Below are 57,671 nucleotides of genomic sequence, written 5' to 3'. Positions count from 1 at the left end.
TTCAGGGACACCGCGGATCTCCAGGACGGTGTGCGGCGGGTGCTGCACACGGCCGCGACGCGCCTGGGCTCTGCCACCGGCCCGGTGATGCTGCACAATTTCGTACCGCTTCCGTTCCTGGACGAGGCTGCTGCCGTGTTCCAGAGCTATGACCGGTCGGGCGCCGACATCCCGGCCATGACCATCCCGCTGCCCGCTTCGGGAAACGCCAGGAACGCCCTCTTCTGGGGGATGGCGAAGACTTTGGAGGCGCTGCCGTTCCATTCCGACCGGGACGCGCTGGCCGTGAAGGTGCTGCACCTGGGCGCGGGATCTGGCCCGGTGACCCCCGCCCAACAGGAGGAACTGCGCTGGACGATGGCCAGAGCGGCGGCCAACGGCCATGACCTGTACGACCCGACCGTGCTGGCCGCCTTCCACCTGGCACTCAACGGAGCGCTCTCCGGGGCCACCGAGGTCGCCTCGCCCGCGCGCATGGTGGTGGGACGCGACTTCACCGACGAGCCGCTCACCGGCCCCCTGCCCACGGCCGGCTACCACGTGTCGCCCGACGGCACGACAGGCAACGGCTGGACCGGCGACGGAATCTGGCACGAGCCCGGCACCGACGCGGACACGACGAGTGCTTTCTTCCTGCTGACCAAGGGCGGCTTCGGCTACATCGACATGCGCTGGCCCGAGGGCCCCAGCCGCCGGGTGCCGTACGACGAGGTCGCCGCGCTCCTCGCGATGGATCCCAAGTTGGGGTCCTACAGGATGAGCCTGCCCGTGGTGCTGATCGGACCGACCATGAGCGAGGGGGGCGATGAACTGGCGGATGCCCTGGCCGCGCGGGAGGGGGTGGCCAGGACCGTACAGACGGCCGTGCACCCCACGCAGGTGGTGTACGACCGGTCGGCGGGCCAGAACGTGCTGGTCATGACGGCGGATCCGGACCAGTCGGGCAGGGGGAACGACTGGACGGAGAGCACTCCTGCGGACCTGCCGGACTCCGGACGGGCCCCCGCCGCGTCCATCGAGGGAATGGTCAACTCGCCCTCCACGACGCGGCAGACCATACCCGCTGCCACTGCTGACGACCCGTCCGCCGCGTCGTACGACCCGTCCCTCTCCGACGGCGCGAAGCTGAATGTCGGCCGGAAGTTCAGCGCGCTCATGCGGAGCATCGGCCGTCCCGTCGTCGTTGGCGGCGCGGCCCGGAGCGCGGTGCAGTTCCAGAACCCGCGCGCCGTGGGCGCGCTGGAGTTCCAACTGGACGATGATGTCGGGCAGTTCGTAGACACCATCAATGAGGCCCTCGCCCAGCGGGTCCCGGGAGCGCCGCTCCATGCCCTGCGCGCGGACGCGGACGGCCGCACGCTGAGCGGTGTGGTCCAGGGGGTGCGCATCACCGTCGGCACCGGTGCCGACGCCTATGCCGGCACCACCGACATCAACGCCTTCACGGTCCCGGACATCACCGATTCGCTGGCCGACACGGCGAACTCACTGGCTCTGCGCACCGATGACGAACGGCGCACCGAGGACCTGTTCGACCTGCTGTGGGCGCTGACCTACGCGGCGGACGACGACGCGCTGCCGGTCGACCGGCTGGAGGAGCTGCGCGGTGCGGCGTACGGTCGCGGACTGCCGCCCGGTGCGGCACCCAAGCTCACCGTCCGGCTCAGCGAACTGCTGAGCGGTCCTGCGCTGAACGCCGAGGCCAGGGCGGCGTACGAGGCGAAGTGGCTGGATCTCGGCGCCGAACAGGCCGACCTGAGGTGGCTGACCGAGGAACTCATCTCCCTCGACGCCTCTTTGCGGGCCACCGAGACGGTGACCACGGACCCGGTCAGGCAACTGGCGTCGCGCCTGCCGGGCCTGCCGGCGGCCGAGCGAACCGGGGAACTGGCGCGGCTGACGGACGCCGAACGCGAGCGGCTGGCATCCGACAGTGCGCTGGTGGACACGCTGCGCGGGACACTGCCCGCGGCGGAGCTCGCCGAGACGGCGGCACAGCTGATGGTGCGGGTGCCCGCAGGGGTGGAGCAGCCGTCGGCCGCGCGGAGCGAGGTGCACCAGCAGGTCGCGCGGATGCTGCGCGATCCCCAGGTGACGGCGAAACTGCTGAACGACGGCGCGCGCGTGGTCGTGGTCCCCAGGAGCGAGGAGATGACCTCGCTGGAGCCTTTCGGCGACCTGGCGGGGCGCAAGACCGCGGACGGCCGGCCGTGGAAGCAGGTGCGCGGCATCGGGAGGCTCCGGGCGGGGGTGACGGAGGAGAACCTCCTCGGTGAGTTCGCCTCCGTGCGGGTCTACAAGCGCGCCTATCCGGACGGCTACTCCACGACCACCCACGAGTTCGCGCACACGATCCACCAGTACGGGCTGAGTGAGGCGGACCAGCAGCTCATCGACGACGCCTATCAAGCGAAGCTGGACGAGGACGCCGCCCACGAGGCGAACCCGGACGAGGCGGCGGCCGCGGCGTGGCCGGACGGGCCGCGGTACGGCGCCGACCGCCGGGGACGCCGCACAGGTCCCAACTACTCGTCCCAGGACGAACGGGAGTACTTCGCCCAGGTCACCAACGCCTACCTCGGTACGAACAACGGGAAGGACGCGAACACCAGGCAGCCCCGGAACAACGGGGCGGAGTGGGTGCGTGCCCACGAGCGGATGCTGCTGCCGCTCCTGACGCGGCTGTACGGCGCCGACCCCGAGGCCATCCACCGGGGGAAGGCCAACCCGCTCGCCGACACCCAGCGGGAGCACGCGACCTGGGAGGGCTTCCGGGCGCTGTGGGACCAGGCCGAGGGCACGTCTGAGCGGCAGTCCCACCGCCGCGCGCCCGCTGCCGCTCCCGTCGCGCGGCACGCAGGCCCGGCGGCGGAGGCTACGCCGGGCGCGCGTCCCGAACCGGCCGCTCCTCCCCTCGGTGCACGGTCCGCCCCGGGTCCGGCCGGTGCGTCCGCCTCGCCGTCGCAGTCGACGATGCGGTTCACCTTCCGGAACGGGGCCGACACGGTCGACGCCCAGCACCGGGAGCGGATCGCCGTGGCCGCGCGCGGTGTGGTGCAGGCACGCGTGCTCAACGGCCGGGAGGCGCCGGCGGCGACGCGGATCACCGTCACCTGGCAGGACGGGGGGCCCGGGCAGACCGCGGTCAGCAAGCGGCAGGCGAACGCGGTGGCCGAGGCGTTCAGTGCGGAGTTGCGAGGCCATTGGCCGGGCCCCGGTCCGATGAACGGCATCGTCGTCACGGTGCTCCAGGGAACGGCGCGTGGTGCGGCCGGCGCTGCCGGTGGTGCCGCCCAGCCGGTGACGGTCAAGATCGTCGCGCCGTCGGCCGTCTCGCGGGCGGACAGGGTGCTGGGGGCGTTGCGGCAGGCGGATCCGGAGTTGAGCGGTAGGCCGTTCGATCCGGTCCTGCTGACGCGTCGGATTCTGCACCTGGGTGCGTCGGACCCGGTGGACGCGGCCGTGCGCGACGAGTTGTACGCGCTGGTGGATGAGGCGGTGGCGGCGGGGCGGGCCACCAGTCTGGCGGCTCTGGGGGCGTTCCATCTGGTCGAGCGGGGCGGTGTGCTGTCCGCCGCGCGGCGGATCACCGACTCCGGCGGGCAGATCCGTGGCCTCGACTGGCTGGGCGGGCCGCCCATCGACATGGGTGTGGACGCGACAGGCTTCGTCGTCATGCTCAATGGCGTCGTTGTGAACCACTTCACGTGGACCGCCGGTGGGGTCGGCGCCTATGTGATCGCGGCCAGGGGCGGTCGTGATCACGTCGAAGTGCCGTGGCCGGACGGTTCGAGGCGTCGGGTACCGATGGCGGAGCTGGCCGAACTCCTGGCGATGGACCAGGGGTTGAAGCAGCACCCTGCAGGGTTTCCCGCAGCGTTGGTGTGGTCGCGCGCGGGTGACGGCGGGCTGGAGATGCCGCGCGCCGTCGCCGCGAGGACGGGGCGGCTGACGGCGGCGTACCGGGGCAGCGTCGAGCTGGCCCAGCCCGGTCCTGGACAGCAGTACCGGATCGAAGTGATCGACGGCAGGGTGGCGAAACAGTCGCTGGGGGAGTGGTACGTCAGCCATCCGGACGATGTGGGTCCTGAGGGTCCGCGCGGGGACGTGTGGGGCGGGACGGTGCGTCTGGCCGACGGTTCGACGCTCCGGGACGGGCAGATCAAGAGCGTCACCATCGCCAAGGACGGCCGGCCGTTCGGCCGCGCCGTATTCAGCGAGCCTGATCTGATCGGGCGGGAGGGGCACCTCGGAGACCTCCAGGACGCGGACTGGTCCCACATCGACCCCGTCTCCCACAAGTGGATCGGCGCTGTCCAGCCCGGGCTGTGGAAGGGGCGGAATGCGTACCACTTCTCGCTGCACGGCCTCGCGGGCCGCTTCTCGCTGGTGGCCGACCTGCCCGCCCTGTTCGGGCCCGCGGGGAGGGAGGTGGGCGGTGAGGAGATCGGAGGTTTCCTGAAACGACGTCCGAGTGTGCAGCGGCTCGCCCCGGACGACCCGATCGTGATCGAGAGCTGCTGGGGCAACGCAGCCACCGACGGGCCGTATTACAACAACCTCGGCAGTACGGCGCCTTTCGTGGGCGACCGGTTGCGGAACATCTCGGAGGCCCAGAAGGCGTGCAACACGGCCGGGCACCCGGTGATCGTCGTCGACCGGGCGCACGCTCTGGGCAAGAGGTCGAGCACCAGCGACACGATCCAGGGGATCTACACCACTGTCCGGGGCGAGCAGGGTTCCTGGGCGGAGTTGCGGCCGGAGCCCGGGGCGGACGTACTCGACCGTCTGGCGCGGGTGGCGGGGGTGTTCGACGGGCCGGCGGCGGCCGCGGTACCGGAGTGGGCCCGCGAGGACACGCTGATCCTGGTGCGGGCCCTGCGTGAGGTCTTCGCCCACGAGGTCGAGGACGACAGGGACGACCCCGCCGGGACATACCAGGAGCTGTTGCGTGGTGTCGGGGCCCTGGACGGGATGCGCCGTGCCGATCCGGAGCTGTCCGGGGTCGGTGGGTTCACGCTGAACCTGCTGGACATGGTGGTGCGTTCATGTCTGGTGCAGAAGGGGACACCGAAGCCGCGGCCGATTCCGTTCGCGGACGCCGCCGAGCTGCGGGACAGTGTGCGGCGGGTACTGCACGTCGCCGTGCTCCACGCCGCGACCGGTCCCGTCCGCCTGCACGACTTCGTCAAGCTCCCCTTCCTGGACCAGGCCGAGGCCACACTTGGGGCCCTCCACAGCTCGGGCGCCCCCATACCGGGCACCAGCGTCCCGATTTCCGCCCTGGGAGAGGACATCCGGCGGAGAACCCTCTGGGCGATGTCGCGGGCTCTGGAGGCACTCCCGTCGTATCCCGACCGGGATGCCCTGGCCGTGAAGGTGCTGCACCTGGGTGACGCCCCGGGGCCGGTGAGCGCCGCCCAGCACGAGGAACTGCTGTGGATGATGGCCAGCGCGGCGACGCACGGCTTCGACCTGTACGACCCGTCCGTGCTGGGTGCCCACCACCTCCACCAGCACGGCGCGCTCTCCCTGGCCACCGTGATCCCCTCACTGACGGGCAGGGTGGGGGGCCGCAACTTCACCGGGCGGCCGCTCACGGGTGCGCTGGAGACGGAGACCTACCGTGTCTCGCCCGACGGCACCCTGGGCAGTGCCGTGTCCGGTGGCGGCCCGTGGCGCAAGGCCGCCGCCGCCGGTCCTCCTGGCGAGCAGGCCTACTTCGTGCTGGCCGAGGGCGGTGCCGGCTACCTCGACATGTCCTGGGCCGGACTCGGCGGTTCCCCTCGCAAGGTGCCGTTCGACGAGGTCGCCGCGCTCCTCACGATCGATGCCGCTCTGACCTCCCGCGGCCTGTCCCAGCCACTGGTCGTGATCGGCGGGCAGCACCCGCCGACCGCCGGGCCCGGCGGACTCGACCTGGACACCGTCCTGGCCGCCCGGGAGGGGACGGCCAGGAACGTGCTGGCGCCGCTGTGTCCCGCCGAGGTGCTGTACGACAGCACGACGAACCGGAACGTGATCGTACTGACGGCGGACCCGCTGCAGTTGACCACGGTGGACATCTGGCAGCGCACCACTCCGCCGGATCTGCCCGGAACGAGGGCTCCCGCCGTCGTTGTCGCGCAGTCTTCCCAGGACGGTCCCCACCATGGCCCCGCCGTGGCCACCGCGGTCCCGGACCGCGACGGCAGCATCCCCTGGCTCGGCGATTCCGTCCCGGACCTCAGCGGCGTGCTCCAAAGGACCGACGCGCCCGTCGGCCCGCCGCCCCCGCCTCCCTCCGGGCCCCTCGAATCCTCCGATTCCTCCGATCCCGTCCCGCCGCCCGGCCAGGACCCCAAGCCGAAGTACCCCGGGACGCAGATCGACAGCGAGCTCCAGGAGCGCCGCCCGGTGCGCGTGGACGGGGAGATGCTGCCGCCTCCCGGCCGCCCCGGGCTCAGCGCGTTCACGGACGGCACCAGGATGCCGGGCTATGTCGGCGGCCTGCTGCCGTTCACCGGAGAGACCGGCGACGAGGCTGACGACGACGCCCTGCTCGCCTTCGGACAGAGCGACGTCTTCCTGCGCGACTGGAAGCAGATCGCGGGGCACATCGCCGCCCAACTGGGCGCACACGGGCCGGAGACGGAGCGAGGCCCGGAGCCCGAAAACCGCTACCTGGTGCGCGGGGGCGACGTGGACGAGTCCGTCCTGCGCCGGATCCGGCGGGCGATGCGGGACCGTCCGGCGACGTTCGCGGGGGACGGGCAGGAGTTCGTGTACCGCACCGCGTCGGGGCGGGTGCGGAAGCTGCACATCAGGGTCCGGAACTACGGCCGGTGGACGAAGTACACCGACGGGGGCAACCCGACGAAGCTCGACAACGTGTACCGCAGCCAGGCGAGCATCGGCGGCAGCAAGACGGTCGGCCAGACCCGGCAACTGGCCCCGACCGCACCCCTGGCGCCGATGGGCGCGGGCTTCTCCGTGTTCGGCCGGATCGGGATGCGGATCGGACGCACCCGCGAGTACAACTACTCGATGCAGGACCAGAGCCTGAGCATGAGCGAGACCCGCATGACGGAGCACTCGCACCCGCACATCGACGACCTGTACTACGAGGTGCGCGTCACCGACGCACAGGAGCCGCGTCCGGCCAAGCGGGGGGTCCTCGGTACGCGGTGGCGGGCCAGGCCCGCCACCGAGGCCTCCCCCGACGTCGAGTTCGCTTTCGGCGTGCGGGACGGGCTCGGCGCGCGGCTGCCGGAGAGCGTGACCCGTGACCCGAAGAAGGACCGGACCCCGACGACGTTGCGGCTGGGACCCGAGTCGGACTACCAGCTCGTCATCACCGAGGACTTCGGCCCCGTCCAGGCGATCCGCGACTGGGCGGTGGGCCGGATCGGCGCCACGCCGGACTCCTCGGCCTACCGCGAGCTGAACAGGTTCTTCTCCGCACGCTCCTTCCACCAGATGTCCGGGCGGCTCTCCCGCTCCATGGTCCCGGGCAAGCCACTGTTCGCCGACGACAAGAAGCGCACCCCGCTGGGCGCGTTCGTGATCGACCGGGTGGTGCCGGGGCGGGCGGTGCTGGTCTCCGACACCGACAAGGCGGAGCTGCGCGACTCCAACTTCCTGACCGTGCAGAACACGCGGAAGCAGACGAAGTCGATCGGCAAGGACTTCTCCCTCATCGTCGGGCCGACGTTCAACCTGCCGACGTTCGGCCTCCAGGACTTCATCGCCGGGTGGCTGGAGCGCGTCAAGCCGCGCATCCAGTTCGGCCCGAGCGTGCACATCGGGCACACCCGGGGACGCACGGCGACGACGGGCGGCACGGGTGCGGTCAGGTCGGTCGGCCGGGCCAAGCTGACCACCACCGATCTGTACCGGGTCGAGAAGACCGTGTACGTCCGCAAGACCGGGGACACCAGGGCGACACCGATCACGACCTGGACCCTGGACCGGATGACGCGCGGCGAGGCACGCCGGCTGGCCGGCATGGACGACGGGACCGCCCCGCGCGGGCCGCAGCCGTTCGCCCCGGCGTATCTAACCGAGAACCACCCGCCGACGCTCGGCATGAGCCGGGCCGTGCAGTTCCTCTTCGCCAACGGCAAGTACAACCGTTCGTTCCCCTCGGCGACCGAGGACCAGGGCACCGGTACGGGCACCGCTGCCGACACCGGCCCCCAGGTCACCTTCGACCAGCGCACCCGGATCGACTCGCTCACCCTCCAGGTGCTGACCGCGGTCGCCCGGAAGTACCCCACGATGGTCGCCCTCGTCGAAGACCTCCAAGGCCCCGACGGCAAGAGGTGGCGCGACGCCGGTCACTACGAGATGGTCCTGAACAACACCTGGACGATCATCAACGCGCTGTCGCACCACAGCATGGCCGGAACCCTGGAGGCGATGACCAGAACCGGCTTCCGCATCGGCCTGGTGGACCCCGGCCGGATCACCCGCGGCTACTACTACATCTGGATCGACGCGGAGCTGACCAACAGGACGTATCTGCGCCCCGCGGACTCCAGCCTGCGGCGCAGCGCCCCAGGCTCCCTCAGCCTGGACGAGAGCCAGTTCGGGTCGCAGGGCGCCGAGCTCGGGTTCGAGCTGATGGCGGGGATCAGGGACACCGTCGTCGACGAGATCGGCCGCCCGGCGCACGCGGTCAGCGCCCAGCTGGGATACCAGGCGGGATGGCAGAAGCGGGACGAATCCGGCTACGGCTCGGTCGCCACGTTCGACCCGATGGCGGTCAGCGCCAAACCGGGCCACCTGTACAGCTACGACGTCGCCTTCAGCGTCAGCACCGGAGGCTACTGGCGGTTTCGCAGCCTGCTCCGGGGCGTGGTCAGCCTCGGTGTCCTCGGCACGTCCCTCTTCGTGCGCGGCCCCAAGGGCCGGGGCGACATCATCGGCGGGAACGCCGACGTCCCCGCCGTGCGGGGCAAGGTACTGCTCAGCGTCCCCGCCGAGCACGCCCCGGACCGAGACCCGCACGCGCCGGGCGCCGACAACCCCTACCTGGCAGCCGACCGGATCACCCAGAGCCCGATGCCACGGCACGAGGCGAAGGCGCTGGTCGACGCCTCGCCCGACGCCCTCGGCGAAGGCCAACAGCCCGGACCGCTCGACGGACTGCCCTACCAGACGCTGTCCGTCCTCGCCGCGGACGAGGGCATCGGCATCGTGGACCGGGTACTGGACCGGGCGTCCCACGGAAAGTGGCACCTGACCCGGGTGGGTGCGCCCGCGCACGACGCGGCGGTCCGCCCGCACCAGCCGCAGTTCCTGACGGCCAACCTCGACCAGAGCTCAGGACCGCTCGGGTCGCGCACCTCCGGCCTGTTCGGCAAGGGGCCGTACCTCGACTGGCTGGCGACGGTCGTCCACCGGGTGCGCGTGACCCGGCTGCGCGCCCTGGGCACACCCCAGCCGTTGGAGACCGAGATGACGGTCGGCGCCAGCACAAAGGCGTCGGGCACGCAGAGCAAGTCCTTCACCCAGCAGGCGGGTTTCACGGCCGTATACGGTCACGCCCACTCGACGACACCAGGCGTGACGGGCAACTACGGGCCGGCCTGGCGGCCGTGGTGGCGCTCCCGCGCGATCACCGGGACCGTCACCCGGACCGTCACCTCGGACATCAACCGGGTCGACGCCGGCCACCAGGTGCTGACCGCCGGTGACGCGGAGCATCAGGTGGCGGCGGAGGTCCACACCCGCGGTCTGCTGTCACTGTTCAACCCCCTCATCCGGCGCTGGAACGACTGGGCCGGGGAACGGCAGACGATCAAGGGCGGCTGGCTGGGACACCTGCCTGAGCGGGTGGCTCACCAACTGGGCCTGATCGCGGGGGACGACCTCGGCGCGGGGCCGCTGTACACGCGGGAGAAGTGGCTGCAGCCCGGCTGGTTCCGCAAGGCGCCGTTCGCCAGCTACCCCGTCGACTCCCTGGACACCACCCACGTGGTGGCCGCGTTCGAGCGGAAGCTGCGCGACCTGGCGATCGACGACGAAAGCCGGGAGGCCGTACGCAGGCTGGCCTCCGGCCGGGTCACGCGGGCGCTGCGCAGGGAGATGCTCGCCCTGGGCTCCTCGACGACCGCCAGGATCGGCGGCCCCGGCTGGAAGGAGGCACGGATCGGCGGACGGAACGTACGGATCCGGGCGCAGCTCGAAGCCGTCACCGAGCCGGAACTCGTCAGGATCTGGCCCAAGACGGAGCTGGAGGACCACCGCATCGCGACCGAGACCCGCAGCCAGGGGTTCTCCAGGGGCCGGGGCAGCGCGGCCGGAACGGCGGTCAACGAGGGTATACACACCGGCGAAAGCGCGGTCCCCACGGCGGGGCCCTCGTTCGCCGAGACCGGTTCCAACCGGCAGACGACCTCCGGGACGGACACCCGCACCCGGGCCAGGCTCTGGTCCACGTACACCAGCGAGCCGCACGCCGAGTACGTCACCCGCTACCGGCTCCGCCTCACCCTGGAGATGGGCCGGCAGCAGGGGGATCCGCCGCGGCACCCGGAGAAGCGGCGGATCGAACACACCGGCGACGTCGGAACACAGCGGGAGATCGTCCCGATCAGCCTGATGCGGACGCCTCCCGTCGTCTCACCGCAGGGCGGCCTCGACCCGCTGCGCCCGCCGGAGATCGACGACGCACTGCCCCTGGTGAACGTACTGACCGGGGCGGACAGCCCGTTGGCGGCCGAGGGCGAGCAGGACAGCGTCGACGCGTGGCGTTCCGTCACACAGCCCGACGGCACACGGGCCCCGTTCGCGATGCCGCCCAACGGCTTCCACGTCCGCAACATTCTCGGGGCGGACCGGGTCCTGGCGGCGAGCACCCTCACCTTGGGCAAGTCGTACGACAACCGGCTCTCCACCGTCTCGGGGGAGCTGACCGGCGATGAGCTCGACCGCGTGCTGCGCACGGCCAGGGTCACCCCTCTCACCGCTGAGGGGACCGGGTCCGCACAGGTGCTGGAGGACTCGCACGGGGCCGGCGCGCTCACCGTGGCCTTCGAGCAGGCGTCGTCCGTCGGCGGCTACCAGACCGCCGGACTGACCGACAACACCCTCACGGACCGGACACAGGGCTCGCTCACGCTGTTCTCCCGGCCGGACTTCGCGGGCGCGGAACTGCTGGCGGTGGCCGACGGCGTCCGCATGGAGTCGCCGACGCGGCGCACCCAGAGCGACAGCGAGACGACCGCGCAGGGCGGTGACAACAACAGCGTGCTCGGTGCTTCCCCCGCCCTCAAGTCGGACTCCATCGGAGCGACGAACCCGGGGGCCAGCGGTACGGGTACCGACACCACCGAGTCCGACGGCCGGGTGTTCGTCAGCGACGTGGCCCGCCAGGTGACTCTCAAGCCGAGCACGGGCAGGGTGTTCGCGTTCGTCATCCCGACCACCTGGCTGAGCGTCGGAGACGTCGACCGGCAGTTCAAGGAGAACTCCGTCGCCGTCTGGGCCCGCGAGCACCTGATGGGTTCGCTCGGTGGCGTCAAGCCGGGACCGCAGACGGCCGAGGCACAGACCCACGTCGTCGCCTGGGTGCGCGAGGACATCGCCCGCCAGCTCGGACTGATCACCGACGCCAACTTCCCCCAGCGGCTCGGTGCGGCGTGGGACAAGGTCAAGGACGCGGGGGCGGCGTGGGCGGCGGCGGACGCGACGTACTGGTCCCTCCGCAGAGACATCCCCGACCTGAGGACCGCCGTCGACCAGGCACTGGGGGAGCGCTCGCTCGCCAGGCGGCGGCGACAGGCGGCCGAGGACGCGGCCGGGGCCGAATCCGCCTCCGCCCGAAGGGAGTTCATCGCCGCGGTGGCGGCCGCGGACGCGGCGCGGCAGCAAACCCCGGAGGAGTTCCCCGCCACGGTCCGCGGACACCTCCGGTCCGCCCTGGCCGCGGCCGACGAGGCGCGCGAGGAACTGCGGAGCGCTCTGCTGGACGACCTGCTGGGCGACAGCGCGCCGCCGGCCGCGAGCCGCGCCGCCGCCGAGCACCGGGTCGCCACCGCCCGCGCGGCGCAGGCCGCCGCCGACGGCCTGGTCGACGCCGTCCGGCAGACCGAGCGGGACCGGCGCACGGCGGACGCGGTACGGACCCGGGACGGCCGGCTGGTCGCGGCGGCCGAGGCGATGAGCGCCGCACGGGCGGCGGTACAGGCGGCCGTCCACACGCTCCGTACGGCGGAGAACGCCCTGGACACGCGCCTGGACGAGGTGACGGCGCAGCAGGAGAAGGCCGAGTCCGCGGCGGCGGACCTGCACCATCTGCGGGCCGGGACCGACCGGTTGACCCGCTGGCACCGGCTGCCCGCGGACCCGCCCGGCACCGAGCAGGGCGCGCCGCAGACCCGTGCCGGGCTGCCCGAACCCAAGGTGACGGACCGTCACACGACGGACAGGCACTCGTCCGCGCCGACGGAGGCACGCACACCCGGACTCGCCCCGATCATCGAGGAGCCCGTGCAGGGCCAGGAGTCGTCGGAGCGGTCGTCACAGCGGCGGAAGCGACACTCTCCCGCACCGCACACGGCGCGGACGCCGAGACTCTGGTCGATCGTCGAAGAGCCGGTGGACGAAGAGCCGCTGGTGGACGAGGAGTTGGCGCCGGGCGAGAAGCCCACGGTGGACGAAGAGCCGGCGTTCCAGGAGGAACCGGCGGACGTCGAGAACCCCTCGGTCTACACCGACGTCACCGACCGCGAGGACGGCGCCCCCGCGGTGAAGTCCCCGGCGGGCACGACCCACCGGCTGCTCGACGTGCCGAGGGACGGCCGGTCCTTCTTCCACGCCCTTCGCCATCTGCTCCCGCAGGGCCGGGTTCAGGCCGACGACGCGGACGCGCTCCGTGCCCGGTTCGCGGACGCGCTCGCAGCCCTGCCCCTCGACTCGCCGCTGCTCGCGTACCTGTCCCCGGACGAGACGGACACCTTCACCGACACCGAGCTGAGTGCCGCCGGGCTCGACCTCGGCACCCACACCCCGCAGCGCCGCGAGTTCGACGCCTTCGGGGTGATCCCGCACTCGGCGGGCGACCGGCCGACCGAGGACCGGCGCCACCTGCCCCTGAACGCGGCACAGCGCCGCGGGCTGGCCCTCGCACAGCTGCGGCGCCCGGCCGACGCCACGAAGGAAACCGGCTGGGACCACAGCGCCGCCGATGTGCTGCCCGCCCTCGCCGCCCGGACGTACGGTGTGGGCGTCCGCGTCGTACGCGAGGACGGCACCTTCCAGGACTACGCGCCCGACTCCGACCGCGCGCTGCCCGCCGACGCCCCGCGTGTGGTGCTGCACCTGGCCGACCGGCACTTCCGTGCCGTGGAGGCGGCGGTGGTCGCGGAGGGCCCGCCCGCCGTGACTCCGCCCCCGGCCCCGAAACCGGTGGACGAGTCCCTGCTGACCGTGCACACCACCCGACCGTGGACCTGGGACGGTCTGGACGACGCGACGTACGCGGGTCGGCCCAGGTTCGACGCGGCCACGGACCTCAGCAAGCTCACCGACCCCGACGGTTACGTATACGCCCTGAGGCCGGCGCAGGGCGGCGGGAATCGCTTCCACGCCGCCCTGGCGCTCGCGATGAGCCTGGGGGAGGAGGACGGTGCGCGCCACTCCTCGGACAACCTGAGGGCCGCCATGGACACCGTGCCCGTGCCCCGCTCGACCCAGCTCGACCCCCGGGCGACGTTCACGGCCGAGGAACTGGACGAGGCCGGGTTCCTGCCGTTCAACGCGCGCAGGCAGCGGGAGTTCGAGCGCGGCGGCGGCCGGCTGCCCGCGTCACTCCCGGCTCTGCCCCGTTGGGTGGAGGAGAACCTCATCCGCGTCCAGCTCCGTTCGGCCCGCCGCTGGAACAAGGCCACGGCCCTGCTGGCCGCCGAGCTGACCGCGCGTCACCTCGGACTCCATGTGACGTACGTGCATGAGAACGGCACGGTCGACACCTTCGGCACCGCACGGCAAGGCTTCCGCGACGCCGTCACCGTGTACGAGCGCGGCAACGAGTTCCTCGCCGCGGTGCCCCACGGCCCCCGCAACCCGCGCGGCCCGCTGAACCACCGGACCACCGCTCACCCACCGCCGCCCACCCGGCCGGCCCCCTTCCCGCCCGTGCTCACGATCCTGCCCCCGACCGGTCCGGCCGGCGGCAAGGGCGCACCGAAGCCCCCGCCGCCCACCACCGCGCCCGGGCCGCGCGCACCAGGCCGGCCGCAGCTGGTGCCCGGCGACGGGAACTGCCTGCTGTACGCGTTCATGGCGAGCGACCCGCAGTTGGTCCGCGACGCCCTGCCGGGCCTGGCCACCGCCCACCCGGCCGCGTACGCATGGCTGTCGGACACCGGAAGGGTGCGACGTGACCTGGCCAGGAACGCGGCGGCCCGCGCGCCGGGTAAGCCGGTCCGCGGCGGCCCGCACACGGAGATCGCCGCCGCCATGGCGGACTTCGTGGGGAACTCTCTGGGCAGCTTCGGCCACCGGCTGCCCGCCGACTTCCGCTGGCAGTACCGCGGCAACACCACGGAATCCGCCACGGGCTTCGCCGCCCGCGTCCGGACCATGGACCGGGCCCAGCAGACCGACCTGCTGCGGCGGGCCGGATCCGAGCCGCCTGTCCCCGGCGACTTTCCCACCGAAGCACTCCTGGACGCGGAGCTGTACGCCCGGGTCCTGAGGGACATCCCGCTCCAGGACGACGAACTCGCCGCCCTCATGGGCGCGGCCCTCAACTGGCAGGCGAACTGGGCGACCCCCGAGGGCGACACCTTCCTGATGCTGCTGGCGCACGCCTTCGGCGTACGGTTCAGCGTCGTCGTGGGCGGCCGTGGGCCCGACGGAAGAGCCACCAGCGACCGGGGTCCCGACGCGGGACCGCCGAGCGCCACGACGGTGACCGAACTGCACTACAGCCCGGGAGCCAAGCGAGGGGGCGGCGAGCACTACAACGGCAGCGACGCCCCGTCCCGCGTCGTGCCGCCCGCCCCGCCGCGGGACGTCCTGGACCGGCTGGACGCCCTGCGGGCGGCCGTTCCCGAGTTGCGCGACGGGCCGCTCGACCTGGATGGGATCACCCGCCACGTGCTCGTCCTGGACCCCGGCGCGACCGTGACCGATGCCCAGCGCGCCGAGCTGATACGGGTGGCGGCGGCTCCGGAGATGAGCCACGCCCCCAGCCTGGCGGCGCTCGCCGGGTTCCGTCTGGCCCGGCAGGGAGTGACCGAACTCCAGGACTTCGGCTGGGACGTGGACGCCTTCGCCGCCCGGGTCCTGCACCTGGGTGGTCCCGACCCGGCGCGGCGCCCGGAGCTGGTCCGGCTGGTGGCAGAGGCGGTGGCCGCCGGACGCGACGAGGGCCGGGCCGAGGAGCTGGGCGCGTACCACCTGGAGCTTCAGGGCCTGCTGTCCGGGCACACACTGATGCGGCACACCGATGGCACACCGGTCGGCCGCGACATGGAGGCGGAGGCGGGTGACCTCGACTTCGACCTCAGCGAGGTCACCCTGATCGAGTTCGGGCCCGACCGGACACCCGGATTCGACACCACGCAATCGGCGGTCTGGCACACGCCGGACGGCCCGGCGCCCTGGGTGGTCAGAGTGCGGGGCGCCCTCGGCGGCGCGCTGCTCTCCGGGCAGGTGCCCGCGGGGGACTTCGGCACGCTGCTCGCCCACGATCTGCGGTCGCGAGGCATCCCGCAGGACGCCGACGTCATCGTGCTGCTCCCGCTCAGCAGGACCGGCGGGACGGGGCCGGCCGTCGGCACGCTGCTCGACGCCGGCCACCGCACGACGGGCAGGAAGTGGTGGACCGCGTACGGCCTGGTGGACTTCTACACCGAGGCGAACGGCCGGACCACCATTGCCATGGCACCGAACCGGGACGGGCAGCTGCGCACGGCCGCCGACTGGATCTCCGAGCCCTCGACCCGACCGGACCGCAAGCGGGCGGCCGGGACGAGCGGCGCGGCTCCGTCCGCCAAGCGGAGGCGGATCGAAACGGCTTCCGACGCTCAGCAGTCGGTACTCGTCGACCCCGTCACCACGCCCGTTTCCGAGTCCGTCCTCGCCCCCGCCGCAACCCCGGACCTGGACCCGGGCCCGGACCTGGACCTGGACCCGGGCCCGGGCCCGGACCTGGACCCGGACCCGGACCCGGACCCGGACCTGGACCTGGACCCGGACCTGGACCCGGACCTGGACCTGAACCCGGACTCGAACCTGTCCTCGCCCTCCGGCAGGCGCGTCGCCCTCGCCCGGGTGGAACACGCGGCTGCGACGGGCGCCCTGGCCGACGCCGTGGGCGACCCGGCCCGGTTGGACCGTGCGCGGGGGCGGCTGGAGGACGCCGTGGCGCGCCTGCGCGACCTCGGAGTCCCGCTGGACGACCTGATGGCGCAAGCCAGCGCTGAGGGGACGGAACAGGCCGTCGGCGTGTTCCTCGACGACGCGCAGCGTTCCTGGATCGCCGGTCAGGTGACGGCGGAGGACCTGCCGCGGAGCCCGCTGCGGCTGGGCGGGAGCGAGTTCGTCGAAACCACCGAACTGACCGCTTTCGGCATCGACTTGAGCCCCAGCCTGAAACTGGAGGCGGTAATGAGCGGCGACCGCCTCCCGGTGTCCGGGTTGCCGCCGCTGGCTCAAGTACGGCTGCTGATGCGGCGGTCCGGCCCCTGGGCGGCCGGGCTCGACGCCGTCGCGGCGCAGGTGTCGTGGCGTGTCTGGCAGTCGGCGTACGAGGAGTTCGCCGTGGCGGCACCGGCCGACGGCGCTGAGGCGGACGCCGCCAGGGTGTGGGCCACGGCCGTCTTCCTGGTCCTGCCGCTGGAGCCGCGTCCGGTGCTCGCCGACTCCCGTTACGCGGGAGCGGAGTTCCGGGGCGCGGTACGGCAGGTCGCCGACCGGCTGCGGGAGCAGGGCCTGGACGCCCCGTCGGCGGTGGCACTGGCCGATGTGCTCCGGACCGGCCTGGGGCTGCGTTCCCGGTGGGACGGGTGGGACGGCGACGGCAGGAGCCTCGCCTTCTCCACGCCGGATCCCCGGGTGCTGGGGCGTGCGGAGCTGCTGGGGCTTGCGCAGGGTGTGGCGGAGGAGGTGCCGTCGGACGGTGTGCTCGTGGAGCGGTGCCTGACGGCTCTGGGACTGCTGCGGGACGGGCTGTTCCCCGCCGGGGTGCGTTCGCCCGTAACGCTGGACGACTCGGCGGTGAAGCTGGGGTCGGCGACCTCCGGGCTGGTGGCGGGGCCGGGCTGGCGTCAGGTGCGGTCGTGGGACGCGGTGGCCGATGCGGTCGCCGGCGCTGAGGCGGGTGCGGTGGCCCTGGTGCTGGCGCGGCGTCAGGGCGATCCGTGGCGTGCGAACGGTCCGTTGGGGCACGCGTGGGCGGCGTACCACCTCGGTGGCGACGACGGCGTGGTGTGGGTGGACGTCCTGGCGGGCGAGAGCCGTGAGGTGTCGGCGACTCCGCCCGATCTGTCGTCGTTCGACGCGCGGGCGGTGGTGATCGACTCCGCGGGGCGGGTGGCGGCGGAGGCGCTGCCGGAGTTCGTGCAGTCGTCGTCCCCGGCGCACGCGGTGACGGACCTGTCGACCGAGCACCGGTACGGTGCAGTCGGCCTGGAGGTCGAGGACCGCCACGTGCTGCTGATCGACCTCACCGGGCACCCGGGGAGCCCTCTCAAGCAGACGTTGGCCCAGGGGCCCGGAATCAAGATCGACGTCGACTTCGCCAACTTCTGGCGCAGCGCCGTGACCGGGCTGTTCTACGCCGCGGAGGAGTCGGTGCCGGCGGGCGAGCCCAAGTCCACCCCCGAGTCCCACTGCATCGCGGAGTTCGTCCTCGACCCGATGGCGGCGCACGAGGAGGAGCGGAGGCTGCCCGTGGCGGATGGTCTGGCCCAACTTGCGCTCGGCCGGAACCTGTTGGGGATCACGGATGCCAGGAACACCGCGATACCGCTCAAGGACCTCCTGGCCGACGTCGACGGCTGGTCGGTCACCGAGCTCGGCGAGCAGGTCACGGTCCTCCCCAGCACCATGGGGGCCAACCATCCTGCCTACGCACAACCCACAGCGGGCACCGTCGCCGTCGGACTCAGGGCGCTCCAGGATTTCGGCGGCAAGCGGTTGGTGGTGGAGACGCTGAAGCCGGTGCACGGCGCGGAGAGGATATTCGGGCAGCAGACCGCCGCGGATTTCGTGCGCCGCGTCGTCGGCGACAGCGAGGGGCCGACGGACTTCGTACCGTTCCTGCCGTTCCTTTCGGTCATCCCGGACGTCGACGAGATCTGGGGATACGCCTGGCAAGCGGGCAGCCATGCCACCGCCAGGCCGTTGTTCGCCCAGACCCGCAGGGCTCTGGTCAAGAACTACCTGCCGCTGGCTTCCCGGAATCCGTCTGACGCTGTACTGCGGTCCCTGCGGCCTCGCACGCGGACCTTCCTCAACGAGCGGCACGACGAGATCAGCGAGATCTTCGTCGCCCGGCTGATGGAAGTCCTGGAGTACTACCGGAAGAGGTTCCTGCCGATTATCCCTCGCCTTCCCGACGGGTTCCTCGACGTCGCCGCGGAGGGGAAGCCCAGCCCGCGGGAGCATCTGACCAGCACACTGACGGGGCGTACGTCCCAGGGGAAGGTCATCCGCCAGATCGACGCCGTCGCCATGGACGACTACCCGCTGGACACCGACGACGGTCGGCTGCAGGCCGCCCTGATCCTGTTGGAGCTGCGGTCCTACGGGCACAGCGGTCAGCTCATGAGCGCCGAGGAGACAGAGCGGACCGTCACCGAACTCTCGGTGCTCAACCGGCATTCCTACGAGCGGGCGAAGGCGTTCCCGCTCCCGCTGTCCGACGACGTCCTCGACGAGGCCGTGCGGCGCATCGTGAGCCATCCGGCGGTGCGGGCCTTCGTTGCGTTCCTGGCGATGGCCACACAAGGCATGAGGCAGGTGGGCGGTCCGCCCCAGCAGCTGATGTCCGTGACCGACGGTCAAGTCATCGCGGAGACGCTGGCCTCCTATGCGCTGGGCAACCCGCTGGAAGCCCACGACCTCCAGCGTCTGCACCAGCTCGTCGGCTTGGCGACCACCCGGCTGGCGAACGTGCCCCCGGAGCTGCACGACCGGGATCGGGCGGTCGTCGAGGCCGCGCGGAGCGTCCTCGACGACCTCGCCGACCCCGCGCAGACGCCCCCGCCGGTGCGCTGGACACCCGAGATCGTGGCGGTGGACGGCACCCCGGTGCCATTGGACCAGCTGCCCAGGGTGAAGCACCGCGATCCGCGGGGGATCCCGGTGGGGACGTCCGCACGCCCCGGCGAGGACGGGCAGGACGGCCGTCAGGACACCTACGGCCTGCTGCCCGAGGCGGAGCAGTTCACCCAGGTGCGGCGCTCGCCGCAACCGCACGGTCCGGGCCGCGGGTCAGTGGTGGCGGAGTCCCCGAGCCACCCGCTGCCCTTCAAGAAGGCGTACGCCATCGGTTTTGGTGGCGATGGCCGGTACGCCCAACTCCCCCTGGCGGACGGCCGGATCGCGTCCTTCGACTACGCGCGCGTCGTCGACTTCTTCTTCGCGGCCGATCCCGATCTGGCGGTGCAGCCGGGGGATACGGCAGTGGTCGTCATGGGCGCGGACCTGGCGGGGGAGCAGCCGCACGATCCGATGCAGCGGCCGAGCGCGGGCCAGTTGCTGTCCACGAGCTGGGACCGGTGGGTCTGGACCACCGCCAGTGGCAAGGAGCCGGCCCTCGCGCCCGCCGACCCGGAACGAGGTCTCGGCGTACGGTTCCAGCTCGCCGAGGGCGACTGGTGGGTGGGCTTCCGTCCCGAGCCGACCACTCCGGAACTCAGCAGGCTGGCCCAGCAGGTCACGGGTGACCGGGCGCGTGGCGCGGAGGTGCAGCGCTGGGTCCGGGCGATCCGCGTGGTCTACGGGCCGCTGCTGGAGGACGACCGCCCGACGTTCGAGGCGCTGCTGCGCGGTTTCTGGGCGCTGGAGCAGCGGATGGCGGGCCCGAACCAGCCCCCGTTGACCTGGGGACGGCTGCGGCAGTCGATCACTTCGTACTACACCGCGCGCGGTGTGCCCGAACCGGAGCTCGCCCAGACGCTGCGGACCGTCCTGACCTCCGCCGCGTCCTCCTTCGGGGTCGACCTGGGGCTGTCCTCGGCCGCTCTCGTCCCCCAGCACCACAGCCCACGCCTCGGCGACTGGGCCGCAGTAGCGCAGAGCCCTGCGGGCGGCGCGTCCGGGGTGCGTTCCTCGCGGCGGGGCGGGAGTTCGCGCGGGCCGCGGCGTGCGCCCGCGAGCAACAGCGGGGTCGCGTCGTTCGTGGATGACGGAACGCTCGGCGGCTCCGCGGCCCCCACGGCGGGGCGCGTACTCGTCGCGCCGGTGGTCGCCCCGGCGGCCCCGGCCGGGACGCCGACCGTCCTGGAGACGCTGGACGCGTCGCGCCGGAACGACAAGCGGCTGCGCGGCGGCCCGCTGGACGTGGACGCCCTGGCCCGTCGCATCCTGCACCTCATGCCGGACGACGCCGTGGACGGTGCCGTGCACGAGGAACTGTTCGCGCTGGTCGAGGCGGCGGAGGCGGTGGGCAGGGCGAGCAGTGTGGTGGCGCTGGCCGCGTTCCACGCCCAGCAGCAGGGCGTGTTCTCCGCCGAGCGCCGCTTCACCGAACTGGGCCGGGTCGCGGGCCTGAACTGGATGGACACCCGGACCAACGAGATCGACACAGGTGTGGTCGACGCGTACAAGGAGTTGCCGGACGGGACGATGAGCCTGACCGGCGGAGCCCTCGCGCCGTGGGACGACGCCGCGTACCTCGTGGGGGCGCGCGGGCGGCACGACAGGGTGGAGGTGCCGTGGGCGGACGGTACGGCCCGGGACCTCGACATCGACGAGTTCGTCGAGCTGATGGCGCACGACCCGGAGCTGCTGAAGCTGCCGAAGGACGCGCCGGTCGTGCTGGCCGTTCCGCACGGCGGCGACCGTGCCCGCCGCCTGCCGCTGCTGCTGGCGGAGCGGCTTGGCAGGGAAGTGTGGTCGTACACCGGTTTCCTGTCGGTCATGGAGAACGTGCGGCAGCCGATCACCGTCAAGGTGACCCGTCCGCTGGGCCAGGCCACCGGCGACTGGCTCGCCAGCCTGCCCGGCAGGGCGCCCGATCCCGATGCCGACGTTCCGGACTGGTACGGCCAGGCGCTGACCAAGGCCGTGGTCAGCGCGGCGACCGGCAAGGTGACCGGTGTCTCCGCGTTCCAGCCCTCCGACCTCGCCCGCGGCAGGCAGGAAGCGTACCGCCAGCACGACCGGATGAAGAGGTTCAGGTACCACAACCCCGCCACGGGGACCGACTCCGTGCAGTACGAACTGCCGGACGCGGGCGGCAAGAAGCTGCTGGTGGCCTCGCACGGCGGACCGGACTCCATCTTGGTACCGCTGGAGGACGGCACGTCCCGGCCACTGAAGGGCGCCGAGGTCGAGGCGTGGTTCAGGCACATGCTGGGTTCGGTCGAACTGGACGACGACGACTGGTTCCTCCTGTCGATCTGCTGGGCCGGTTCGCCCGCGGACAGCACGGTGCCCCGGCTCCCGACGAACAGCGACGCCTTCGCCGGTACGTTCGTCCCCGACCCGCTCAGCGACATCTCCATCGGGCAGCGCTTCGCGAACGTGGCGCGGCACAGGACGCGTTGCGCCATCCGCTCCGTCGGGTCGTCGATCGACGGCGCGTACACCTGGTTCCTGTGGACGGACGCCCAGGGTCGGCAACTGCCCATCGTCGAGTACCTCCCGGAGCCCGATGGCGCCGCGCTCGACCGCCGGGCGCGGGTGGCCCGCCTGCACACCGGGCCGGGGGAGGTGCCGGAGGAGACACTGGTCAGGACTCTGCGGCTGGTACGGGCGCTGCGGCTGACGTTCGGGAACGAGGTGGACGACGACGCCGACTACGCGGGCCTGCTGCGCGGGGCAGCCGCGCTGGACGAGATGTGGCGGGCCGACCCCACGTTCCGTGACGCCGGGCCCTTCACGCTGGACCTGCTGCGTGAAGTGGGCAGGGCCTACGGGACGACACCGGCCAACGGCGACGTCGAGGTGAACCGGGCGGCCTACCGCGCGGCGCTCGGCGCGGCGGCGCGCACCGCGCCCGGCACGCACCTGAGCACGTTCGTGCCGCTGCCCACGGTGGCCGGGGCGGCCGCGTGGGCGGACCTCACGGACCTGGCGCGGGAGGCCGTCGACGCCCTGCTGCTGTCCGGCCCCGACGAGGCGGGCGAGGCCGAGCGTTCGCGGATGTTCTGGGCGCGGGTCAAGGCCCACGACCTGCTGGACCGGCGCACCACGGACGTCGCCGCGCTCGCCGCGAGGGTGTTGCACCGGCGGGAGATGGCCCCGGGGACACCGGCGTACGACAAGCGGCTCGACGCCGCACGGAAGCTGGCCACCACGGCGTTCGCGCGTGGCCGTGACGCGTACGACACCGACGTGCTGGCGGCGTTCGACCTGGAGGGCGACGCCTTCGGGATGGACACCACGCTGTGGAGCCCCCTACTGGACGAGCAGACCGCCGGGCGTGACTTCTCGGGCGATTCCGTGGAGATCGACATCTCGCAGGTCCAACTGCACGACAAGCTGGTGACAGCTCCCTGGCAGGGGCAGGACGAGGACGGGGAGGACATCCCGGACCCCTACATGGTGCGCGCCGGGTGGAACCCGCAGCACCCGGAATACGTTTTCCTGGACTTCGGAGCGGGCCCGGCACGCGCGCGCCTCGGCGAACTCGTGAAACTGCTGCTCGTCGACCCGGATTTGGTGCCCTCCAAGCTGACCAGGCCTCTGGTGCTGGACATCCCCGGCCTCCCCGACGACGTCAGGGCCGACCTGGCCTCGACCCTCGCCCGGAGCCTCGGCCGCACGGTCTGGTACACCGGGGCGCGGACGGACGCGACCGCGACCGACCCGGCGGGGCATCACGTCCTCACCTCGCACCGCACGGGCAACGCGGTCCCGGCCTGGCGCGGCGCACACCCGGTCGAAGACTTCGGGCACGCCAGGACCGGCGTGTTCCCGGTCCAGCCCCCGGCGGCGAACGCGGGCACCCGGTCCGACTCCGGAACACGCCCCGCGCGTACCAGGCCTGCCAGGAACAGGCGTCGCAGGGAGGACGGTCATGACCCCGCCCGCGCCGAAGCCACAGATTCCATCCCCCTGGTCCCGCCGACCGCCGGGACAGCGGCCGGAACGCCCGCCGAGGAGCCCCCGGGCAGCGAGCCCGAGTCCGACCCGGCAGTCCCCGCCGACCCGGAACTCTCCGACATCGTCGCGAACTTCGGCCGCGGCCACCAAGGACTCCAGGGGTCGGTGCACGCCATGCCGTTCCCGGCGGACACCGTGAACTGGCTGCACGACAACCTCGGCCGCGCCATCCGCACAGCGGAGCAGGCCCAGGGCACGGAGGTCACGCGGGACCCCGAAGTACAGAGCACCCTCGGCACGGAAAAGCTCGACCAGGACATCACCACCGCGTATGACTCCGAAGAACTGCTGGACGCGCTGCCCTACCTGCTGGGCGCCAAGGGCATGTCCCGCAGGGTGACCTTCCGGGGCCGCGAGTACGACGTGTCGGCGCGGCCCGTCCTGGCGGATCCGGAGGCCGCCCCGGTGATGGCGGACGACGTGGCCGAGGGCCGGCGGGTCCAGATCGACGAACGCAACAGGACCGTCGTCGAGTCGAGCGCCACCAGCGGCAGCGGCACCGTGCGGAGTCTCCCGTTCGCGTACGGGCGGACCTGGCTGCTCCAGAACTCCACGAACCCGGCGGCCGCCTCACAGACCTTCACCCCCAAGTTCACGTTGACGCACAATCAGGAAGCCGTCGTGGTGACCATCCCGGAGAACTTCACCGCGATGTCCGCGCTGGCCTTCTCTTCGGAACCCTCCCGTGCCTACGACTACCGAATGCTGTGGCAGTTCAAGGCCGTGCCCGTCGGCGGCCCGGACAACGGCTGGAGCGACGCAGCGCCCTCCCCGGGCAGGCTCACCGCGTGGTTCCCCCACTACCTCACCGAGAACGTGCCGGAGCGCCCGTTCGGACCCGTGTCGCCGCACGATATTCCGGCGGACCCGCGGACACTGACGCACGACCTCCCGCTCCACCGGGTGGACACCGTCCGCGATCCGAACGCACTGCCCGACGCGATCTTCGCGGCCGACCAGCTCTGCCCCCACCTGCGCCGCCTGTCGGAGGAATCCGCCAACGAACTCCGCGCCTTCCTCGACGAGAACAACCAACGCACCGGCCTGCCCCTGATGCTGGCCGGGGCGTACCCCTCACCCATACTCTTCGACCGCAGCCGTGAGCCGATCGGCTACCTGGAGATGTCGGCCGAACTGACACACCTGCACCACGAGTTGCTTGCGAAGTCGAACAATGTGCTGCTGGAGAGCAGCCTGCTGCACCAGATCGGCGCCAAGAACGCACTGTCCGTCTCCAACGCCGCCAAGGGTGGATTCACCCTCACCACCAACTTCCTGGGCGACGCGAACCCGGACGGGAAATTCGTCTTCGGCGGCGGCTACAAGTACCAGCAGAACCGCAGCCTCAACTCCGGCGGGACGGCGTACGATTGGTTCAGCCTGCTCAGCGGGGATCACCTGCTGGTGGACGCGGACATCACCTTCCGGGCGACGCTCGTACGCGCCAAGGGCGGCAGGACCGAACCGTTCGAGCTGCGGCGCCCCTCGGGCCAGACCATGCGGGTGCCCAGCCTGGCCGACGCGAACGGAGTCCCGGTGCGACCCGGCGAGGAGCGTCACCTCACGTCGGAACTGGTGGGGCTGCTGTCGCTCGGCATCTCGGCCACCCCGCTCAGCGTCACCGGCACCGACGCGCTGTTCGATCAGCTGGAGACCCTGCTGCGCAACAACGGATTCCTGGCCCCCTCCCAGCCGCAGCGCCTGGACTGGCTCAACGACAGCGCCATCCTCTACGCGTGGCTGGCCAACGCCAGCAGACTCACCATGGCCCGCTCACAGATCGGACTGCGTGGCGCGCTCGGCCAGATCATCGACGGCGGACACCCCCTCTACTTCAACCTGCCGTTCAAGTACGACACCTGGCGGATCAGCGCGCACCTGGACGTGCAGCCGAGGGAGGGGACCTATCCCACCCACCGGAAGAACCTGCCGGGCCTGTTCTCGATGAACGCGAACGGCATGTCCGTCGCGGGCGGCGAAGGGCACAGCTCCAGCCACTCGCTCTCCGGCGACTTCTCCGCAGGCCTGGGCGGCGAGACCCCCGGCGACTGGACCGTGACAGGCGGCATCCCCTCCAGCGCCAGTGGCACGCAGCAGATCGCCGGCAACACCGCGGGGTCCTCGTCCGGGTTCGGCCTCGACATGCTCACGGTCTCCACCGGCGGGCTCGCGCAGTTCGACATCCCGTCCACCTTCAGCATGGGCGTGTTCTGGGCCAACGGCGACACTCCGCTGACGACGTTCGCCCCGGTGCACGGAAACATCGCTCTCACCGTGCCTCCCGGCCGGACCCTCGACGCGCGCCCCGCTCTGCCGGCCCCGGCGACCAGCCGCCCGGCGACCGACGACGACTTCCGCAAGGCGCGGATGTTGCCGGACGCGGACGGCGTCCGGCCGCAGGACGCGCTGCTGCTCCCCGCTTACGCCCATGTGAACGTGGTGATGGGCAGCGCCGCGCTGACCCAGGCGTTCAAGCAACTCGTGGCCGGCACTCAGCCGGGCCACCCGGAGCCCGGCGCGTTCGCCCGGATCGTCCAACGGGCGGCCGAGCAGGGCGCCAAGGTGGCCGACGTGCTGCCGCTGGCCGTCACCCTGCCCGCGGGGGTACTGAAGGAGGGCGCGGGGTGGCTGAAGGACCTGACCGTCGGCAAGCCCATCTCGGACGCGGAGAGCACGGCGCAGGAGGTGGCGCAGAACGCGCTGTCGTCGACCAGCCTGCTCTCCCGCGGACCCCAGATCTTCCGCGGCGTCTACGTCTTCGACGCCGACGCCGCGGGCTCCCTGCTGGGCACCGACGTCCAGGGAGAGGTACGCGGTTACCTGCACGGGGCGGTCTACGAGGGTCCTGGCCACCCGCCCGAGGACCCCAAGGCCGCCACGTACATGGAGAACGACCTCACCACCACGGACTCCGCCTCGCGCGGGACCACCTCCAGCCGCTCGGGTCAGCTGGCCTTCAGCGTGACCGGCACCCGCACCGGCGACGGGAGCGTCACCCTCCTGGGGAGCGGCGGCCGCAGCGCGACGCGGTCGGGGAGCGAGTCGGACACCGACGCCGCGTTCACCGACCGGATCCACTCCGAGTACCACGCCGACAACAAGCTCCACGGGTTCCGGGCCGACGCCACGTACGTCGTCGTCCTGGACAAGGGGCACCGCAACGCGGTGGCGAACAGTGTCGGTATCGGCCCGCACGACGGGGTGGCGACCGCCGTGCACGTCCCGGGAGCAGTGGTCTTCTGGGTCAGCGAGACGGCGGTCAGGAGCGATCCGCGACTCGCCCGCCTGGCGGGGATCGAACCGGCCCGGCTGCCCATGGACCGGCTGCTGCCGCCGTACTTCGCCCGGTCGGGCGGCAGGTCACTGGGGTTCGGGACCGTGCCTGACGCGCTTCCCGCAGGCGGCCTGGACGACTTCACCCAGGCCGTCACGGCGGCGGTCGAGCGGGAGGCGCCGGGCTCCCTCACGCCGGGCAGCGGCGCCCAGGTGCGCGGGCTCGCGCAGCGCGTCGCGGACGTCAGCGGCGTGACCGGCCTGCGCGCACTGGCGTCGGCCGGCGCGAATCACTGGCAGCGGTTCCACGTCCCCTACCGGGGCCGTACGGGCCTGTACCTGGTGCGGGTGGCGCTCAACGCCCGCCCCGCGCCGGGCACGGACCTGCGGGGGACACGCGGTGAGCTGTTGCCGTGGTCGGGCCTGGAGAACATCCTCGCCGTCGCGCCCAGCGCCGTCACGCGGACCGCCGCCCAGTCGACGGCGACCACCGTCACCTTCGAAGTGGACGGCGGGTACACCCCCCACCCGGGCGTGGGCAAGTCCGGCAGCGCGGGAGGCGCGCCGTCCTTCTCCTCCGTGAACGCCCGCAGTACCTCGGAGACCACCACCCGGCACACCCAGACCTGGCCGCGCAGCTTCCGGCACGCGGCGAACTTCCAGCTGACGTACGAGTACCAGGTGATCGCCACCTCGGTGCGCCTGGACGACTCGGCCCTCGGCTACCTGGCCAACCGAGTCGCCTCGCTGGGCAAGTTGACGGAACTGCTGACCGACGGCGTGGTTTCGGCGAGCGACACCATCGGACTGACGCGCTGGATGGACGAGGCGCTCGGCCGGACAACGACCAGGACGGTCCCCCGAGCGCTCCCCGCCCCCGCCGTCGCCCGTACCCCCGTCACTGTCACTCTCAGGTTCCCCAGCAGCGAGACTCCGCTGGTGCGCGAGGACGGCACGGTTGAACTCCCGGCCCCGCCGCCGGTCCTGATCACACCGCAGGTCCACGCGGCCGACCCGCGCGCGCACCTGGACCGGCCGGACCGTCTGGCGGAGACATCGCGGTGGACACCGACCCAGCCGCTCGTCGTGTACGACTTCGACGCGCTGGACGAACTCACCGACGCGCTGGACGCCGTCGACCCCGGCCTGCGCGGCAAGGGCCTGCCGAAGACCTCGCTCTCCGCCGAGGCCACCATGCGCCGCGTCGGCAACCTCATCCGGCGCGGCAACGTCACCCTGACCCCGGCTCAGGCGGCCAGGTTCACCGGCAGGGAAGCCTCCGGCGGCTCCGCGCAGATCGTGACGACCCTGTACCGCCCGCAGCTCGAAAGCCTCAGCAGGGACGTCGTTTCCCAGGGGATCCGCACGACGACCCACACCATCGCCAGCAGCTCAGGCCGTACGCTCTCGCCCTCCGTGACCGCGCCGGTGAGCGGCGGGCTGACGGACACCAACGAGGACACGCTCGCGAGTGCGATCCCGCTGGCGGGCGAGAACATCTCCCAGGGCCAGGCCACCGCCGCCACCGGCCTGCGCCGCGAGATCCTGAAGTACGGCGTACCGGCCTCGGAGAACGCCGATGGCGAGCCGGACGACAGCGGCGTACTCGGCTTCACCGTCACCTCGCACGTGGTCCTGGAGGTAACCGGCCCGAACGGGACCCGCTGGGTCACCGGAAACGTGGTGCTGCGCCCCACCCTGGAGGATGTGCTCGGCCTCGGCATCGCCCCGCCGCAGCCTTCACCGGCCGTCTACGACGCCCCGGCCGTCCTCGCCGCGCAGGACATTCACGACTGGCGTGCGCTGGAGAGCGACGAGTTCGCCGCCAGGCTTGTCGACGGGTTCACCGTGAAGGACGCCCGAGCACAGATCTGGCTGGACGCCGGCGAGGTCCCGGACGGGGTCCAGCGGTCGCTGAACGCCGTGCGGCAGGTGCTGAAGGACGGCGGCACTCTCGCCGACGCCCTGGACGCGCAGACCACCGCGCTCCCCACCGACATCGAGCGTGCGCTGTACGCGGCGGACCGCGCGGCGGACCTGTCCTACCGCCCCGTCGAACTCGTCCTGCGCACCAACGGCGGGCGGGTCCACGTTCCCTTCACCCCGGCGGTCCCGGTTCCTTCGGTGGTGGTGACGCCCTCGGACGTGGTGGTGACCCCCTCGGACGTTGGGGTGACGCCCTCGGACAACGCCCCGCCCAACGACCGCTCCAACGACCGCTCCAACGACCGCTCCAGCGACCTGTCCAACGACCCGTTCTCGGACGCGTCGCTGGATGCGGGGACGGCCGTGTCGCCGGAGCCCGACGGGACCTGGCTCAGCGTGCCGGAGGGGCTCGGGCTGCCTGCGCGGGGAGCTCTGCCCGCCATGGCAGGGACCGGCGCGAGCTTCGCCGACGCCTTGGCGGACGTACTGCGGCGGGGCGAGACGCAGCTGTTCGACCAGATCCCGGCACTACAGGCGTCGAACACCGCTGATAGCGTCCACGAATGGCTCGGCAGCCACCTCACCGAGAACGACATTCCCCAGGACGCGCCTCTGCCGAACGCGCGGGACAGCGCGACGGTCGACGAACTGGTCCGCGTAGGAATGGAAATGACGACCAGCCGACGCACCCAGGCCGAGATGCTCAGCGGCTCGCTCCAGATCGGTGAGGCGGGACTCACCCGCCTTCAGCGGTTCCTGCTGCTGCTCAACCGGTCCTCGGCCCGCGACGACGCATTCTTCGAGGTTTACGCGGCCGTGGCGGCACGGGTGCTCGGCGTCCATCTCGTACTCCACCACCCGGACGGGACCATCACACATTTCGGTACCGGAAATGAGCCCACGCTCACCATCTCCATCGGGGTGAACGACCAGAAGTGAGTCAAGTAAGTGAGGACAGAATGACCGAGTCAAGCGGTGCAGCCGCCGCCACGGCGGCCGAGCCCGAAATGCCGGAGCCGCCGAAGGAGTTCGTCGACGCCGCCAGGCTCGCGCCGGACCACTGGCTGTATTCGATCGACCCCGCTTGGCAGGGCGAAGGCCCGCCACCGGACTGGGCCGTGGTGGGCCAGTGGCGTTCCGACCTCGACGGCGTGATCGTGGAGTGGGAGGACAACGAGAACTACCAGCCTTCTCCCGAGGCGCTCGGCTGGCCCGAGCCCGCCGACGACGTGGACGCGGCCATCCAGCTGGCCACCACCGGTTACGGCCCCGCGGAGGACGTCACTTCCGCCCTGGCCAAGGCCGAGGTGGCCGTGCTGGTCACTGCGAGCGGTGAACCGGTGAGCGCGTCGGCGCCCGACGGCACCGCGATCGTCCCGGTCTTCACCTCGCCGCGCTACCTCCACCTCGCCGGGCGCCTCGGGTACGAGCAGGTGTACGTTCCCGCACTCCTCGCGCGCATTCCGGAGGGTCACAGTCTCTGCATCAACAGTTCCGCGCCGGTGAGCATGATCATGACCGCCGAGGGCCTGGCCGAGATCGCCGCAACGGCCGCGCAGGCAGCGGAGGCCGCCGAGGTCGCCGATGCGGAGACGCCCGGGGGAGTGGGATCCGGGGGGCAGACACCCGAGGTCGAATGGCCCACGACGGTCGACGCCGGAGAGCACGCGACACTCCGGGACGCCCTGGTCGCGCAGGCCGACAGCGCCTCGGACGACGTATCGGACGGCACATCGGAGCGCGAATCGTCTGACGAGTCGGACCGCGAACCGGGTGTCGTCGACCTCCCCCTGCCCGAGCCCGACGCCGGAGGGGCACGGTGACCTGCGGCAGTCGGAGAACCACCCGGGAGCCCTCCACGGCCTGAGAGCCTGTGTCAGCCGCAAGGTACGCATGAGTCTGCGCAACGCAGGGCGCGTCCGCGCCAACCGCTCCCCGATCGCCCGGTGTTGCCGCATTGACAGTTCCCCCGCACCTTGGTCATGCTTTGGGAGAGCGCTCTCCCAGAGCGTCGGGGAGGGCGCGGGGGATGACCGAGGAAGAGCTGACTCGACTGCTGGACAAGCTGGACCCTCGACAGAAGGTGCGCATGCTCACCGGTGCGACGACCTGGCGGACGCAGGCCGAACCAGCCGTCGGGCTAAGGGAGTTGGTGACATCCGACGGCCCCGCCGGGGTGCGCGGGGAGGCCTGGGACGAGCTGGACACCTGTCTGCTGCTGCCCGCCGCATCGGCGCTCGGCGCGATGTGGGACGAGGCCCTCGTGGAGCGGCTCGGGGGCCTGCTCGCGGCCGAGGCCCTACGCAAGGGCGTGGACATCGTGCTCGCGCCCAACCTCAACCTGCACCGGTCGCCGCTGGGCGGACGCCACTTCGAGTGCTTCTCCGAGGACCCCGAGCTCACCGGCCGCACCGGGGCCGCCATGATCCGGGGCATTCAGGCCCATGGCGTCGCGGCCACCGCGAAGCACTACGTGGCCAACGACTCCGAGACCGAACGCCTCACCGTGGACGTACACATCGACGAGCGGGCGCTCCGCGAGGTCTACCTCGCCCCTTTCGAGGCGGCGGTACAGGCCGGCGTCCGGCTCGTCATGGCCGGGTACAACGGCGTCAACGGCGCGACCATGACGGAGCATCCGCTGCTGGCGGAGCCGCTCAAGGGCGAATGGGGCTTCGACGGGATCGTCATCTCGGACTGGGGCGCGGTGCGGTCCACCATGACGTCCGCCCTGGCGGGGCAGGATCTCGCCATGCCGGGACCCGCGGGCCCCTGGGGAGAGGCCCTGGTACGGGCCGTGCAGGACGGCAAGGTGCCCGCCGACACCGTGGACGACAAGGTGCGCCGCCTGCTCCGGCTCGCCGACCGGCTCGGCGCGCTCGGCGTACCGGCCGCCCGCCTGAAGCCTCCGCCCGCTCCCGAGGCGCGACCGCTGCTGCGGCGCGTGGTCGCCGCGAGTTCCGTTCTGCTGCACAATCGCGGTCTACTGCCGCTGGACCCCGCCACCCTGCGTACGGTCGCGGTGATCGGCGTCCATGCCGGGGAGCCGAGAATCCAGGGCGGCGGCAGCGCCGGGGTCTTCCCGCAGCGCGTCACCACCCCGCTCGACGGTATCCGCGCGGCGCTCGCGGGCCGGTCGCGCATCGTCCATGTACCCGGCCCGGCGGTCACCGACCCGCTGCCGCTGAAGCTCGCCGAATGCCGGGACCCGCGCCCCGGGCTCCCCGGGGTTCTGCTGCGTGTGCTCGATGCCGGGGGACATGAGCTGTACGCCGCACACCGCCTGTCCGGGCGCCAGTTGGAGCCCCGCTGGTGCCGGGAGCGCACACGGTCGAGATCAGCGCCCTGCTCATGCCCGCGAACGGGGGTGAATGGTCCTTTGGCATCGGCGGGTTCGGACGTATGAGCCTGACGGTGAACGAACAGGTTTTGGTGGATGGCGTGTTCACGCGCGAGACGGACGACCCTGCGGTCGTCCATGTGAACCCGCCCTGCCACTACGGCCGGATCCGGCTCACCGCCGGAGAGCCGGTGACCGTCGTGGCGCGCCGGGAACTCGCGGACGACACGGGCCGCGCCATTGTGGTGACCGCCGCGCCGCCCGCCCCCGATCCCGCTGCGGCCCTGGCCGCGGCGGCCGACGCGGCCAGGAACGCGGACGCGGCCGTTGTGTTCGTCGGCACCACACAGGACAGCGAGTCCGAAGGGCAGGACCGCGCGGACCTCCTACTCCCCTCCAGCCAGGATGAGTTGGTACGTGCGGTCACGGCCGCCAACCCGCGCACCGTAGTTGTCGTCAACGCCGGCGGGCCGGTCGAGATGCCCTGGCGTGAGCAGCCCGGGGCGATCCTGCTGGCCTGGTTCCCCGGGCAGGAGGGCGGCACCGGGCTCGCCGATGTGCTGTTCGGGCGGGCCGAGCCGGGCGGACGGCTGCCGACCACATGGGGCGCCACCCTCGACGACGTACCCGTGACCGGGACCGCGCCGAAGAACGGCGTACTGGCCTACGCCGAGGGACTTCACATCGGCTACCGGGCCTGGCTGCGTGCGGGCCGCGAGCCGGCGTACTGGTTCGGGCACGGCCTCGGCTACACGACCTGGGAGTACGAGCAACTGGCAGCCCCCGCCCGGGTGTCGGCGGGCGGCACGTTCACCGTGGCCGTCCACGTGCGCAACACCGGGGGTCGGCGCGGCCGGGAGGTGGTCCAGGTGTACCTGGCGAAACCGGCGTCCACGGTGGAGCGCCCACAGCGATGGCTCGCCGGGTACACGACGGTCGAGGCGGAGCCCGGCGAACAGGTCACGGCGACCGTACGGATCCCGGCGCGGCTGCTGCGCCACTGGTCGGAGAGCGACCGGGGCTGGTGCGTGGAGCCCGGTCCGTACGATGTGCTCGTCGGCCCGTCGGCCGGTGAACTGCCCCTGACGGGAACGATATGCGTGGAGGAATCCGGGCCGGCTCGTTCGACGTAAATACCCGGTCGGCTCGCCCGACGTAGACGCCCGCCCATCCGCACAGGGCCGCAAGGTATCCGGGGAAGGCCTCCCATCGAGCGGATGTGGGGAGAGCGCTCCCCGAGGTGCTTTCCGCAGCTCCTGTCGCCGCCGGTAGGGTACGGACATGACCAGACAGGCGCCGACCCTTGAGGATGTCGCGCGGGCGGCCGGTGTTTCCCGCGCGACCGTCTCGCGGGTCGTCAACGGCATCCGCAACGTGGACCCGGAGATCCAGGACGCGGTCCGGGACGCGATCGAGCGGACCGGTTACACGCCCAACCGGGCCGCGCGTTCGCTGGTGACCCGGCGTGCCGAGACCATCGCGCTGGTGGTCTCCGGAGCGGGCGACGACACCGAGAGCGAACAGAACACCTTCGCCTCCAAGGTCCTCACCGACCCCTTCTTCGGGCGGGTGGTCGGCGGTGTCGTCGGCTTCCTGCGCCCGAGGTCCATGCATCCGGTGCTGATGTTCGCCGAGTCCGCCGCCGCCAGGGACCAGGTACGGGCGTATCTCCGGCAAGGCAGCGCGGACGGCGCGCTGATCTTCTCCACGCACGCCGAGGACCCGCTGCCCGCCCTCCTCGCCGCCGAAGGCCTGCCCTGCGTGCTGTTCGCGCGCCCGGCGGTGCCGGCCCAGGTCAGTTACGTCGACTTCGCACACCAGGACGGCGCCCGCATGGCCGCCGAGCGTCTGCTGGCGCGTGGCTGCCGCCGGGTCGCCACAATCACCGGCCCGTTGAACGTACCGGCGGCCCAGGACCGCCTGGTCGGCTTCCGTGACGCGACGGCGCGGCACGGGCTTCCCTACATCCCGATAGCGGAAGGCGACTTCACCGTCGAGAGCGGTGCGACTGCCATGGTCCGCCTGCTGACCGAACACCCCGACATCGACGGGGTGTTCGCGGCCAACGACCTGATGGCGCAAGGGGTGTGTCAGGCGCTGCGCGAGGCGGGCAAGCGGGTGCCCGAGGATGTGGCGGTGATCGGTTTCGACGACTCCAGCGCGGCGGTCGGCTGCCGGCCGCCGCTGACCACGGTCCGCCAGCCGATGGAGGAGATGGCGGCCACCATGGCGCGGCTCCTCCAGGAGCAGATCGAGGGGACGCTGGCCGCTCCCACCTCCAAGATCTTCGACGCCGAACTGATCCTCAGAGACTCGGCGTAGTCCGCGGATGCACGGTCACGGGCCAAGGCCCGGCCCGCCCTGGACGGAGGCGGACCGGGCGACGGATGAGTGTTCCGGTGGTTCGGGTCAGGCTCCGGTCCGGGCTAGGGCAGCCGGTAGTCCTCGTTCAGCGCCGCCCCCTCTCCGGGGTGCGTCTGGTCGTAGCCACGCGCGTCGCACTGCAGCCCGCCCACCACGCAGTGATCGACCAGCGCCTTGAGTGTGCGCTCGTCCCACGCGTTGAAGAAGTCGTAGTGGAAGGTATGGCCCCCGCCGCTGGCCAGCCGGACCTGCGACATGTCACCGTCCACCGGGAAAGCCATCTTGAACTCGACCATGGGCAGCGCCACCGGGTGACTGGGCGGGCAGACATTGTCGTTGGTGCCCGGCTTCACGACCGGATACGCCATGTGACTCTGGTGGTCCGGTGTGTCCAGATGCTTACCGGTCCAGCAACTCGGCGCCTGCATACGGATGTTGAGCTGTGATCCGGCCGGGCAGTTCTGCGGGAACCCGACATTGCCGAAGCTCTCCCCGCACTCCCAGCCCTCGACCCATCCGCGGTGGTTGCGGAATTCCTGGGGGCTCTGCAGGGGACTGCCGACGACGTACCGCAGACCCTTGGGGAAGGGCCGCACGCTGGTGTAGTCGGTGACACCCGCCTTGTAGAAGATGACCTGCGGCCCGGTCGGCATTATCTTCTTGTCGCCCTTGTACAGGGACGGCATCCAGTACGCCGAGGAGTCGCCCGGCGCCTTGCACGTGGTGTTGCCGCCGTACAGGGACGCCGTGGTGCTGTTGGCGTTCGTCGTCGTGTTGCCCATGAACGTGTGGTCGTGGGACCTGCCCGGCTGCCCGGGGTAGATGATCGGGTCGTCCGGCGCGGTGTGTGTGACCGAGCAGTTCGCCTGGAACTCGTGGAAGTACCGGGACGGCGGTGCCTCGGCGGGCGGGGGCAGGGCGGTCACCGGCGGGTTCACCGGGATGTAGCCGTCGCCGTCCGGGTCGTCCCCGGACGGCAGCAGGGAGACCTTGGCCGTGTGCCCGCTGTGTGCGGAAGCGGTCGACTTGCTCTTGGACACCGTGTCGGGGCCGGCGGCAGTGGCGATCGAGCCGATGCCGAATGTGGTCGCCGCCAGCGCCGTACAGAGGAGCAGCGCCGAGAGGCTCTTCGAACTCCGTCTCATGGAGACCTCCTGTCAGAGGTTGTGGGGGATAGGGGGATGAACGGCCCCCGGGCGCGTGGGTGCGCGCCCGGGGGCCGGGCTGTCAGCTGTAGACGCCGAACTCGAAGAGCGAATAGCCCCAGCCCGTGCCGCGGGCCGTCAGGTTCAGCCGTACGTGCCGGGCGGTGGTCGCCGCGATCTCGATGCTGTCCACGTCACCGTTGCCGGCCGAAGTGGAGTACACCGGACGCCAGTTGGTGCCGTCGTCGGACACCTGCACCTCGTAGGACTTGGCATAGGCCGGGTCCCACACCAGTTGCAGCCGGCGCAGCAGGGTCGGCTGGCCGAGGTCGACCTGGATCGACTGCGGGTCGCTCCAGTCGCTGGCCCAGCGGGTGTCGCTCTTCCCGTCCGTGGCCATCGCCGGTGTGCACGGGCAGCCGGTGCTGCCGCCCTGGTAGGAGGAGGCCGTGGTCGGCTTGTTCAGCGCCACGTTCACACCGGCGACGGGCGGCGCGACGACCTTCACGGACTTGGTCTCGATGCCCGCGTTGGTGTGCCCGTCCTCCGCCTGGATGTAGACCTTCCAGACGCCCAGCTTCTCGGGCGCGGTGACGGCGAACGTCCCATTACCGGTGGGCCGCCACTTGGCCTCGACCAGGGCCTTGTCCCCGGAGGCGTAGTTGCCGCTGAGGAAGATCTTGTACGTGAGTGGGTCACTGTCCGGGTCGCGGATGTCGGCGCGGACGGTGAATTCCTTGCCCGCGGGTGCGGCGGCGGGGTTGGTGACGGCCATGTTCGTGATCACCGGCGGAGTGTTGTCCCCTGCCGTGGAGCCCTTGTACGCTTGCTTGACCGCGTAGTACGACAGCCGCTTCAGCCCGTCGGGCAGCAGGTTGAACCAGATGCCGCCGAAGTCGTGCTCGGTGCCGTAGTGGAAGAGCGTCGCGCCGAGCGCCACACCCCGATGGCCGGTGACGCAGTTCCAGGCGTTCGTGTAGCCGTCGCGCTTCTGTACGTCGGTGGGCTCGTCCGGCACACCGTTGGCGTCGTCCGGCACCTCCCACTCACCGGGCGGGCCCGCCTCGGTGATGATGTAGGGCTTGGTGTAGCCGCCCTGCTCCCAGTCCTCGCGGACACCGCAGATGTAGCCGTAGGAGTTCATCGAGTACAGGTCGAGGTCGGGGGCGTTGCGCTTGTAGTAGGGCCACGCGCCCGTCCAGGCATCGGTGGACGTGACGGGGTGGTCCGGGTCGATCGAGTGGATCTTCTTCGCCACGTCGTTGACGAAGGTCGTGTACGCGTTGCGCTGGCGCTCCAGCTCGTCGCCGCTGTAGCAGTTCTGCAGGCCGAGCACCGACTCGTTGCCGACGTTCCACATCAGCGTCGCGGGGTGGCTCCTATAGGCCTCCACCCACTTGGAGAACTCCGTGAGCATGGAGTTCTTGTAGGCGGCGTCCGTCAGGTAGTTGACACAGCCACCGCTGCCGGGGCCGCCACCCGGCTGCAGCCAGAAGCCGTTGACCACCCGGATGCCGTGCGCCGCCGCCGAGTCGAGCAGGGGCTTGGTCGAGGCGTCGGTGCCCCAGATCCGGATGGTGTTGACGCCCATCGACTTCACGTCGGGCATGTAGCGCGCCGCGTCGGCGATCGAAGGCCCCCAGGTGAGGCCCTTGACCGTGTACGGCTGGCCGCCCACGGTCAGCTGCCAGTCGCCCTGGGAACCGGTCACCTTGACCGCCCCGCCCGCGGGCGGGGGCCCGCCGGCGTCGTCTCCGTAGACCTGGAACTCCCACAGGGAGTATCCGTAGCCACCGGCGCGGGCGGTGCCGTTCATGCGTACGTAGCGGCCTGAGCCCGAGACGGCGAGTTCATCGGTGCCGCCGTTGCCGTCGGCGACCGTCTTGAGGGTCTTCCAGGTCGTGCCGTTGTCGGACGCCTGGATCTCGTACGCCTTCCCGTAGGCCGCTTCCCAGGTGAGCACCACCCGGCTGAGGTTCGTGACCTTGCCGAGGTCGACCTGGATCCACTGCGGGTCGCGCCACTCGCTGGCCCAGCGGGTTCCGGTCAGATTGCCGTCGACGGCCGCGGAGGCGGCGAGAGCCTCCCCCTCGTGCGAGGACGCGGTCGCGTGCTTGTTCTGGGACAGCAGCGTTTCGGCGGCTCCGGCGTCCGGCGCCGTCGTGAGCGTGAGTGAGGACGCCAGCATGGCGGGCGAGAGTGAGAAGCAGTACCCCGGCTCTGGGCCGGCCTGACAAGGCTGCGGTAGATCTGAACACTGTGGCTCCTGGCGGGAGGGGGGAGGGGGGCCGGCTTCCCGAAGCCGGGGTGGGAGAGCGCTCTCCGAGAGTGGCGCGCGGTCGTGTGCCTGTCAACGTGTTTGGCATCAACTTCTCTGAACTGGAGCGTGGTTGGGGTTTCCGGAACGCGCGCAGGGCCCGGCCTCTCCGCGCACGCGGAGATGCCGGGCCCTGGATGGGCTCAGAGGAGGGCGGTCAGGGGTAGAGGTCAGGGGAACTGGACCACCGTGGACGGGACGGTCGTGGTGCCCGAGGTGGGTGCACCGGTGTTGTTGATGACGTGGTTGTACTGGCCCATGCCGCTGAGCGACACGGTCAGCAGGCTGTGGAACTTCACTCCTGGTTTGACCGGCGCCTGGAAACCATGATTCTGACGGATCGTCGGATCCACGTTGTAGTAGCAGTAGCTGCCCATGCCCCAGCCCTCGTGGTTGTTCACCGAGTCCGCGACCTTGTAGGCGGCGTAGCCCTTGGTGCTGCCGTTCTGGATCGCCGCCTGGTTCGGGGCGTCGTACGCCTTCTCGTTCTGGAAGAAGATGGTCTTCCCGTTCTCGCCGTACCACTCGACGTCGTACTTGTTGAAGTGCTCGACGAACAGTCCGGTGGCCAGTACGTCGTCGCCGTTGACCCGGACGCCGAAGTCGGCCCGGTTGGTCTCCCAGCCCACGCCGTCACCATGGTCGGCACGCCACACCCAGGTGTGGTCGACGATCGTGTCGTCGTTGTTGATGACCATGCTGGTGGTGGCCTTGCCGGGGCCCGCGCCGCCGATCCGGATGTAGACGTCCTGGACGGTCGTCGGGTTGGCGGAGTGGTCGGCGGAAGCGCCCTGCGGGCCGACTTCCAGCAGGGTCTGGGAGTTGACGCTGCCCGCGTCGATGAGGAACCCGGCCAGCTTCACGCCGTCGACGTCGGCGACCCGCATGGCGGTGACGCCGTTGTCCGGGATGATCGTGGCGAGCCCGAGGCCCAGCACGACTGTGTTCGCGCGGTTGACGTTGATGGTCTGGTCCACGTGGTAGACGCCCGGCGTGAAGAGCAGGTGCAGGCCCTGCGCGAGGGCGGCGTTGATGGTGGCGGCGGTCGCGCCGGGCTTGACGACGTAGAAGCTGCTCAGCGGAATCGAGCTGCCCTGCGGTGCGCCGTTCGCCCAGGTGGTGCCGCGCGCGTTGGTGCGCTTGGCGGGGACGAACACCTTGTACTCATTGCCTTCGAGGTGCAGGAACGGCTTCTCGCGGGAGACCGGGGTGGTCTGCAGTGTCGTGTACGGCGGGTTGGGGAAGCCCTGCGCCGGCGCGCCCTCGACCCCGCAGAACGTCATGTTCCACACGCCGTTGGTCCAGCCGCCCACGGAGCTGTCGCGGGTGCACCACTGCTGCTGCGAGTACGGGCCGACCGTACCGTCGATCTTGCTGTCCGCGATGTAGCCGCCGCTGGCCCAGCCGTAGCCGGTGGGCGCCAGGTTCAGGCCGCCCTTGACGTGCATGCGGCGGAAGGACGCCGCCTGGGAGACCGCCCACCGGTTCGTGCCGTTGACCGGATTCAGCGCCAGGTTCTCCGCCGAGCGCCAGAAGTTCTGGGTGGCGTTGCCGTTGAACCAGCCGGCGTCCACGGTCACATCACCGTTGAACGTCGTGTCGTCGGGGGAGAGCCCCAGGCCCGCGATGGAGGTGTAGAAGCCGAGGTTGGCGTTGATGTTGCCGTAGGTGCCGGGCTTGAACAGGAACGCGTGCCGGTCGGTGCCGAACTGCGCGGACTCCTGCTTCTTGAACACCTCGTCCAGCTTCCCCTGGATATTGGGGGTGGACGGGTCGAAGACATGCACGTTGGGGCCGAGATCCCCGCCTCCGGGGATGGTCGGGCCGCCGCCGTCGCCCGCGGTTCCGTACACCTGGAACTCCCAGAGCGAGTAGCCGTAGCCGGTGGCGCGGGTGAGGCCGTACACGCGGACGTGGCGGGCATTGCTGGAGACGTTCAGTGTCTCCGTGCCACCGGCGCTCGTGGTGGTCGAGTACGCGGTCGACCAGTTGGTGCCGTCGCCGGAGAACTCGACGCGGTACGACTTCGCGTGAGCGGTCTCCCAGCGGAGCACGATCTGGCTCACGGCGGCGGAGGATCCCAGGTCGACCTGGATCCACTGGGGGTCCGACGCGGCGCTGGACCAGCGCGAGCCGGTGTCCCCGTCGACGGCCGCGGTGGCCGGAGTGCCTCCGTTCTCCTGGCTGGATGCCGTCACCGGCTTGCCCTGGGAGAGCAGGGCGGGCGCGGCCTGCGCGGTCTTGGCGGGGGGCGAACAGCAGAAGGGTGGCCACGAGCGCGACAACGACCGCACCGGCGGCGCTCTGGCGTGCGACGACGGGGGGTCTGGGGGACGGTGGCGCCACGGGTATGCCGAGTGCGGGCAGGAGGTGATCTCCTCGGTCGGGGGAGAGAAGTGAGGGAGAGCGCTCTCCAGCAAAGTGATGCTGGTCTGCCCGCGGCGCGAGGGTCAAGAGGGGGAACACGGCTTTCTGGTTCCGGAACGCCGGGCGCGGGGCGCGCGTCGCCCGGCGGCGGCCGGTCATCAAATCTGTTACGGACACGGCCTATTGATGAAGCGTCAGGAGGGGAAGGTCGTCCGCCGCCCGGGTGGTGCGGGCCGGGCGGCGGACGATCAGCTCCGCGCGCCCTGTCCGTCGGCGGGCGAGTCGCCTCCGCTGTTCCTGCTGAGCGATCCGGGCCGCTGCCGCCGTCCGCTGTCCAGACCGCGATCGCCGGCAGCGTCTCCTCCTGGCGGAAGCCCTACTGGGCGGCGATGACTTTGGTCGACTCCGCGTTGCGCGGCAGGAAGGCCGCCTGGTCGTTGGTCGAGACGTCGCCGAGTTTCCCCGCGTAGGGACCGAGCATCCCGCCGATACCGAGCCAGGCGATGAGCAGAACGACCGGGACCAGTCGGCGTGCCAGTCGGGAGGCGATGAACATCGAACTCCCAGGGGTACGAAAAGTAACTCAAGGAATAGCTATCTCAATGAGTGAGAGAGATTACGGTATCGGACCGGACAGTCAGAAGCGGGGCGGACCAGGGGGAGGGCCGATCGGCCCTCCCGCACCCCTACCGCCAAGCCACCGGTTCGGATGCGCCGGCGATCGGAAAATTCAGCGGCGGAGTACGCGCAACCCGGCCATCTCGTCGTTCATGGCCGCGAGGAAGCGCAGGATCACCGACTGCTCGTCCGCGCTGAACCGGCCGCGGGCGCCCTCGGTCGCCTCGGCCAGCGGCAGGAAGTAGGCGCGCGCGACCGACCGTGCGCCTTCCGCGTAGTGCAGATGGATCACGCGCCGGTCCGTGCTCTCCCGGGACCGGCGGATGTGCCCGGCCCGCTCAAGGCGGTCGAGGCACGCGGTCACGGCGCCCGAGGTCAGCCCCAGGTGCTCACGGAGCCGGCCCGGTGTCAGCGGCGCGTCGGCGTCGAGGATCGCCGCGAGTGCCTGGATGTCGGTGGGGTGCAGGCCCTGGCCGAGCGCGAAACCGTGCACCAGCCGGTTGATCTCCCCGTTCATTCGGCGCAGTTCCACCGCGAATTGCTGAAGGTCCGCCGTCGGGGCGACCGGGGCTGCGCCCTGGGGCTGGGGGTTGTCTGTGCTGGCCACATGCCTAGCCTATAGACAGTCGGGGCACGGCCTCCAGGGCCGGGCGGGCCCGTCAACTTCGAGCCCGCCGCATCATCCCTACGGGTGAACATGCCTCGTCCCCGCGCGGGCACCCGATGGCGATGGGAATCCTGGGCAACTTCGAACGGATGATGGAGCGTCGGGCCACTGCCCTGTGGGCCTCGCTGGCCCGGTCGGAGCGGGAGCCGGTCGAGGTCATGGTGATACTGCGCCGGGAGTGCGACGTGAACGCCATGATCATGGGGCTGGGACGCACCCTCGTGCCCAACGCGTTCACCATCGAGCTGCCCGAGGACAGCTACCGGCAGCTCGACGTGCACGCGGCGCAGCTGGGCCGGAAGCTGTCGGTCACCGTGCGCAGACACGCGGCCGAGCAGTGCTACAGCTTCGCCGGTCCGGTGACCGTGAGCTTCCGGACGGCCCCCGCGTCCGAGGTCACGCGCTACCGCATTCGCAGCCGCGTCGTTCCGGCCCCCCGCAGGGAGCGCTGAGCGGCCCTGCCGCCGCGCGTGGCCACGGCCCGACGCCCCCGGACACCCCGCCCCGGCCCGGCCGCCGCTCCTCGCCCGCACACTGCCCGGCGGCCCGACCAATCCGATCGACTCCACGCTTCGAATAGTCAGTGATCGGCCCGCGTGCCAGGGCGCGGTGACCGGCAGGACTCGAAGAGCGGGAGACCCATGGAGCGGCGGAGCGTAGCAGTGGTGGGCGGGGGTGTCGCCGGCCTTACCGCCGCGTACGTGCTGCAGCGGGCCTATGACGTCACCCTCTACGAGGCGGACACCAGACTCGGGGGGCACGCGCACACGCACGAGGTGTCCACCGCGGACGGCCGGCCGCTACGGGTCGACAGCGGTTTCATCGTGCACAACGAACGGACCTACCCCCTGTTGCTCCGGCTGTTCGCCGAGCTCGGCGTCGCCACCCAGGACTCCGACATGAGCATGTCGGTACGGTGCGACGGCTGCGGCCTGGAGTACGCGGGCGCACGCGGCCCCGGAGGCCTGTTCACCGGGCGTAGGACGGGGCGCGCCGCGTACCTGCGGATGCTCGCGGAGGTCCCGGCGTTCCACCGGGCCGCCCGCCGCGTCCTCAACTCCGCGACCTCCGGGGAAGAGGCGACGTACACCTTCGGAGAGTTCCTGGCGGACGGCGGCTACTCCCGCTACTTCGTCGCACACTTCGCCGTGCCGCTCGTCTCTTCGGTCTGGTCCTGCGCGGCGGAGACCGCCATGCGCTATCCCGCCCGTTACCTGTTCCGCTTCCTGGACCACCACGGACTGCTGTCCATCAGCGGCTCGCCCCAGTGGCGTACGGTGACCGGCGGCTCGGTGGAGTACGTCGAGCGGATAGCCAAGGAGCTCAGCACCGTGCGGACCGGCACCCCCGTACGCGCGGTGCACCGGTTCGACGGCGGCGCCCGCGTGGTGACCGACGACGGCGCCGCCCGGGACCACACGGCGGTCGTCGTGGCGGTCCACCCTGACCAGGCGCTGCGCATGCTGGCCGAACCCACGGACGACGAGCGGGGGTTGCTCGGCGCGTTCACCTACTCCCGCAACCCGACGGTCCTGCACACCGACACCACGCTGCTTCCCCGCTCGACCAGGGCGCGCGCGTCGTGGAACTACTACCTGCCCAGCTGCGGGGCGGCGGCCGACGCCGTGCACGTCAGCTACGACATGAATCGCCTGCAACGCCTGGGAGCAGGCAACGACCACGTCGTCACCCTCAACGCGGACGGGCGCGTGGACCCGGCCAAGGTGCTGGCCCGCATGGTGTACGAACACCCCGTCTACACACCGCAGTCCGTCACCGCGCAGCAGCGTCTGCCGGAACTGAACACCGCCGTGACCGCGTTCGCCGGTGCCTACCACGGCTGGGGGTTCCACGAGGACGGCTGCCGCTCGGGAGTCGAGGCCGCCGCCGCGCTCGGTGTCCGGTGGTGACGGCCGTGGACGGCGCGAGGGCCCGCCAGTCGGTGCCCGCCCTCTACGACTGCGTCATCTCCCACGCCCGCACCGCTCCCCTGCGTCACAGCTTCCGGTCCCGCACCTACCTGTGGCTGGTCGACCTCGACCACATACCCGCGCTGCCCCGCGTCCTGCGCCCGCTGGCACGCTTCGACCCGGCCGACCACTTCGGTGGCACGGCCCCGTCCATCCGCGCGGGACTCGACGCCTACCTGGCCGCCAACGGTGTGCGGCTGGACGGCGGACGCGTGCTGATGCTGGCGCACGCCCGGGTGCTCGGCTATGTCTTCAACCCGATCACCGTGTACTGGTGCCACGACCGCGCCGGTGCCCTCGTCCGGGTCGTCGCCGAGGTCCACAACACCTACGGCGAGCGCCACTGCTACCTGCTGCGGACCGACGAGGACGGCAGGGCCGAGGTGCCGAAGGACTTCTACGTGTCCCCCTTCTTCCCCGTCGACGGCAGCTACCGCATGCGACTGCCCGAACCGGGCCGAGACCTGGACCTCACCGTCCAGCTCCGGCGTGCGGAGGCGAGCCCGTTCACCGCCACCGTCCGCGGCACCCACCGGCCGGCCACGGTCCGGCGCCTGCTGGGCGCGGCGGTGCGACGCCCCTGGTCCACGGCGTCGGTCGCCGCCGGTATTCGCCACCACGGCATCCGTCTGTTCCTCCGCGGGCTCCCCGTACAGCCCCGCCCCCCGCACCGCACACAAGAAGGCATGAAGTGACAGTCTCAGCAGAGCGCGCCACCGACCGGGATCTGTTCACGCCACCGCACACGGCGACCGACAAGGACAGGTGGCCGGACGTCGCCCGGCTGCCGCGCGGCTCGCGCGCGCGGACCGCCACTGCCGCTCTCATCCTGCGGCGCGCCTTCGCCCGGCTGCCGCTGCGCGTGCAATGGGGGAAGGCACCCGCCGCGGGCACCGGCCCGCTGCTGCGTGTGCGGGACCCCGAGGCCTTCTTCCGGCGCATCGGGTCCGGCGGGCTGGTCGGGTTCGGCGAGTCGTACATGGCGGGGGAGTGGGACGCGGACGATCTCGTCGGGGTACTGACCGTGCTGGCCACCCACGTCGACGACCTGGTCCCGGCGCCGCTGCGGCGGTTGCGCGCACTGTGGGTGCGCCGACGGCCGGCCGAACAGCGCAACACCGTCACCGGCGCGCGGGACAACATCCGCCGCCACTACGACCTTTCGAACGACCTGTTCGCGCTGTTCCTCGATCCGACGATGTCGTACTCCTCCGCGGTGTTCCCCGCGCTCCCGGCGACCGGGGCCGACTTCGCTGCCGCCCAGCACCACAAGATCGACCGGCTGCTCGATCTGGCCGGGGTGGGGCCCGGAACGCGCGTGCTGGAGATCGGCACGGGCTGGGGCGAGCTGGCGCTGCGGGCCGCGCGGCGCGGCGCCGTCGTGGTGACGGTGACCCTGTCCGCCGAGCAGCGCCACCTCGCCATGAGCCGCCTGCGGGACGCCGGCGTCGCTGACCGGGTCACCGTCGAACTGTGCGACTACCGCCATGTCAGCGGTACGTACGACGCGGTGGTGAGCGTCGAGATGATCGAGGCCGTGGGCGCAGACTACTGGCCGGTCTATTTCGCCACCCTCCGGAAGCGGCTGGCCCCCGGCGGCCGGATAGCCCTCCAGACAATCACGATGCCGCACGAGCGGATGCTGGCCACCGGCCGCACCCACACCTGGATCAGCAAGTACATCTTCCCCGGCGGCCTCATCCCGTCGATGGCGGCCGTCGAACGGGAGTCGACCGCGGCGGGCCTGACCATCGGATCGGACCACGGCTACGGCGAGCACTACGCCGAGACACTGCGGCTGTGGCGTGAACGCTTCTCCCAGCAGGCGCCGAGCGTCGACGCGCTGGGCTTCGACCACACCTTCCGCCGCATGTGGGAGATGTATCTGGCGTACTCCGAGGCAGGGTTCCGCGCGCGGTATCTGGACGTACGGCAGCTGCTGCTGACCGCGAGCACGACCACCCGAGGAGCCGTCCGATGACACCCGTCGCACCCCGCCTGTCCGCCGCTTTCGAGCGCTACTTCCGCATCCCCCTGCCGATGCGGCTGCGGGCCTGGGACGGCAGCGAGGCGGGCCCGGCGGGCGCGCCCCTCGTCGTCCTGCGCTCACCGATGGCCCTGCGCCGACTGGTGTGGCAGCCGGGCGAACTCGGCCTCGCCGACGCCTATATCGCCGGTGACATCGACGTGGAGGGGGACCTGGCGGCCGGTCTGAGCGCGGTGTGGGGAAAGCTTCGCGACCGCGGGCCCGGCGCCCCCCGCCCTCGCCCGGCCGACCTGGCCGAATTCGCCGCCGTCGCGTTCCGGCTCAAGGCCGTCGGCCCGCGCCCGCCCGCGCCGGGAGCGGCGCGGGCCCGGCTCCGGGGCGCCCTGCACAGCTCGTCGCGCGACAGGGCCGCCATCAGCCACCACTACGACATGTCCAACGCGTTCTACGCGATGCTGCTCGACGAGACGATGGCGTACTCCTGCGGCTACTGGACCCGGCCCGAAGAACCCGCGTACGGACTCGCCGACGCCCAGCGCGACAAGCTCGATCTGATCTGCCGCAAGCTCGGCCTCACCGCCGGCTCGCAGTTTCTCGATGTGGGCTGCGGGTGGGGCGCGCTGAGCCTGCACGCGGCGCGCGAGTACAAGGCGCAGGTCACCGCCGTGACCCTGTCCGCCGAGCAGCGCGACTTCATGGCCGCGCGGATCCAGGAGCAGGGACTCGGCGGTCTTGTGGAGGTGGAGCTGAGGCACTACCGCGACATCGAGGGCGGCGGCTACGACGCGGTGAGCGCCGTCGAGATGGGCGAGCACGTCGGTGACGCGGAGTACCCGGCGTTCGCCGCACGCCTGCACGGGCTGCTGCGCCCGCGTGGCCGTCTGCTGGTTCAGCAGATGTCCCGCGGAGCCAACGCGCCGGGTGGCGGGGCCTTCATCGAGACGTACATCGCTCCCGACATGCACATGCGGCCCGTCGGCCGCACGGTCGACCTCCTGGAGTCGGCCGGTCTGGAGGTCCGCTCGGTGGAGTCGCTGCGCGAGCATTACGCCCGCACCATCACCGCCTGGCACGGGACGCTCGAAGCCCGCTGGGACGACTTCGTGACCCTGGTCGGAGAGCCCACGGCGCGGGTCTGGCGTCTGTATCTCGCGGGCAGCGCACTGGCCTTCACCGAACGCCGTATGGGCGTCGACCAGATCCTGGCGGTACGTCCCACCCGGGACGGGGCCGTGGACCTGCCCGCCACCCCGGAGTCCTGGTACGGACAGGAGGCGGCGCGATGAGCGGCTACCCGTGGGCGGCGTTCGCCGCCAATCTGGCCCCGGCCGCGGGCGCCGCGCTCGCCGTCATGCTCGTCGTGTTCGCCGTCGCCGTCCGCAGAGGGACGCACCGCCTCGCGGACGTCGCCTGGGGTCTGGCCTTCACGGCGGTGGCCATCGTCTCCTACGTCATGTCGGCCGGGCACGGGGACGCCGTCGGGCGCCTGCTGATCACCGTGGCGACGGCCCTGTGGGGCCTGCGGCTCGCCGTTCACATCGCCCGGCGTGGGCGCGGCCACGGCGAGGATCCCCGTTACGAACGCATGCTGGCCAAGGCGTCCGGCAACCGGACCCTGTACGCACTGCGCACGGTGTACCTCCTGCAAGGTGCGCTGGTATGGCTGATCTCGCTCCCGGTCCAGGCCGCGCAGTACGTTCCCGCACCCGTCGGCCCCCTCGCCGTCGTCGGCATCCTGGTGTGGGCGACGGGTCTCACCTTCGAGGCGGTCGGTGACCATCAGCTCGCCCGGTTCAAGGCCGACCCGGCCCACCGCGGGCGCATCATGGACCGAGGACTGTGGAGCTGGACGCGCCACCCGAACTATTTCGGCGACTTCCTGGTCTGGTGGGGCCTGTTCCTGATGGCCTGCGGCAGCTGGCAGGCCGCGGCCCTGTCCCTGGTCTCACCGCTGGTGATGACGTTCCTGCTGACCCGCGGCAGCGGCAAGCGACTGCTGGAGGACCACATGGCCGACCGCCCCGGTTTCGCCGTGTACGCGGCACGCACGAGCGGATTCTTCCCGCGCCCGCCCCGCCGCCCTGCCGCACCCGGGCAGCGGGAACGCCGATGACCCTGCCCGGAGAGCCTCGCGTCGGGACACGCGGGGACGACCACAGCGCCCTGCGACTGCACTCGGCCCCTCCCTCGCCCCAGGGAGCCGTGCTGCTGCTCCACGGAGGCCGCGCGGACGCCCTGACACCACCACCGCTGCTCAACCTGCCGGCCGCCCGCCTGCGCCCGGTCCGCGGCGCGATCCGGCGGGCGACACAGGACGCCGAAGTGCTGCTCGCGTCGGTGCGCTACCGCCACCGCGGGTGGAACGGCTCCCGCGAGGACCCGGTGCGCGACGTACGTGAGGCTCTCGACGAACTGGCGCGGCTCGCGCCGCTGAAACCGGTCGTCCTGGTGGGCCACTCCATGGGCGCCCGCGCGGCCCTCCGGGTGGCGGAGCACCCCCAGGTCAACGGGGTCGTGGCGCTGGCCCCGTGGTGCCCGCCGGGAGCGCCCGTCTCCCAGCTCCGCGACAAGCACGTGATCGTGCTGCACGACAACCGGGACCGTGTCACCGACGCCCGCGAGTCCTGGGACTTCCTGCGCAGGGCCCGGCGCGCGGGCGCGCACACCTGTGGCATCGCCATGCCGCACGGCGGACACGCCATGCTGCGTGACGTGGGCGCCTGGCACCGCCTCGCGGCCTCCCTGACCGCCGGTCTCCTGGGGACGCGTCCGCTGCCCCGCGCCGTCGTGGCCGCGCAGCGGAGCGCCGACGGCGCGGTGATCGGGGCCGAGAGCGTCCTCGCGGAGCTGTCCCGCCCCTGATGCCTGTCCGGTAGCCCCCGGCGGGCGCACGAGGTCAGCTGCGGCGCCTCGCCGCGTTGTCCACCGAGGATTACGGCACAGCCCCTGTCGGACGCCGTCGACCAATCCGGGTTCCGTTCCGCAACGAATCAATCAGTGAAGGGCTCAATCAGCACCTGTCGGACCGATTCGGCACCAGCGCTGCCACCGGGGCCATCGTGACCCAGTGAGCCCGTCGCGCAAGGGACTGATTCGAGATGACCGACCAGGAGTTCGACGAGATCATGGCCGAGGCCGCCGAGTGCAGACGCCGGGTGTCGTTCCCGGCGTGCTCGTCCGCGGACGACGACCAGTACGCGCAACATGCCCAGCACGCCGAGTACGGAGGCTCCGCCCACTGACCGCGGGCGCCGACTTGCCCCTCGCGGTAGCGCGGCCCACGACCGGCGCACCCTCCTCGAAGCCCCCGGCTCACCGGGGTTGAAAGTCAACGGTCGAGACCACCGCCCCATTGATGAGCAGTCACATCCTGGCTTCCATGGCCCTTGCCGACAGTGTTCCGCCGTCGGCGAGGCCGGTGAGGGGATGGGGAGACGGTGCGTCAGTTCAGAACGCGCACGGCAAGACCGGGGGCACCCAGAGCACGATGGAGCAAAGTCACAGGTGCGGTGGCGCTGATCGGCGCCGCCGCACTCGTCGTTTCGGGGCAGCCCGCCGAGGCGGCGACGGCGACACCGTGGCCTTCGACTACTACAACCACGGCGGCAGAAGAGGCGTTGCCTATCTCAGCCTCAAGGACCCGGCGAACGTGGTCCGGATCGGCGGCGGCACCTACCACCGGTCGTCCTTCCCATCGCTGAGCAACGGCAAGTTCGTCTACCAGGACATGCGGCGGGTGCGCGCCCCCGTCTACGAGTACAGCACCCGCGTCGTGGATGTCGCCACCGGCGAGGACACGGTGGTCCAGTTCGCCGCCGAAGGCGCGAGCCTGGGCCCGACGGCCGTCAACGGCAAGAACGTCTTCTGGCTGCTCGACGAGGAGGACGGCAACGGCAGCACGGCCCTGCGCCGCGCGGGCTTCGACGGATCGGGTGTGGTGGACCTCAGCCCGGAGACCGGCCCGGACGCGCTCAACGTCATTGACCTGACCGTCTCGCAGGAGGCGGTGACCATCGGGGCGCGGACGCTCGACCCGGAGTACCGCAATGAATCGCTCGCCAAGCTCTGGCAGTTCTCTGCGACCGGCTCACTCAAGGACGACAGCACACGCAAGGGCCGGGTTTCCTGCAACCGGGGCGAACAGCTCTCGGCCGCCGCGGCGGCCGGCAGTCAGGTGCTGTGGATCGACGCGACCACCGGCTCCAGCGAGGTGGTGACGCGCACCCGGCCCGCCGGGAGATGCGCCTGACCTGACCCAGCAGCGAGCGAGGCGGCCCGCCGGACAACAGTCCGGCGGGCCGTCCGTCTGTCCGCCCGGGACCTCGGCCCGTTCCGAAAAGCATATGCATGACAATCCGATGAGCCGTACTCGAATCGGCGCCGGAAATAGGGAACCCTCTATTCGGTAGTGCATTCGAGGTGTATCGGAATTCAGATGACCGTACGGGCGAGTCCGACGTGATTTCTGACTGGCTTTCTGAGAAGGTTCACTCCTGTTTTATTGCTTGATCAAACATGGAGAGCCAGACATGTCGAAGTCGACGGGCTTCGCTGCGCGAGGCGTCCCGGGAGTGCCGTTCCCTCTTGTGCCCACGGTCACTTCACTTCGCAGCGCAGCATCCTCGGACCTGCGGGTATCGGCCGGAGTGCCGCTCGGACTTCCCGAAGTCGACCCGCGCGGCCCGGTTCCGGGTCGAAAGCCGCAGCTGTTTTCCGGTGTACTCGCGGTGCGGGCAGAATGCCGCTGAATTCCCTTCCGGCGTTACTCGGCCGGGTCGGTTCGAACCTCCACATACGAAGAGAGCCGCATGTGCTGCAGAGAAGCTGGACCGGGAAGAGCCAACTGACGGTTTTCCACCTGGTTCAGCCGGTGGAGGGCGGAGTCGCACGCGTGGTGACCGACCTCGTCCGGGCACAGGTCGCTGAAGGTCTGCGGACCTTCGTGGCCTGCCCGCCCGAGGGCGAGTTGGTGTCACTGGCCACCGAAGCCGGAGCACGGGTGCACACCTGGTCCGCCGAGCGGGGCGCCGGACCCCGGCTGGCCCGGGAGGTCCTGACCGCCGCCAGGCTGATTCGCGAGAGCGGAGCGCATGTCGTGCACGCGCACAGCGCCAAGGCCGGGCTCGCCGGCCGGCTCGCCGTGCGCGGTCGCGTCCCCACGGTCTTCCAGCCGCACGCCTGGTCCTTCGACGCCGTCGAGGGGCGCGCCGCGGCGATGGCGCGGAAGTGGGAGCGGTACGGGGCACGTTGGAGCGACCGGACCCTGTGCGTCAGCGAGGCCGAACGCCGGGCGGGGGAGGAGGCCGGTATCGCCGCCCGCTGGTCGGTGATCCGCAACGGTATCGACCTCGGCCACTTCCCTCCCGACGACGGCACGAGCCGCGCACCGGCCCGAGCCTCCCTGCCCCTGCTGTCCGAGGTGCCCCCGGGCGCACCGCTGGTGGTCTGCGTCGGCCGGCTGTGCCGCCAGAAGGGACAGGACGTCCTGCTGCGGGCCTGGCAACAGGTGGCCGCAGCCGTCACCGGCGCCCGGCTGGTCCTGGTCGGCGACGGGCCGGACCAGGAGCGGCTGAGGGGCCTCGCCCCGCCGGGCGTGCTGTTCGCCGGCGCGAGCGGGGACACCCGGCCCTGGTTCCACGCGGCGGACGTCGTCGTACTCCCCTCCCGCTGGGAAGGCATGGCCCTGGCTCCGCTCGAAGCCATGGCCTGCGGCAGGCCCGTCGTGATGTCCGACGTCAGCGGGGCCAGGGAGAGCCTGCCCCCCGGCCACGAAACCCAGTGCCTCGTACCGCCCGAGGACCCGCCGGCGCTCGCGTCGGCACTCAGCACGCTGCTGACCGACCCGAAACTGCGCCGGGACCTGGGCCGACAGGCTCAGACCCACACCCGGTCGGCCTTCGACGTGCGCGACACCGCCGCGGCAGTCTCCGGCGTTTACCAGGAACTCCTCAGCTTGCCCCGACCCATGACGAGGAAGTGCGCTCAGCGATGACCATGGAGAGTGCGCACGCGCCCCAGCCCGCCGCTCAGGCAACCGCCGCGCAGGGCACGGCGCTCTTGATCCATCCGCCGCGGAGATCCGCGGGCCGTCGTACCGCCCCTCTCGCCCGGCGAAGTATTCACCAGCACGGCTCCGTGGCGGGTCTGCTCACCGTCGACGGGTTCGCCCTGGCCTCGGCGCTGCTCCTGGTGCCGGAACTGCCCTGGCCGACGGCAGCGTTCATCCTGCTCGTGGGTGTGCAGTTGTCGCTGCACACCTACCGAGGCCTCTACCGGCCGCGGCTGTCCCCGTCCGCGCTCGCCGAACTTCCCACGCTGCTCGGCCTCCTCGGCATTCAGTGGTTCGCCACCGCGGAGGCCCTCAGGACGTACGACGCCCGCTACGACATCGGCTGGCAGACCCTGGCCGTCCTGGTCGCCGCGCAAACACTGCTCGGCTGCGCCGGGCGGGCCGTGGTCTACCGGACATGGCGCTGGTCCGCCGTCAGACATCCGCAGTCGGCCCTCGTCGTCGGCCGGGAGCCTCTCGCTCGGCACATCTCGTCCGCGCTGTACGAGCGCGCCGAGTACGGACTGCGGCCGGTCGGCCGCGTCGACCCCGCGCACAACCAGCCTGCGGAGAGCGCGTCGGCGGGCACCGCGCCGCTGCCCGTCCTCACCACCCCGGAGGACGTCACCCGCGCGGTCAGGCAGAACGCCGTGCGCCACGCCGTCTTCACCCACCCGCCCGAATCGTCCCCCGAGACGGCCGCCCTCGTCGGTCTGCTCGCCGAACACGGCTGCCGACTGTGGCTGGTGGACGGCGCCGTGGCCGGCACCGTCGCGTCCCCCCGGACCACGGACCCCGACCACCTGTGGGGATTCGCCGTACGCCCGCTGAGCGGCGGTGCGCATCGGCCGGTGGCGCGCGCGGGCAAGCGGGTGATGGACGCCTCGCTGGCCGCCGTCGCCGTACTCGCCGCGGCGCCCGTGATGGGCGTCTGCGCACTCGCCGTACGCGTCCTCGACGGCCCCGGCGTCATCTTCCGGCAGGAGCGCATCGGCCTGCACGGCCGGCCCTTCGTCCTGCTGAAGTTTCGCACGGTCCGGCCGGCCACCGAGCACGAGTCCGACGTGCGCTGGAGTGTCGCGCTCGACCAGCGGATGAGCGGCATCGGCAGGCTGCTGCGCCGAACCTCCCTCGACGAGCTGCCGCAGCTGTGGAACGTGCTGCGCGGCGACATGAGCCTGGTCGGTCCCCGGCCCGAACGCCCCTACTTCGTGGCGAAGTTCCGCACCATGCACCCCGGCTACCAGGCCCGCCACCGGATGCCCGTCGGTATCACCGGGCTGGCCCAGGTGAACGGGCTGCGCGGCGACACCTCGATCGAGGACCGTGCGCGCTTCGACAACCACTACATCGAGACCTGGTCGCTCTGGCAGGACGTGTGCATCCTGGCGCGCACCGCCGCTTCCCTGTTCCGGCTCGGAGGCAGCTGAGGATGACAGCCACGTGGACCGACGCGCCCGCCTCGCGGGCCGCGTCGCACCCAAGCCTCCGGCGGCAGGCGGCCCGTTGGGGCCCGCTGCTGCCGCTGATCGTGACCGTGCTCCTGCTGGCCGCGCCCATCCAGGCCGAGCTCGCCGGATCAGCGAGCAGCGTCAGCCCCGCCGACATCGCGTCCGGCGTCTTGGTGGCGTTCTGTGTGGGGCGCGCCCTGCGCAGCCGGCTTCGGCCGCTGACCCCCACCGCCGTCGTGGTCCTGGGCATCCCCGCGGTGGGCTTCGCCGTGGCGACGGTCACCGCGGCCGACCCGGTGGCGAGCCTCCCGGGCTTCGTCCGCTACCTCCAGGTCTTCGTGCTGGTCCCGGTTGCCGTCGTGCTCCTGATCCGTGACGCCCGGGACTTCAGGGTCATCATGGGCTGCCTGGTTGCATTGGCCCTGGTCCAGGGCGCCATGGGGGTCTACCAGTACGCCACCGGCACCGGCGCTTCGTACATGGGTGAGGACATCCGGGCGGTGGGCACCTTCGGGCCCACGGACGTCATGGGCATGGCCACCGTCGTCGCGTACGGACTGCTCGCCGCCGTCGCGCTCGCGCTGTGCACCCCCCGGGACGCGCCCCGATGGCTGCGGCCGTGCGCGCTCGCGGCGGGCGCGGCGCTGGTCGTACCGCTCGCGCTGTCCTTCAGCCGGGGCGCGTGGATCGCCACCGTGGTCGCGGCCGTCGCCATGGTCCTGCTCGCCGGGTGGCGGCAGGCGCTGCGCGCCCTGACCGTGGTGACCGCCGCGGCGGTCGTGCTGGTCGGCGGCTTCGGTGTCGGCTCCGAGATGATCTCGCAGCGGCTCACCAGCATCACCGACGTGACCGAGGCTCCCGACCAGTCCGTCAACGACCGGTACACGATGTGGGCCGCGGCGGCGAGCATGTGGCGCGAGCGACCCGCCACCGGCGTCGGCCTCAAGGGCTTCCCCGCCCACCGTGACGGCCACGCGTCGATCGGACTCTCCTCGGGCAGCGACACGGCGGGCGCCGGCCAGGCCTTCCAGAAACAGCCCCTCCTGTCGCCGCACAACATGTACCTGCTGGTACTCAGCGAACAGGGGCTGATCGGCGTCACCGCGTTCGTCGGCAGCTGGGCGGCGGTCCTGGTGGGCGCGGTACGCAGGCTGGTCCTCGCCCGCAAGAGACGCCGGGCGGCTGCCGACTGCGGCCTGGCCGCGGTCGGGCTGATGACCTGGCAGACCGTCGACTTCCTGTACGCCGACATCGGCGGCCCCTCGACGGTGCTCGCCGGAGTCGTGCTCGGCCTGGCCGCGTGGTGGGCGCTCGCGCGGCAGGACGAGGCGATCGCCGCGTGAACAACGCCAGTACGGACACCAGCGCGGACCAGGCCGGACCCCGGAGCCTTACCACCGCGGGCCCGGCCGGGCCCCTGCGCCCCGCCATCGCCCCGCCGACCGCGACCGCCGGCGGCGAGCCACCGAAGCTCGGCCGGTTCCTGGCCCGCGCCGCCGCGGTCACCGCCGGGCTGACGGCGGTCGGGGCGCTGCTCGGGCTCGTACGCGACCAGGCCATCGCCCAGCTGTTCGGCGCGAGCGTCGACAGCGACGCCTTCCTGATCGCCTGGACCGTGCCGGAGATGGCGTCCACGCTGCTCATCGAGGACGCCATGGCGCTGCTGCTGGTCCCCGCTTTCAGCCTCGCCCTCAGCCGGCGTGCCACCGCCCTGCCGCACGACCGCGCCCTCGGCCCGGACCCGGTCCGGGCCCTGGTCACCGCGACCTTCCCCCGGCTCTTCATCCTGCTGGCCGGCGTCGCCGGGCTGCTGATGCTGGGTGCGCCCTGGGTCGTACGGATCCTCGCACCCGGCTTCAGCGACCCGCGGTTGGCCGCCGACTGCACCCGTCTGACCGCGGTGACCGTCCTCACCTTCGGTATCACCGGCTACTTCAGCGCGGCGCTGCGCGCTCACCGCAGTTTCCTGCCGCCCGCCGGCGTCTATGTCGCGTACAACGTCGGCATCATCGCCACCATGCTCACCCTGCACTCGCTGTGGGGGGTACGGGCCGCCGCCGCCGGGGTGGCGGTCGGCAGTCTGCTCATGATCCTCGTCCAACTGCCCACGTTCGCGCGGCTGGTGACCTCGGTGCGGCTGAAGCCCAGGTCGCGCGGGCTCCGGCTGCCCGGTCTGCGGCGGACCGCGGGCACCACTCACCTGGGCCTCGCGGTCCTGGCGCCCGTCATTCTTTTCGCGGTCACCCGGCAGTCGCAGATCCTGGTCGAGCGGTTCTTCGCCTCCGACCTGCCGGCCGGAGCCATCTCGCATCTGAACTACGCGCAGAAAGTCGCGCAGATGCCGATGGTGCTGTCGTTGATGATCTGCACGGTGACCTTCCCGGTGATCGCCCAGGCGATGGCCGACGGAGACCGGGACCGGGCCCGCCACCGGGTCGAACGTGACCTGGCACTGGCCGGCATGGTCGTCCTGTTCGGCACCGCCATGGTGTTCGGGTACGCCCCGCAGATCATCGAAGTCCTCTTCCAGCGAGGCGCGTTCGACGCGCGGGACACCGAGACCACCGCCACCGTCATGCGGGTCTACGCGACCGGGCTCCTCGGCCACTGTCTCGTCGGAGCGCTGGGCAGGCCGTTCTTCTCCACGGCCCGGCCCCCCTGGTACCCGGCCGCCGCCATGGCCGCCGGACTCGTGGTCACCACCGCGGCCGTCGCAGCCACCGTCGCCCACTGGGGCGTCTACGGGATCGCCGCGGGCAACGCCGTCGGCATCAGCACCACGGCGGTGCTCCTCCTCAGCGGTCTCGGCTCACGGGTCATCTCCATCGACGTGCGCGCGGTCGCGCTCTCGCTCGGCCGGCTCACGGCCGCCGCCGCGGTGGCGGGCGCGGTGGGCTGGGCCGCCGGACCGCTGGTGGCCGACCCCCTGCTGAGCGTGGCCGTCGGCTGCGTCCTCGTCCTCACCGCTTTCGTTCTCACCGGACTCGCAGTCAGAGCGCCGGAGATCGTTCATCTGCTGGCCCTCACCCGACAGAGGTTCTCCCATGGCCGCTGACACGCCGACCCGCACCACCCGACTGCCCGCACTGCGACGGCTCTCCCCGCACTCCGCCCAGCCGTGGATCCTCATGTACCACTCGGTGGCCGACCCGACGGACGACCCGTACGGCATCACCGTCGCCCCCGGCCGGCTGGACCAGCAACTGCGCTGGCTGCGCGGACGCGGGCTCACCGGCGTCGACATCGGCACACTCCTGCGCGCCCACACGGCCGGCCGCTCCAAGGGCCTGGTGGGGCTCACCTTCGACGACGGGTACACCGACTTCCTCGACGAAGCGCTGCCGGCACTGCGCCGGCACGAGTGCACCGCGACCGTCTTCGTGCTGCCCGGCAGGCTCGACGGCTCCAACGCATGGGACCCGCTCGGCCCGCGCAAGCCGCTGCTGACGGAGGACGGCATCCGGGCCGTCGCCGACGCCGGAATGCAGGTCGGCTCGCACGGGCTCGTCCACCAGGACCTGACCGAGGCCTCCGACGACGTACTGCGCCAGGAGACGCGCCGCAGCCGGGAGTTGATCCACGACATCACCGGCGAGGCCCCCGAGGGATTCTGCTACCCGTACGGCACCGTCGACCGGCGCGCGGTCGACGCGGTACGCGACGCGGGATTTGCCTACGGCTGCGCCATCGCCCCCGGCCCCCTGGCCGGGCCGTACGCGCTCGCCCGTACGCACATCAGCCACGCCGACCGGGGCGCCCGGCTCTGGGCGAAGCGCCTGCGCCCCGCTTTCGCGCCCCGCACCGCCTTCGCCCCCGCCGACATGCCGGCCGCTCCAGCCCCGGTCGGCGACGGCCGGTGAAGGCGCTGCACATCATCACCGGGCTCGGCGTCGGCGGAGCGGAGCAGCAACTGCGGCTGCTGCTGCGCCATCTGCCGGTGCCCTGCGACGTCGTGACGCTGACCAACCCGGGCGCCGTGGCCGACGGACTGCGCGCGGACGGGGTGCACGTCACCCATCTGGACATGCGCGGCAACCGGGACCTCAAGGCGCTGCCCAGGCTCACCCGGCTCATCCGCCAGGGCCAGTACGACCTGGTCCACACCCACCTGTACCGTGCCTGCGTCTACGGGCGGATCGCCGCACGGCTGGCCGGGACCCGGGCCACCGTCGCCACCGAACACTCCCTGGGGCAGGCGGAGATCGAAGGACGCCCGCTGACCCGGGGGACCCGCGCGCTGTACCTACGGACCGAACGGCTCGGGGCTGCGACCGTCGCCGTCTCCACCACCGTCGCCGGCCGACTGCGCGACTGGGGCGTCCCGGCCGCACGCATCCACGTCGTACCCAATGGCATCGACGCCGGACGATTCCGTTTCGACCATGGCGACCGCCTCACGACCCGCGCCCGACTGGGGCTGCCCGAGGGCGCGTTCGTGGTGGGCGGAGTGGGGCGGCTCGTCCCCGGCAAACGCTTCGACGTGCTGATCCGCGCCGTCGCGGCGCTGCCGGGCGCCCGGCTCCTGCTGGCGGGCGACGGGCCCGAGGCAGGCTCACTGCGGGCGCTCGCCGTCCGGCTGGGAGCCGCGGACCGCATCCGGTTCCTCGGCGAGTGCGACGCCGTGAACGCCCCGGCCCGCAGCGGCCCGCCCGGCATCCCCGCGCTGCTGTGCGCCATGGACACCTTCGTCTCGACGTCCCGCGAGGAGGCCTTCGGGCTCGCGGTCGTCGAGGCACTGGCCGCGGGACTCCCCGTACTGCACACCACGTGCCCGGCCATCGACGACCTGCCCGCCGACCGCGCCCCCGGCGCCCGGCGCATCGGCCCAGGTCCCGCCGAACTGACGGCTGCGCTGCGCCGCCGGATGGCGGACGGCGCACCCCGGCTGCCCGCGCCCCCCGCCGTCAGCCACTACGACATCGC

At 71.7% G+C, this 57,671-nt stretch carries 20 protein-coding genes and 4 pseudogenes (2 of these 24 running past the window's edge); 19 read left to right on the top strand and 5 right to left on the bottom strand.

Features of this window, described 5'->3' with window-relative positions; genetic code table 11:
* The 4 genes and pseudogenes from ACLLJJ_RS02810 to ACLLJJ_RS02795 all read left to right on the top strand — a co-directional run.
* On the top strand, positions 1-29,412 hold the 3' portion of the coding sequence (locus tag ACLLJJ_RS02810; RefSeq protein ID WP_434587653.1) for a lonely Cys domain-containing protein. It extends 11,463 nt beyond the left edge of the window; the window shows 29,412 of its 40,875 coding nt (coding positions 11,464-40,875); its start codon lies off the left edge, out of view; its stop codon occupies positions 29,410-29,412.
* A 20-nt stretch (positions 29,413-29,432) separates the two neighbouring features.
* Complete coding sequence (locus ACLLJJ_RS02805; protein ID WP_434587652.1) at positions 29,433-30,296, top strand: type VII secretion system-associated protein; 864 nt, start codon at positions 29,433-29,435, stop codon at positions 30,294-30,296.
* A 206-nt stretch (positions 30,297-30,502) separates the two neighbouring features.
* Positions 30,503-32,946, top strand: a pseudogene (locus ACLLJJ_RS02800) (glycoside hydrolase family 3 C-terminal domain-containing protein).
* Positions 32,947-33,094: 148 nt separating this feature from the next.
* Entirely contained in the window at positions 33,095-34,135 is a 1,041-nt protein-coding gene (locus tag ACLLJJ_RS02795) for a LacI family DNA-binding transcriptional regulator (protein WP_434587651.1), read from the top strand.
* 104 nt (positions 34,136-34,239) lie between these two features.
* Here the strand turns inward: ACLLJJ_RS02795 and ACLLJJ_RS02790 are convergent, their stop codons facing one another.
* The 5 genes and pseudogenes from ACLLJJ_RS02790 to ACLLJJ_RS02770 form a co-directional block, all read right to left on the bottom strand.
* Positions 34,240-35,322 carry a DUF1996 domain-containing protein gene (locus tag ACLLJJ_RS02790; RefSeq protein ID WP_434587650.1) on the bottom strand — a complete coding sequence of 361 codons (1,083 nt, stop codon included), beginning with the start codon at positions 35,320-35,322 and terminating at the stop codon, positions 34,240-34,242.
* Between the two features lie 82 nt (positions 35,323-35,404).
* Positions 35,405-37,559 (bottom strand): annotated as a pseudogene (locus tag ACLLJJ_RS02785) (discoidin domain-containing protein).
* Positions 37,560-37,809: 250 nt separating this feature from the next.
* Positions 37,810-40,006, bottom strand: a pseudogene (locus ACLLJJ_RS02780) (discoidin domain-containing protein).
* A gap of 310 nt (positions 40,007-40,316) precedes the next feature.
* Positions 40,317-40,562, bottom strand: a pseudogene (locus ACLLJJ_RS02775) (MMPL family transporter); the annotation flags it as partial.
* Between the two features lie 174 nt (positions 40,563-40,736).
* The gene (locus ACLLJJ_RS02770; RefSeq protein WP_434587649.1) at positions 40,737-41,231 is read right to left on the bottom strand and encodes a MarR family winged helix-turn-helix transcriptional regulator; all 495 of its coding nucleotides are present in this window, start codon (positions 41,229-41,231) and stop codon (positions 40,737-40,739) included.
* 116 nt (positions 41,232-41,347) lie between these two features.
* Here ACLLJJ_RS02770 and ACLLJJ_RS02765 point away from each other — a divergent pair, with 116 nt between their 5' ends.
* The 15 genes from ACLLJJ_RS02765 to ACLLJJ_RS02695 all read left to right on the top strand — a co-directional run.
* Positions 41,348-41,743 (top strand): DUF3662 domain-containing protein, encoded by a 396-nt coding sequence (locus tag ACLLJJ_RS02765; protein ID WP_434587648.1) that lies wholly within the window; start codon positions 41,348-41,350, stop codon positions 41,741-41,743.
* 189 nt (positions 41,744-41,932) lie between these two features.
* On the top strand, positions 41,933-43,201 hold the full coding sequence (locus tag ACLLJJ_RS02760) for an NAD(P)/FAD-dependent oxidoreductase (protein WP_434587647.1): 1,269 nt from the start codon (positions 41,933-41,935) through the stop codon (positions 43,199-43,201).
* A gap of 5 nt (positions 43,202-43,206) precedes the next feature.
* Entirely contained in the window at positions 43,207-43,956 is a 750-nt protein-coding gene (locus tag ACLLJJ_RS02755; protein WP_434587646.1) for a DUF1365 domain-containing protein, read from the top strand.
* The gene (locus tag ACLLJJ_RS02750) at positions 43,953-45,242 is read left to right on the top strand and encodes a class I SAM-dependent methyltransferase (protein WP_434587645.1); all 1,290 of its coding nucleotides are present in this window, start codon (positions 43,953-43,955) and stop codon (positions 45,240-45,242) included. Before ACLLJJ_RS02755 ends, ACLLJJ_RS02750 begins: the two co-directional genes overlap by 4 nt.
* Positions 45,239-46,534, top strand: coding sequence for a class I SAM-dependent methyltransferase (locus tag ACLLJJ_RS02745; RefSeq protein ID WP_434587644.1), 1,296 nt, complete (start codon positions 45,239-45,241; stop codon positions 46,532-46,534). Before ACLLJJ_RS02750 ends, ACLLJJ_RS02745 begins: the two co-directional genes overlap by 4 nt.
* Positions 46,531-47,361 (top strand): DUF1295 domain-containing protein, encoded by an 831-nt coding sequence (locus tag ACLLJJ_RS02740; RefSeq protein ID WP_434587643.1) that lies wholly within the window; start codon positions 46,531-46,533, stop codon positions 47,359-47,361. The genes ACLLJJ_RS02745 and ACLLJJ_RS02740 overlap by 4 nt, the downstream gene beginning before the upstream one ends.
* Entirely contained in the window at positions 47,358-48,110 is a 753-nt protein-coding gene (locus ACLLJJ_RS02735) for an alpha/beta hydrolase (RefSeq protein WP_434587642.1), read from the top strand. The genes ACLLJJ_RS02740 and ACLLJJ_RS02735 overlap by 4 nt, the downstream gene beginning before the upstream one ends.
* Before the next feature lie 236 nt (positions 48,111-48,346).
* Positions 48,347-48,490, top strand: a complete 144-nt coding sequence (locus ACLLJJ_RS02730) for a hypothetical protein (RefSeq protein WP_434587641.1) — start codon at positions 48,347-48,349, stop codon at positions 48,488-48,490.
* 245 nt (positions 48,491-48,735) lie between these two features.
* A complete protein-coding gene (locus ACLLJJ_RS02725) occupies positions 48,736-49,497 on the top strand; it encodes a hypothetical protein (RefSeq protein WP_434587640.1) in 762 nt (253 codons plus the stop codon).
* Between the two features lie 561 nt (positions 49,498-50,058).
* Positions 50,059-51,240: a glycosyltransferase family 4 protein gene (locus ACLLJJ_RS02720; RefSeq protein WP_434587639.1), complete on the top strand. Its 1,182-nt coding sequence runs from the start codon at positions 50,059-50,061 to the stop codon at positions 51,238-51,240.
* Positions 51,237-52,727 (top strand): sugar transferase, encoded by a 1,491-nt coding sequence (locus ACLLJJ_RS02715; protein WP_434587638.1) that lies wholly within the window; start codon positions 51,237-51,239, stop codon positions 52,725-52,727. The genes ACLLJJ_RS02720 and ACLLJJ_RS02715 overlap by 4 nt, the downstream gene beginning before the upstream one ends.
* 2 nt (positions 52,728-52,729) lie before the next feature.
* The gene (locus ACLLJJ_RS02710) at positions 52,730-54,091 is read left to right on the top strand and encodes an O-antigen ligase family protein (protein ID WP_434587637.1); all 1,362 of its coding nucleotides are present in this window, start codon (positions 52,730-52,732) and stop codon (positions 54,089-54,091) included.
* On the top strand, positions 54,088-55,803 hold the full coding sequence (murJ, locus tag ACLLJJ_RS02705; protein ID WP_434587636.1) for a murein biosynthesis integral membrane protein MurJ: 1,716 nt from the start codon (positions 54,088-54,090) through the stop codon (positions 55,801-55,803). Before ACLLJJ_RS02710 ends, murJ begins: the two co-directional genes overlap by 4 nt.
* Positions 55,793-56,608, top strand: coding sequence for a polysaccharide deacetylase family protein (locus tag ACLLJJ_RS02700; RefSeq protein WP_434587635.1), 816 nt, complete (start codon positions 55,793-55,795; stop codon positions 56,606-56,608). Before murJ ends, ACLLJJ_RS02700 begins: the two co-directional genes overlap by 11 nt.
* On the top strand, positions 56,605-57,671 hold the 5' portion of the coding sequence (locus ACLLJJ_RS02695; RefSeq protein WP_434587634.1) for a glycosyltransferase. The gene runs 70 nt beyond the window's last position; the window shows 1,067 of its 1,137 coding nt (coding positions 1-1,067); the start codon lies at positions 56,605-56,607; its stop codon lies off the right edge, out of view. Before ACLLJJ_RS02700 ends, ACLLJJ_RS02695 begins: the two co-directional genes overlap by 4 nt.

The organism is Streptomyces sp. A5-4 (genome assembly GCF_051131715.1).
Taxonomy (GTDB): domain Bacteria; phylum Actinomycetota; class Actinomycetes; order Streptomycetales; family Streptomycetaceae; genus Streptomyces.
The sequence above is the reverse complement of the archived record's forward strand: the minus strand, read 5'-3'. Positions and strand labels throughout refer to the sequence as shown.

Excerpts from the sequence above, each read along its gene's own strand:
- ACLLJJ_RS02805 (WP_434587652.1), top strand. The coding sequence starts at position 29,433 with ATGACCGAGTCAAGCGGTGCAGCCGCCGCCACGGCGGCCGAGCCCGAA.
- ACLLJJ_RS02795 (WP_434587651.1), top strand. The coding sequence starts at position 33,095 with ATGACCAGACAGGCGCCGACCCTTGAGGATGTCGCGCGGGCGGCCGGT.
- ACLLJJ_RS02790 (WP_434587650.1), bottom strand. The coding sequence starts at position 35,322 with ATGAGACGGAGTTCGAAGAGCCTCTCGGCGCTGCTCCTCTGTACGGCG.
- ACLLJJ_RS02765 (WP_434587648.1), top strand. The coding sequence starts at position 41,348 with ATGGCGATGGGAATCCTGGGCAACTTCGAACGGATGATGGAGCGTCGG.
- ACLLJJ_RS02760 (WP_434587647.1), top strand. The coding sequence starts at position 41,933 with ATGGAGCGGCGGAGCGTAGCAGTGGTGGGCGGGGGTGTCGCCGGCCTT.
- ACLLJJ_RS02745 (WP_434587644.1), top strand. The coding sequence starts at position 45,239 with ATGACACCCGTCGCACCCCGCCTGTCCGCCGCTTTCGAGCGCTACTTC.
- ACLLJJ_RS02740 (WP_434587643.1), top strand. The coding sequence starts at position 46,531 with ATGAGCGGCTACCCGTGGGCGGCGTTCGCCGCCAATCTGGCCCCGGCC.
- ACLLJJ_RS02735 (WP_434587642.1), top strand. The coding sequence starts at position 47,358 with ATGACCCTGCCCGGAGAGCCTCGCGTCGGGACACGCGGGGACGACCAC.
- ACLLJJ_RS02730 (WP_434587641.1), top strand. The coding sequence starts at position 48,347 with ATGACCGACCAGGAGTTCGACGAGATCATGGCCGAGGCCGCCGAGTGC.
- ACLLJJ_RS02725 (WP_434587640.1), top strand. The coding sequence starts at position 48,736 with ATGGAGCAAAGTCACAGGTGCGGTGGCGCTGATCGGCGCCGCCGCACT.
- ACLLJJ_RS02715 (WP_434587638.1), top strand. The coding sequence starts at position 51,237 with ATGACCATGGAGAGTGCGCACGCGCCCCAGCCCGCCGCTCAGGCAACC.
- ACLLJJ_RS02710 (WP_434587637.1), top strand. The coding sequence starts at position 52,730 with ATGACAGCCACGTGGACCGACGCGCCCGCCTCGCGGGCCGCGTCGCAC.
- ACLLJJ_RS02700 (WP_434587635.1), top strand. The coding sequence starts at position 55,793 with ATGGCCGCTGACACGCCGACCCGCACCACCCGACTGCCCGCACTGCGA.